Genomic DNA, 55,787 nt, shown 5'->3' on the forward strand with positions numbered 1-55,787 from the left:
GGGCGAACCTCGCGGTGGCCTCCGCGCTGGGTGCGTTCTTCCCGATCCTGCTGGAGCGGTTCGGCGCGGACCCGGCGGTCGCTTCGTCGGTCTTCGTCACGACCTTCACGGACCTGGTCGGGTTCGTGCTGCTGCTGGGGCTCGCGACCCGGTTCCTCCTGTGAGGGTGACATTCGATCCGGGGGGGCTCGCCGACCGCATCGCGGGCGGCGAGCCGCTGGCGCTGGCCCGGGGGATCTCGCACGTGGAGAACGAGAGCGACGGATTCGAGGCGCTTCTCGAGCGGCTGGACGGGCGCGCCGGACGCGCGCGTCGCATCGGCATCACGGGGCCGCCCGGTGCCGGCAAGTCGACGCTCACGGCGGCACTTACGCGGCATTACCTCGATCAGTCTCTCAAGGTAGGCATCGTCGCCGTGGACCCGACGAGTCCGTTCACGGGCGGGGCCCTGCTCGGGGACCGCATCCGCATGGGAGAACTCTCCACCGAGCCCGGCGTCTTCATCCGCTCGATGGCGAGCCGCGGATCGCTCGGCGGCCTCGCGACCGCAACCCGGGAAGCCGCCGACCTCATGGACGCCGCCGGTTACGACCGCGTGATCCTGGAGACGCTCGGCGTGGGCCAGGCGGAACTCGACATCGCCGTCTCCGCCGACACGACCGCCGTCGTCCTTGTCCCGGAGTCGGGAGATGGGGTACAGGCGATGAAGGCCGGGCTCATGGAGGTGGCGGACCTCTTCGTCATCAACAAGTCGGATCGGCCCGGCGCCGATCGCCTCGAGAAGGAGATCGCGATCATCATGTCGATCCGCTTCGCGAACCGGGAGCCGGCCGGCGGGGGCGGCGGTGCCGAAGAAGTCTGGCGCATGCCGATCACGCAGACCGTCGCGTCGGAGTCGCGGGGGGTCGATGAGTTCGCGGCGCACCTGGACCGGCACTTCGACTGGCTGACGGCGACGGGAAGGCTCGAGGCGCGGCGCCGGGCCGCCCGCCTCCGCCGCGCCCACGACGCCCTCGTCCGCCGCTGCCACCGCGACGCGCGGCGGATCTGGCGCGACGCCTCCCCCGAGACGCTGGATTCGGGAGCTTCCCCCTATGCGATCGCGCGCCGGCTGTACGAGGCGTCGCGGAGGCCTCGCACGGGCACCCTCAGGGGAACCTGACCACGAGTCCCGTCCCGCCGAAGAAGCCGGTGGCGGCTTCGCTCAGCCCCACGCCGGCGCGGATGTCCCATTGAAGATCGTCGCCCAGGCTCCAGGTGAATCCGCCGTTGGCGTAGTGTTCCGTCCGGGTCCCGAGCGGCTCGTCGTGGAAGAAGGCGAACCACTCGGCGTAGACCGCCGCCCTCGCGCCCAGGGAAAACCCGGCCACGGCCGACTGCGCCCACTCGCGGTATTCCTCCTCCGCGTCCTCCGCGTCGCGAGACGCCGTCACCGCCCGGTTCAACTGCGTACTGCCCGCCAGCGCGACGTTGTCGGAGAGATCCCAGCCATAGATGAAGTTGACCCCCGGCAGCGTACGGTCGTTCGTGAAGGCGCCACTCCCCGTGGGGACGGTCATCTGAGGCAGGATCGCCAGCGCCGGCCGGAACCCGTCCTGTTCGGCCAGCGCCAGCTTGATCCCCACATAGAGGTCCTCGACGCCGCGCTCGGTGATGTTCCGCCCGTCCGCCCCGGCGCCCATCGACACGGGGTTGAGGCCGAGCCGCAGTTCCAGACCCTCGGCGAGCACGCCGACCCGCAGCAGAGGCTCGCCCAGCGAGTGCGTCCATACTCCGCCGCCGCCGCTGCCTTCCGGCCGGTCGTACTCGTACGTGTACCCGAACTCGAGCTGGAACACGCCACGCCCCACGGTCGCGGCCGCCTCGGTGAAGTCCGGGCGGTCCGCGACCAGCGGCCCCCGCTGCGCGTGCGCGGCCCCGGCGGCCGTCGCGAAGAACGGGCCCGCTCCCAGGACCAGAAGGATCGATGGTCTGCTCATCACGCTGCCTCTCCAAGGTGTTCGTATTGGCCCCACATGGCCCAGAGCGCCCAATCCAGATCCAGCCGGTCCCCTTGCCACATGTTCGTGGCCGTCCAGGGGTTGATCCCCTCCTGACGGTGCCAGGGCCCGAGCCCGGAATCGGCGGTGCGCGGCGCCTTCACGTCCGGCCGCCGCGGCGGCACCGCGGCGACGACTCTGCCGTCGGGACTGTGAAAGCGGGCCGCGCCGGCGGACCCCATCTTCACGCGCCAGCCTCCCTCATGCACGGTCCGGTGATGGAACCGGCAGAGCAGAATGAGATTGTCCAGTGACGTCCGACCTCCCTCGGCCCAGGGTATCGCGTGATGGGCCTGCACATAGCGCGACCCGCAGCCCGGGAAGCGGCACCCCCCGTCGCGCACCTCCAGCGCCTTGCGGAGTCGCCAATTCACGGTCCTGCGCCGCCGCCCCACGTCCAGTATCGAGCCATCCAGTCCCCGGGTCACGCGTACGGTTTCCGCGTCGCAGGTCAACCGCCGGGACGTTCCCGCGGGAACGTGCGAGCCGTCCTCCGTGCTCACCACATCGCCGTTGCCGGCGCTCCCGCCGCTGCCGGCGCTCCCGGCCACGGTGTGGACGACCACCTGTACGTCCGCCTCTGTGCGATCCTCGAGCCACGCTTCGAGCGCGTCATGTCGCCGTTCCCCCTGCGTCGAAGGCGGTCCGGCGGGTGCTCCGGCCTCCCGCACGGCGGCCTGCTGCGCGCGGTGGAGTTCGTCCCCCGCGGCATCCAGCGCCTGCATGAGCAGGGCGCCGACCTCCGGCATGAGCCGGCCCCGGAGTTCGTACATTCCGTCCTCCCCGGGCCGCACCGTGAGATAACGCCGGGCCGACAGTGCCGACTCCTCCCCCTCTGCGGCCGCGGCCGCCGCCTCCGCGCTCCGCTGTGCCCGAACCAGGCGTTCCAGTTGGCTCGCCGTCGCGTGACGCGCGAATTCCAGCCAGCGGCTCTCGTCCTCCGCCGTGGCGATCCGGGTCAGCGCCCGAACCCTCGACCAGGAAAGTTGTCCCTTTCTCATCTCTTCCGATGTCCGGGGGAGCGCAGCGAGGCAGCGGGCCACCCGCACCCGTTCGCGGGCGGGGCCCAGCGTGATCCCGGTGCGCCACGAGAGCCAATGCGCGCAGGAACGCCATCCGTCCCAGAGTTCCTCCCGGTCGTAGCGGTGGATGAGCGTGAGGAGGCGGTATTGGGCCGCGTCGAGGTGCGCGGAGAGTTCGGCGATCTCGTCCCCGAGGGGATCCGTGCCGCGCAGGGTCTCGTGCGGCGTCTCAGACATCGTGTCGTCGGGCATCCTGTCGTCGGGCATCCTGTCGTCGGGCATCGTGTCTCGTTCGAGTCTTCAGGGTTCAACGGGCGCGGGCGGCTTCGTCAATCTTCGGCAAATATTCGGTCTCGGTATCAACGGGGTCTCATCTCCGGGCGCCGCTGCCCGAGATCCTCGTGGGCCCCCCCCCCGGTCCTCGTGGGGCCCTCGTCGGTTCTTCGTCGGGTGAGGGCAACGGGGACACGTTCCCGCGGGAACGTCCGGCCCCTACTTTGAGAGCGGGGGACGGGGGCGGGACCGACGAGCCGGGGGACACGGAGGACACGGACGGGCATGAGCAAGCACGGTGCGCTGAGCGATCAACTCGAGCTTTGGGAGGCGGTCTTCCGCCAGGCCCCGCAGCGTGATGACACCAGCTTCCGGAGCATCTCCGGGCGGGAGGTCAAGCCGCTCTACACCCCCCTCGACGCTGGCGACACGGGGCCGGGCGCATACCTGGACCGGCTCGGCACGCCGGGCGAGTTCCCGTTCACGCGCGGTCCGTACCATTCGATGTACCGGACGAAGCTGTGGACGATGCGGCTCTTCTCCGGCTTCGCCACCGCGCACGAGACGAACGAGCGCTACAAGTACCTCCTCCGGCGCGGACAGACCGGGCTCTCGGTCGCCTTCGACTTTCCCACTCTCATGGGATACGACTCCGACGACCGCCGCTCCGAGGGAGAGGTGGGGAAGTGCGGCGTCGCGATCTCGAGCCTCGCCGACATGGAGACGCTTTTCGACGGGATCCCGCTCGACAGGGTCTCCGTGTCGATGACGATCAACGGGCCCGCGCTCATGCTGTACGCCTTCCTCCTGGTGACGGCGGAGAAGCAGGGCGTGCCGCTCGACCGGGTCCGGGGGACGATCCAGAACGACATCCTCAAGGAATACCAGGCCCAGCACGCGTGGATCTTCCCGCCCGAGCCCGCGCTCAAGATCATCGCCGACATCTTCGAGTGGTCGGCGGACGCGGCGCCGCGCTTCAACACGATCTCCATCTCCGGCTATCACATCCGCGAGGCGGGGGCGACCGCCGCGCAGGAACTCGCCTACACGCTCAAGAACGGCTTCACCTACGTGGAGCGGGGGATCGAACGCGGGCTCGACGTGGACAGCTTCGCGCCGCGGCTCTCCTTCTTCTGGGACGTGCACAACGACTTCTTCGAGGAGATCGCGAAGTTCCGCGCGGGCCGCCGCATCTGGGCCCGGCACATGCGCGACGTGTACGGGGCGCGGGATCCCCGGAGTCTGAGATTGCGGACGCACGCGCAGACGGCCGGCGTCTCGCTCACGGCGCAGCAGCCGCACAACAACATCGTGCGGGTCGCGTACCAGGCGATGGCGGCGGCGCTCGGCGGCACGCAGTCGCTGCACACGAACGCGATGGACGAGACGCTCGCGCTTCCCACGGAGGAGGCGGCGAAGATCGCCCTCCGCACGCAGCAGATCCTTGCCTATGAGACCGGCGTCCCCAACACGATCGATCCCCTCGCGGGTTCCTACTACGTCGAGTCGCTGACGGACGAACTCGAGGCGGAGGCGGAGGAGATTTTCCGCGAGATCGATGACATCGGCGGGGTCGTGTACGGGATCGAGTCCGGCTATTTCCAGGCGCAGATCGCGGCTGCCGCGCGGCGGTTCCAGGACGAGGTGGAGAAGGGGACGCAGACGATCGTGGGCGTGAACCGGTTCGAGGATGCGGAGGAGCCCCCGCTCGAGATTCTGAGGATCGGGGAGGAGGCGGCGGCGAAGCAGGAGGCGCGGCTGGCGGATCTCCGTGCGCGCCGTGATTCCGGGGCGGTCGAGCGCGCGCTCGAGACGCTGGGGCGGGCCGCGCGCGAGGAGGAGAACCTGCTGCCGCCGCTGCTCGACGCCGTGCGCGCCTACGCTACGCTGGGCGAGATCCGGATCGTGCTGGAGAAGGTGTACGGCCGCTTCAAGGAGCCCGTGGCCTTCTAGATGCCCGGGGATCCCTCAGGCCCCGGGACTTCCGACGAGACCCTCCTGGGGATATCCGCGCTGCACCAGGGCCCGCCGCGCGTGCCCGGGAGAGGCGACCTCGACTTCTCTCGCGCGGTGCTCGACCAGCTGTACAGCTACCCGCCGAAGCGCGAGGCCATCGCCTACCCGCTGTGGCTCGTGACAGGTGTCTTCGGCGGCCACCGCTTCTATCTCGACCGTCCGGGAACGGGCCTCCTCATGCTCCTCACCCTCGGAGGCGGGGGGCTGTGGTGGCTCGTCGACGTGCTTCTGATCCCGCGGATGGTGCGGAAGTTCAACGAAGACCAGGCGCGGCGGCAGTTCCTGGGTCAGGCGCCCCGCCAGCTCGCCTTCATGCCGGCCAAGGGGGAGACGCTCCCGCCGGAGCCGCACTGGGCCGCCAAGCGGCGGACACGCGGTCGTCTGGTGGCCGATGCCGTCGTGATGATGCTGGCGGGCGGGTCGATGGGCGCCTTCGCGAGCGGGTTCGGCATCTACGAGCCGATCATCGCGGTGCTCGCGCTCATCGCGATCACGCTGCTGGGCACCCGCTGGGACGCGCTCTCCAAACTGCCGCTGCTGCGGGGGTTCGACCGCTGGGCCCACCGGCTGCGACTGTTCTACTACACGAACGATCCCGGCGGGGCGGTGTCGCTCGCCTTCCGCCAGGTGCTGGCGATGTTCGCCATCCTCCGCCGCCGTCGGCGGGCCGAGGCCAAGCTCTACCTGCAACTGGGCGCCTGGTTCACGATCATCTTCACGGTCTTCGATCTCATCGAGGCGGGCATCGGCGGCCCGGGAGGTCTCGACCTCGGCTCTCTGGCGTTGGACTACTTCCAGACGTTCTTCGCCACCTATGCCTTCGCCGCTCCCATCGGGGCGGTCCTCAACAAGCACGTCCTCCTGCAGCGCAGCGACCGCGTGATCTGGGCGCTGAGCGGCGTTGCCGTAGTGTTCATCGCAACGGGTCTCTTCTGAAAGGTCGGATTCCACATGCGCAGAATCGTCGCCGCGCTCCTTCCCCTGTTGATCGCCGCCCCGCTGATGGGTCAAACGTCGCTCGGAATTCGTGGCGGGTTGAGCCGCGCCACAGTCTCCTCGGACTTGGAGGGCGAAGCGATCCAGGACGCCCGCCAGGGCGTGGTCGCGGGGCTCGACATCGCATTTCCGCTCGCAAGCGCGGTCGAGCTTCGGATCGGGGGAGCGTATTCCCAGAAGGGTACGAGCTATTCCGCGGATCTCGCGTCGGAAGGCTTCGACGATATCGGGGGGTCGGGCAGCATCGAGGCGGACTACGTGCAGTTGTCGGCCCTGGCGCGCATCGGAACGCCGCGAGACGGCGGAATGTCCTTCGGTCTGTTGCTGGGTCCGTGGGCGGCCTCTCTCCTTTCCTGCGACGCGAGCCTGAGTGTCAATCTCGGCGAATTGGGGTCGGTGAATGAATCGGCGTCGTGCGACGATGCGACGAAATCGACCGACTTCGGCATCGCGGCGGGCGCCGGCGTGGAAATGGCGATTTCCGGCGGTCTGCGGCTGGGTGTCGATGTGATATACTCGCTGGGACTCACGAACGTCGATGAAACGTCAACCGAGGACACCAAGACCCGGCATGTGGCGCTTCAGGCCGGGCTCGTGATCCCGTTCGGAGCCTGACGGAGACGCTCCCGCCGCGACCCGCCGGAGAACCCGTCGGAGCTTTCCCCGCGCTCAGGGGACGAGCGCCCTGGGAGGCTCCATCAGTTCCTCGAGGCGGAAGATCTCGCCGTCCTTGACGACGATGCGCGCGCGGCGGAGGTCCGAGATGTCCTCCAGCGGGTTGCCCTCGACGATGAGGATGTCCGCGAGGGCGCCGGCGGACAGGGTTCCGATCTCCCCTTCCATGGCGAGGGCCTCGGCGGCCACCGACGTGGCGGTTCGCAGGGCCTCGACCTCGGTGAGGCCGCCCCAGACGTAGTTCTCGACTTCCGCGATGAGGGCGGCGCCGTAGGGGATGATGGGGGAATCGGTGCCCGCGACGACCTTGCCTCCGCCGCGGACGACGCGGGTCACGGTCTCGCCCGCGTCGGCGAGCATGTCGTCCATGCCGGACAGGCGGCCGCGGGCGGCGGCGCGCGCGGCCATGCTCTCGGCCATCCCCGGCGGGAAGAACGACGCGAAGCGGGGGTCGGAGGTCCAGGACGGGTCCTCGCCCACCACCTTCCACCAGCCGCCCATGAGCGCCATGGTCGGCGTGATCGTCATGCCCGACGCGGTGAGGAGCCGGATCACGTCGTCGTACGTCCGGTACATCGCGGTCACCTTCGGGGAGTAGCCGCGGCGGCTCGTGCCCGAGATGTGTTCGACGTGGTCCATGCCGTGCGCGACGGCGGGATAGATCTCGTGGCTCGACACCGGGATCCCGATCGAGTGCGCGAAGTCGACGATGCGGCGCTGCAAGAGGTCCGGCAGGCGGACGTACGTCTTGATGAGCGAGAAACCGAGTCGGTCGGCGCGGTCCAGTTCGAGGGCGAGGTTGCCGTCGGGCCGCAGCGAGCCGGCCCCGGAGTAGTAGATGCGATTGCCGTCCATGGTCCGTCCCGTGGCGAACTCGCGCGGGCCGGTGCGGCGGCCGGAGTCGATGGATTCGCGGCGCTCCGCGATCTCGTAGGAGTCGGCGGTCGGGTCGCGGATCGTCGTGACCCCGTACGCGAGGAAGGTGCGGCCGAGCGTCTCGCCCATGCCGTAGCCCATGTGCGAGTGCATGTCGACGAGGCCCGGGAGGACGGTGTGATCGCCCGCGTCCACGACCTCCCCTCCGGCGTCCGCGGCCGAGGCGTGGTTGGCGTCGCTGTGGGGGACGACCGAGGCGATCCGGTTGCCCTCGACGATGAGGTCCATGTTGCGGTCGATGTCGTCGGAGACGCCGTCCCAGACGCGGGCGGCGTGGATGACCGCCGAGCCTTCGCGGGCGGGGCGCCGCCATTCGAGCGCGACGGGGATCTCCTCGATGGCGCCGTCGTCGAGTCCGTAGCGGCGCAGGCCGCCGGGCGTCTGGTAGACGATCGAACGCGAGTCGCCCGTCCAGGAAATCGCGTCGGCGTGGTGGTTCGTGAGCCGCATCGGGGGACCGCTCGGCGTCCCCGCGTCGTCGACCTCGACGAGCCACAACACGCCCTCGCTCGTGTACGCCATGCGGCGGCCGTCCGGCGACCACACCGGGCCGTCGAGTCCGCGCACGCCCATCCCCCGGTGCTCGGCGGCCGTCACGCGGCGCCCCGGCCCGCCGTCCACCGGCTGCAGGAGAATCTCGTTCCGCCCCTCGCGGAAGCGCGTCGAGTACTGCGTGAGGACGCCCATGGCGATGGTCTCGCCGTCCGGCGAAAACGAGGGGCGGCCGGGCGCGAACAGGTCGTCGCGGATCGTCCGAACGTCGCCGGTGGTGAGATCGACGATACGGACGTCGCTCTGGAGTCCCTGGACCGAGGTGAAGACGATGTACGCGCCGTCGGGGGAGAACACCGGGCCCACCTCGCCGCCGGGAAGCGTCGTCGCCTGGCGCTCGGCGCCCGTCTCCATGTCGCGCACCCAGATGTCGAGCGTGCCGCCCTTGTCGGAGGCGTAGGCGAGCATGGAACCGTCGCGCGACCAGGCCGGGAGGACGTCGACGAAGGGGTCGTCCGTGAGTTGCCGCGGGGTGGCGTCGCGCGGGGAGGCGCCGCGCGGGGAGCCGTCCGGGTCGAGGTCGAGGAGCCAGAGGTCGCCCAGCGCGGTGAAGGCGATGGAACTGCCGTCCGGCGAGACCGCCGGCGCCACGATCCCGACCACCGGCTCCGGCCCGCCCGCCTCGAAGGAACGCGGCGTGCGCTCGTAGTCCGGCCGCGTGAAGGCGAAGGTGGCCTCGAAGGGGATGACGGACCCCCCGCCCCCGTCTCCGTCTCCGTCCCCGGATCCCGCGTCGCTCGCGGACGCCCGCCGGATCATGCCGTCGGCGGTGTACACGATCTCGTCGGCGGAGACCCAGTGGGGGCGGAACGGGAAGACATCGGCCCCGTCCCCGGTGAGGCGGCTCGGCTGGGAGTCGGCGCCGGCGTCGGGACCCGCGCCGGGACCCGCGTTGGGACCCTGATCGAGAGACGCCACGTAGAGACCGGTCTGTCCCTGGGAGACGGCGGGGAAGGCGATGCGCCGGCCGTCCGGGCTCCACGAGGGAGAGACGGCGCCGCGCGCGCGGGCCACGACGCGCTCGGATCCGTCGGTCCCCCGCACGAGGACCGTCCCGCCGTCCTGGCTGGAGGCGTAGACGAGGGCTTCGCCATCGGCGGACCAGGAGGGCGTGAACTCGTGGCCCGGCGCGTCGGTGACCCGGCTGATGGCGCCGCTGTCGAGATTCAGCGTCCAGATGTCGTAGCTGCCCGAGCGGTCCGAGGCGAAGGCGATCGTGCCCCCGTCCGGCGAGTAGGCGGGCTCCCGCTCGTCGTAGGGCCCGAACGTGTGCTGCGCCGGATCGGAGCCGTCGGCCCGGATCGACCAGATGTGCCAGTTCCCGTCCCGGAACGACTGGAAGACGATCCGGTTCCCGTCCGGCGCCCACTGCGGCTGCCGCGCGTCGTAGTACATGTCCGTGATCGCGCGCGCCTCGCCGCCCCCGGCGTCCATCACCCACAGCGTCCCCTGGAGGTCGAGCACCATTCGGCTGCCGTCCGGGGAGACGGCCGCGGCCATGTTCGTCCCCTCGGACACGGTGACGCGGAGCTCGCGATCCTGGGCATGCGCCGCCGCAGCCAGGAGGCACGGCGCTGCGGGCAGGAGAAACAGCGCCGCCAGCGGGGACAGCTTGCTGCGACGTCGTCGACGCGGGGGGACCGATACCTGGGACATGAGGTCAGCTCCGTTCTCTCGACAATAGGGTGGAGGATGATACGGTGCGCGCGTCACCCCCCGGCAAGACCCCGTCAGCTGTCGCGATAGTGGCGCATGCGCGCGGCGTAGGCGAAACCGAAGAAGTACCTGCGCAGGCCATCCGCCGAGCCGGGCGGGACATCGGGGTCGAAGAAGAGGCGGCAGAACTCGTGGCGGGCCCGCAGGACCTCCTGGCAGCGGTGTCCGTGCCAGCGTGAGTCCGCAGCCGTGAGATCGAACAGTTCCAGCGCCCGTGCGAGAGCGCCCTCGAACCGGTTCGCGCGGCCGGCCTCGTGGGCGCGAATCGCGCGCTCGACCTCGCTGCCGATATTCCCGAGTTGCTCGACCAGATCGAGCCTGGCCCATCCGCCGTCGGCGGCCCGCCGATGGAGAGGACGCCCCATTGTGCGCGCCGCCCCAGCCGCTATTCGGCGACGACGAGGGACTCGACCAGGGCGCGAATGCGCTCTCGCGCCGACGCGTCGTCCACGCCGCGCGAGCGGTTCCCCTGCCCGGGTCGAATGTTGATCAGCGAGTCGAACTCGATCCAGTCCGGTCCGTCTTCCTCCAGATAGAGGTTGATGCCCCAGAGGTCCTGCTGACGCGAGCCGCGCTCGAGCAGCAGCGCTTCATCATCGGCGTGCAAGTCGCCTCCGACGCCCATGATCCCTCGAGAGACATCGACCACGGCCTTGATCCAGTCGCCGAACTGGGCCTCGGCCATGCTCCGCAGATCCGCGCGGGAGATGGATTTCGAGATGATGCGTCCCGCCGTCAAAACCGTCGACTCCCGGAGAAGGTGTAAGCGGGGCAGGTGCGAGCGGTGGACGAGGCAACTTAACCGCCGTCCCCTCGACCCGCAGCCGGTTCTTGACGGGCCGGTCGGGGCGGGCAGATTGATTGCCGGTCAGGTCCAGCCCCTCGCACCCAACGGAGGAACCGATGCAAGCGCCAACGCGTATCCCCGGGAGTTTCGTCGGCTTGGTGCTGCTGTTGCTCATCGGGGCTCAGCAGGGGTGTCGGCCGGAAACCGAAGATCACGCGGAGGGGGAGGGGCAGATGGAGGCGGAGCACGCGGAGGGGATGGGGGAGGCCGAAGTCCACTGGGGGTACGAGGGCGACACGGGACCGGACGGGTGGGGCGGGCTCGATCCCTCGTTCGCGGTCTGCGACACCGGAGTCGAGCAGTCTCCGGTGGACCTGGCCAGCGCGACTCCGGCGGACGCGGCGGGGGCGGCGGACGCGGCGGATGCCGGGAACGGTGGCGGTCTCGACATCCGGTGGCAGGCCACGGAGGCGGAGGTCGTGGACAACGGCCATACGATCCAGATCAACGTGGCGGAGGGGAGTTCCATCGTCCTGGAGGGCCGGCCGTTCGCGCTCGTGCAGTTCCACTTCCACGTGCCGAGCGAACACACCGTCGACGGCGCCGCCTCCCCGATGGAGGTGCATTTCGTGCATGCGGCCGAGGAGGGAGACCTCGCCGTGATCGGGGTCTTCATGGAGGCGGGCGCCGCCGACCCGGCCCTCCAGGGTCTCTGGGACGCCATTCCCGGTCCCGACGAGTCGCCTGCGGCGGTCGGCGCGCTCGATCCCGGCGCGCTGCTGCCCGAGGGGCGCGGCTACTTCCGCTACCAGGGCTCGCTGACCACGCCACCCTGTTCGGAGGTCGTGAGCTGGGTCGTGATGACGGAATCGATCTCCGTCTCACAGGCGCAGATCGATGCCTTCGCGGCGCTCTATCCGATGAACGCGCGCCCCGTGCAGCCGTTGAACGGGCGGGAGATCCGGCTCCGGCCCTAAGCCGCGACTGGAGCCGCGACGCTAGCGGCCGAGCGTCCTCCCGCCGCGGCGGGGGTCAGACCAGCCCGTCCAGGATCCGTCCGGCAGCGCCATGATCAGCTGCAGATCGCCCGACATGCCGCCGGTGAAGTAGGCGTCGGGCGGGCCGGGATCGCGCTCGCGGACCGTGTGTCCGAGCGCCTCCAGCGCGCTCGCCGTGGCCGCACCCAGTCCTCCGTATTCGTGGAAGACGAGGTCCGGGAGGTGCTGGTGATGGATCCGCGGGGCGTGGACCGCCTGCACGACGTTCATCCCGTGATCGACGACGTTGAAGATGGACTGCAGCACGGTGGTGATGATCGTGGCGCCGCCGGGGGTTCCGGCGATGAGGAACAGATCCCCGTTCGCGTCCTCGACGATCGTGGGGCTCATGGCCGACAGCATGCGCTTGCCGGGGCCGATCGCGTTCCGCTCACCCTGCACGAGGCCGAACTGGTTCGGGGTGCCCGGCTTGGCGGCGAAGTCGTCCATCGTGTTGTTGAGGAAGAATCCCGCGCCCTCCACGACGACCTTGCCGCCGTACCACGAGTTGACGCTCGTCGTGACCGCGACCGCGTTGCCCTCGCCGTCGACGACGGAGTAGTGGGTCGTGTGACTCTCGTCCAGGAAGCCGTCGATTCCCGGGGCGACCTCGGCGGAGGGTGTCGCCCGCTCCGTGGAAATCGTCGCCGCGCGGCTGTCGGCGTAGGCGTCCGAGAGGAATTCGTCGACGGGAAGCTCCACGAAGTCCGGATCCGCGAGATACTCGTTGCGGTCGGCGTAGGCGCGCCGGAAGGACTCGGCCATCACGTGGATCGTCTCGGGGCTGTTCCACCCCATCGCGCCCAGGTCCCAGCGCTCCAGGATGTTGGCGATGGCCGCCATGGTGAGGCCGCCCGAGGACGGCGGCGGCATCGAATGCACCGTGTAGCCGCGGTAATCGAAGGCGACCGGATCGCGCCACACCGTTTCGTAGCGGTCGAGGTCCTCGAGCGTGATGATGCCGCCGCCGCGCGCCATCTCCGCCGCGATCAGGGCGGCGGTCTCTCCGCGGTAGAAGTCATCGGGCCCCTGGTCGCGGAGGCGCGTGAGGACGCCGGCGAGATCCGGCTGCGCAAAGGTGTCGCCGATGTCGGGGACGGCGTCGCCGGGGAGGAAGATGCGCGCGCTCTGCGCGAAGGCGCGGATCCCCTCCTGCGCCGCGTCGAGCGTGGACACCAGCCGCGTCGTGACCTCGAACCCGTTCGCGAGGTCGATCGAGGGCTGCACAACTGCGGCCCAGTCGAGGGTGCCGAAGCGCTGGTGGGCCTCCCACAGCCCGGACACCGTCCCGGGCACGCCCGCCGCCAGGTGCCCGCGCACGGAGAGGTCCGTGACGTTGCCGTCCTCGTCGAGGTACATGTCGCGGGTGGCCGCCAGCGGCGCCTTTTCCCGGTGGTCCTGGGCGAAGACGGCGCCGTCGGCGAGGCGGATCATCATGAACCCGCCCCCGCCCAGGTTGCCGGCCTCCGGGTTCACGACGGCGAGCGCGAGTCCCGTGGCGACCGCCGCGTCGACCGCGTTGCCCCCCGCCGCGAGGATCTCCACGCCGACGCGCGACGCGTACTCGTCGGTCGAGGCGACCATGCCCTCGGTGGCCGTGACGGGCGTGTCTTCGGCGGCGAAGGGCCACTCCTGCGGAAAGGCGCCGCCCGCCTCGACGAAGGCGCTGGCTGGGTGGTTCGCTGCACTGCTCCCGGCGCCGGCCCCGGTGTCGCCCGGCTGGCAGCCGCCGACGAGCGGCAGGAACGCGAGGGCCGCGACGAGCGGAAGCGATGCCCTGCGGTGGCTGAACGTCGGCCGACGTGGCTGCGTGGGTTCGATACGGTGTGCGTCTTGCATCTGAGGTGACCCTCGGGGTTGGACAACCGGTCTCCGATCTCGGCGTGCGGCGGCTATTGTGCCGCTCGGTCCGACCGACCGGCAAGCGGCCGAGTATATTGCGAGCCATGATCCATCGACCTCATGTCGGCCGAACCGAGCCGGACCCGGAGATCGGCCGACGCATCCAGGTGATGGGTAACAGCGGGTCGGGCAAGAGCACCCTTGCGGCGAGACTCGCGGAGGCGCTGGATGCGCCGTTCGTCGAACTGGACGCGCTCAACTGGCTGCCGGGCTGGGTCGGTCTGAACCAGACGGACCCCGACCGGTTCGAACGCCGAATTCGAGAGGCGACCCGGGGGGAGCGCTGGGTCGTCGCGGGTTCGTATGAGAAATTCTCCCGGCGGACTCTGTGGCCGCGTCTCGACAGCGTCGTGTGGCTCGACCTGCCGCTGCCTCTGCTCGTGTGGCGCTTCCTCCGCCGCTCATGGCGGCGCTCGCGGTCCGGGGAACTGGTCTGGGGGACGAACCGGGAGTCGTTCCGGCGCCACCTCCTGATCTGGCGGGACGACTCGCTGCTGGGCTGGATCATCACGCAGCACGCACGGAAGCGGCGCAACATGCTCGCGCGCGTTTCCGATCCACGCTGGGCGCACATCCGGTTCGTGCGCCTCAGCTCTCCCCGCGAAGTGGAGGCCTTCGCCGCCTCCGGGGGCCGAAGGATCCGCGCCGCGGATTGACCGGCGTCCGGTGGGAGCGTTCGGGCGCGATTCTGTGTTTGCCATATGGCCGCACTAAATATAAAATACAATTATGGTTCGGCGTCCGATGTGGCTGGAGAGAATCCGGCAGGCGTGGGCCGAGAGGCCCTTGGTGTGGCTGTCCGGAGTGCGACGGGTCGGGAAGACGACCCTCGCCCGGATGTTGCCGGATGCCGTCTACCTGAACTGCGACCTTCCGTCCACTGTCCGGCGGCTCGACGACCCCGAGTTCTTTCTCGGCGGCCTCGCACCGGGGACCGTGCTCATCGTGGACGAGGTTCACCGTCTCAAGGATCCCAGTCTGCTCCTGAAGATCGCGGCGGACGAATATCCGTCACTCAAGATCCTGGCCACGGGATCGTCCACGCTCGCGGCCACGGGGAAGTTCCGGGATTCGCTCGCCGGCAGGAAGCTGGCGGTCCACCTGTGCCCGGCGCTGTGGGAGGAGTGTGCGGAGCCGTTCGGCCGCGCGGACTTCGACCACCGGCTGCTCCACGGCGGGTTGCCGGAACCGCTGCTGGCGGAGACGAAGTCGACGCAGTTGTATGCGGAGTGGATCGACAGCTTCTATGCGCGGGACATCCTGGAACTGTTCCGCGTTCGGAACCGCCAGGGGTTCCTGTCGCTGTTTCGGCTCCTGATGAGATGGAGCGGCGGGCAGGTCGACTACAGCCGTCTGGCCCGTCTGACGGAACTGAGCCGGCCGACGGTCAAAACGTACATCGAGGCTCTGGAGATCGCGCACGCCATCCATCGCCTGCGTCCCTTCCGCGGCGGCGGGAGTGGGGAGATCGTGAGCCGCCCCAAGTGCTACGCTTTCGACACGGGCTTCGTCACCTTCGAGCGGGGTTGGAGCCGCATCAGGGACGACGACCGCGGAGTGCTGTGGGAGCACCTCGTGCTGGACGCGCTCCGTTTCCGCCACCTGGACGAAGATATCTTCTACTGGCGCGACAAGTCGGGCAGGGAAATGGACTTTGTGGTGCGGCGCGAGGACGGTCGCCTGGACGCGTTCGAGTGCAAGATCAACCCGGATGAAGTCGCGCGCGCCGCCATCGAGGCGTTGCGGCGGCGGTATCCGCTGGGCGACAACTACGTGGTCGTCCCGGCCGCTACGGAGCCGTACCGCATCCGCCGCGGCAATCGGGAGTTCACGGTATGCGGAACCCGACACCTTCCCGTGAACCGGGAAAAGGGACGAACGCCCCGGAAGCCGGGCTCGCGACCATGAGTCCGACCGCACTCACGATCGACCGTTCGTCGTCTCCCGCGCGGCTCGCCTACGGGGAGGCGTTCAACGCGGCCTCCTGGTATGTCGACCGGCACGTGGCGGAGGGACGGGGCGGCAAGGTCGCCATCGAGCAGGCCGGCGAGCAGGCCAGCAAGACGGTCACGTACGCGGAACTCGCGGAAGGGGTTGGGCAGGCGGGGCACGCCCTCCTCGGGCTCGGGCTCGCGCCGGGCGACCGCCTTCTCATGGTCGTGAAGGACTGCCCGGAGTTCTTCTTTTTCTTCTGGGGGGCGATCAAGGCGGGGATCGTGCCCGTGCCCGTGAGCTACCTCATGCGGGCGCGGGACCTCGGGTTCATCATCGCCGACTCCGGCTGTCGGGCCGTCGTCTACTCGCCGGAGTTCGCGGGCGAGGTCGTGCCGGCGCTCGCGGGGGCGCGGACGGGGGCGCGGGGGCTCGTGCTCGAGGCCGAGGGCGGGGTGCTCGACGATGTCGCGGCGGCCCGTCCGGCACTGGACGCCGCGCCGGCCCGGCCTGACGACATCGCGTTCTGGCTCTATTCCTCGGGTACGACGGGGCGCCCCAAGGGGGTGCCGCATCGCCACCGCGACATGCCGGCGACCTGCGAGCACTACGCCGTGGGGGTTCTCGGGCTGGGCGAGGACGACCGCTGCTACTCCGCGGCGAAACTCTTCTTCGCGTACGGGCTCGGGAACGCGATGACGTTCCCGCTGTGGGTGGGAGGCACCGCGATCCTCGACGAGCGGCGTCCGACGCCCGCGACCACGTTCGAGACGATCGAGACGCTGCGTCCGACGGCGTACTTCGGAGTGCCGACGCTGTACGCGGCGCAGCTACAGACGCTGGACCAGGTGCGGGACCAGGCGCCGGCGGCTGGCGGCCGGGTGGGCGCGGGCGGTGGCGAGAGGGTCGCCGGCTCCTCGGGAGAGCGCGCCCCCGATCTGGGTTCGCTGAGGCTGTGCGTGTCCGCGGGCGAGGCGCTGCCCCCGGACCTCTTCCGGCGCTGGAAGGCGGCGACCGGGCTCCAGATCCTGGACGGGATCGGCTCCACCGAGGCGCTCCACATCTTCATCTCGAACGCCCCGGGCGACGTGAAACCCGGCAGCACGGGCCGCGTCGTCCCCGGCTACGAGGCGCGGATCGTGGGCGAGGACGGCGTCGAGGCGGGGCCCGGCGAGGCGGGGCAACTCGAGATCCGCGGCGACTCGACAACGCCCGGCTACCGGAACCGTCCGGAGCTCGAGGGGCGCACGATCGTGGACGGGTGGCTGCGCACGGGAGACCAGTACGTGCGCGACGCGGAGGGCTGGTTCCACTACCAGGGCCGCGCCGACGACATGATCAAGGTGGGCGGGATCTGGTGCTCTCCGTTCGACATCGAGGCGCGCCTCATGGAACACCCGGCGGTGCTGGAGGCGGCGGTCGTGGGTCGTGAGAACGACCACGGCCTGGTCAAGCCGGAGGCGCACGTGGTGCTCACCGAGCCACTGAGGGAGACGGTCGGCGCCGAACCGGCCGCCGACGCGCTCACGGCGGAACTCGTCGCGCACTGCCAGGAGGGTCTCCCGCGCTACATGTACCCGCGCTGGATCCGGTTCGTCGCCGAACTCCCGAAGACGGCGACGGGAAAGATCCAGCGCTTCAGGCTCCGTGCCTGATCGTGGACCGCACGCGGTAGGAGGTCGGACGTCGTCGCGCGACGCGTTCGACCGTCAGCCGCCCGCTCGCCTCTGCAGGACGCAGTAGCGGTACAGTTTCAGCGTCTCGCGCCAGTCCTCGGGGTATTCCGCCACCATCTCGCCCAGCCCGTACTCCTCCGCCAGTTCCGCGAATGAGCCCGACTCGGCCACGGCGAACGGCGCCTCCCTCTCGAACACCGTCAGGTCGGGGAAACCGGTGGGGAACGAGGCGTTCATCGCCCGCTCCACGCCTTCGAGCCGCTTGCGGTCCTCGTCGGTCTCGAAGTCGCGGCTCTGCAGGTCCACCGAGAAGTAGTCGAAGGCGATGCGGAGCGACGACACCGCGCTCGCGAGCCGGTTCAGGAACGGCATGATGCTCTCGGGCGGCAGGTACATCGTGTTGCCTTCCCAGACCATCAGCGTGGGGGCCGTGGGATCGAAGCCGAGATCGGCCAGCCCGCCCGGCACATCCGCCTCCAGGTAGTTGGCGAAGAGCGAGGGCGGCTGTTCGATCCCGTTGTCCGACAGGATATGGCGCTTGAATTCGAGCACCGCCTTCTGGTCCACCTCGAAGAAGGCGGCGTCCGTCTTGCGGTAGTGATGGGCGCGCATGTCGAAGCCGCCCCCGAGCAGCACGACCTGGCGAGCCCCGTCCTCGATCCCGCGCTCGACGAACCGGTTGAAGTAGCGGGTACGGAAGCGGACCATCGTGGTCGAGGGCGGGAACACCGCCTCCAGTTGCTTGGCGGCCGCGCGCGCGCGGTCGTTCGAGAACCACGGGGCGCAGGGGTCGTTGAAGAGCGGCCGCGGCTTCTCGGGCTCGAGGGCCCGAATGGACGCGATGACGAAGGCGGTCGCACCGATTTCGTTGATATCGATCATGGTTCGCGATCCGGGATATGGAAGAGTGAAGTACGTGGTCGCGGGAGCCACATAGTAGCCATCACGGTAGCCATCACGGTAGCCATCACGGTAGCCATCACGAAGGGGGCACCTCAATGGCGCTCCGGTTCCGGGCCGCGAGAAGGGCGACTGATGACGAACGGGCCCGGCGGGGGTGTCGTTGCGCGCCGGGTCCGGCGCACCGAAGCTCCGTGGTTGTGCGCAGGCTTACTTATCCACATGGAGGAGACGCCATGTCCGCAGGGTCCGCAGGTCGCAGTTCCGCGCAAGCCGCCACGCACGCCGTGGCGCTGGTCCTCGCGCTGGCCGCCGCACCGCTCAGCGCGCAGACGACCATCGGGCTGAGGGCCGGCATCGGTTCCGCAACCCTGTCCGGGGCCAATTTGGGCACGCGGGGCGCCGCCGCGTTCGATGCGCCCAGATACGGGATCGCGGCGGGAGTCGACGCGGGGATCCCGCTGAGCGGCGCCCTGGGCGCCCGCATCGGCCTGGGGCTGGCCCAGAAGGGCGGCGCCGTGGAGGTGCCGTCGTCGATCCTGGCGAGCCGGTCGCTCACCGAGTCGGTGGCTCAGATCGACTACGTGCAGTTCTCCGCGCTCCTTCGCGCGGGCACCGTCGCCGAAGAGGGGCGTCTCAACTTCGGCTTCCTCGCCGGGCCCTGGGTGGCCTTCAACCTCTCGTGCCAGGTGGCCGTGACGACCGTCGAGCCTCCGCCCATCCGTCCCGAGGTCCCGCCGGGCATTCCCAACCGCGTCGGCGCGGCGCGCCTGACGGGTGCGGCGGGGGCGGGGTCCGCGCAGGACACGAACGTCGCGTGCGGAGAGGGCGGGGTGAGCGAGGTCAAGTCGAGCGACTTCGGAGTCGCCTTCGGCGGAGGTTTCCAGGTGAAGCTGACGGATTCGCTCGACCTGGCCTTCGAGGTGATCTACGCCAAGGGCCTCTCCGAAATCGACGATGAGGGGAAGAAGACCAACCACGTCGCCTTCCAGAGCGGCCTCGTCTTCGCCATCGGTTGAGACCGCGCATGGGCTGACCCGTGCATCGGCCTATGCCAATTGCAGGTTCGATCTTCAATTGGCATAGGGCTGCACAGGGAGGTTCAACGCTTTCTCGCGCCCCGGTCGCCCCATTGCTCGGGCGCTTGCTCGGCAGCTTGCTCGGCATCGTCCGTGGAAACCCCCGGGGCACTGCCTGCCACCACCACGTACTCCCGTTCGATCTCTCGGTGGAACCGCTCCGGCAGCCTCGCCCAATCCCTGGCCTCGACCAGAAACGGAATCGTGGATTCTCGCACCGCCTCTTCGAAATCCACCAGATGGTCGGCGGGGATATCCTCAAGCCCCGGCCCCCGCAGCACCAAATCGAGGTCGCTTCCCTCGTGGCCGAGGCCGCTCACGCGGCTGCCGTACGCCCACACCTCGACGTCCGGCAGGTGCTCCCGGAGAAGTGCTTCGAGCACGCGCCGGTGCCTTGCGGACAGGTTCACGCGGTCAGGCATCATCCTCCCGGTCGATCAGGTCGGCGAGCGCCCTGGCGTCAACGATGAAATCCGGCAGCAGCTTCAGCGTGGCTTCCGCGAAGTCCTCGCCGTAATCGTGCGCCGTGTCGCTACGGTTGTCCCGGTAGCGCAGCCACCGTTCGACCGCGTCGCAGTCCATGAGGTCGTGGCGGGCCGCGTGGCGGAACAGATCCTTGAAGTGCAGGCGGTCCGCCTGGCGGTTGCTGGCGAACCAGGCGGCGAGCCGCTTCCGCAGCAACTTTCCGCTCTGCTCGAGTACGAGTTCGAACTCCTTGACGCAGGCTGCGCGGTAGATGTCGTACATGACATCGTCGCGATCCGCCTTCGTTTCGATTCCCTCGACCGCCCGCTCGAGTGAAGCGATGCAGCGGCGCAGGAAGGTGGTGTCGATGCTCACGTCGCGCCGCTATCCGTCTTGGTGTTTGCCATCGTGGTCTTCGGTGGCTTCGCATATCGGCCGGGGCATTCCCCGGTCCCGGGTTGCCGCCAAGATACGATGTGCGCCGTACCCCGGTAACTTGTCCGCCAAAACCAGCGATGGATAACGGGGCTGGACCGGCACGAAGGGGCTCCCCCACGAGAGCGCGGACCGGATAGACGTAACGCTGCCGTCCGCGGCTTCAGGTGTTGGGGCCGTCTTCGAACAGGCTTCCGAGGACCCATAGGCACGCGAAGCACAGGATGACGCCGATGAGGGCCGTGTAGCGTCCCCAGCCCGGCCCGTACCAGGCCAGCGCTCCACCCAGGAGCGCCCCCACGATGCAGGTGCCGAACGTGATGCGGTACCATCTCGGCCAATACTTCGGCCGGAACCTGTCGGACCACCTGCTCATAGCGCCCACGTCCTCCCGCGCGTTTCGCTTCGTTAGAATCGTTTTGCAACGAATTATTGTTCCTACATAAATTCGGGGTCAAGAACGGTTCCCGAGCGGAGAGCGTGTGTACACAACCTGCATCTTCTGCAAGAAACCCCTTCACTCCAACGAGGTCGTGGAGGAGTTTCCGGTCGGACGTCGGCTTGCGTTCGACCCGGCGAAGGGACGGCTGTGGGTGGTGTGCAGGAAGTGCCGCCGATGGAACCTGACCCCCCTCGAGGAGCGCTGGGAGGCGATCGAGACCTGCGAGCGGATCTTCCGCGACACGCGCATGCGCGCCTCGACCGCGAACATCGGCATCGCGCGCCACCGGGAAGGCCTGGATCTGGTCCGGATCGGGGAGCCGCCGCGGGGCGAGTTCGCGGCCTGGCGGTACGGCGCCCGGTTCGGGATACGGAGATGGCGCGCCGGTCTTGGGTCCGTCGCCGCCGGGGTTGCCGGGGGCATGCTGGGGCCGGTCTCGTTGCCGATCGTCGGCACCCTGGGGGTCGCCCTCACCGGGCCGTACATGGCGTGGACCTACCTCCGCCCGATCGCCAAGGTTCGGGTGGGCGGCAAGGCCAGCGCAGACGGCCCCGTTTCCTCGGAGAGCGTCGCGAAGTTCAGACTCCTCGACGTCAAATCGATTCGCATGCTGCCCGACGACGGCGCCCCGGGCTTCGGCGTGCAGATAAACCGGGGACTGCGAAAAGCCTGGTTCGAAGGCGAAGACGCCCGTCGTGTGGCAGCCGCCATCGTTCCTTTCGTGAACCAATGGGGTGGTACCCGCGACACCGTGCGGCGCGCCGTAAACGAAATCGAATCCAGCGGCCACCCCAGCCGATTCCTCACCGAAGTGGCGAACAGGGAACACGGCGGGTTGACGGGCCGGACCGGGTACGTCCGCGCCATGCCGACACCCCTGCAGCTCGCTCTGGAAATGTCTCTGCACGAAGAGCAGGAACGCCGTGCGAATTCTTCGAGCGACACCAGGGTCTCGCCGACCCAGTCCTCCGCCTCTTCGAGATCCCACGTGTAGACGAGCCGCCGGGGGAAGTCGATCTCCCGGTACGTTCCGAACACATGGTAGATCTTCCCGCCGGCCACCTCCATGTGCAGCGTGAACGTCCCGCCCTCCACGAGATCGCGCTCGAACCCGAGGATCCTGCCGCCGCGCGGGCCGTGCCAGCTCGGCACCAGCTCCGGGTCGGTCCAGGCCCGGAACACCGCCTCGGGGGCGGCCGCGATCACTCTCGAGAGCCGGACCGTCCGTGCGTGGTCGATCGTCATGCGGTTTCTCCTGATTCGAAATAAGAGGCCAGGGCGGCGAGTTGGGCCTCCAGAACTCCCGATACGTCGCGACCCAGTCCGCGGCTTCCCGCATCGGTCGGGCGTCGAGCGCGCAGCGGCTCGTGCGTCCGTCCCGCGTCCGGTCCACGAGCCCCGCCCGCTCCAGCACCCGGAGGTGTTTCGAGATCGCCGGTCGCGAAACGTCGAACGGCGTCGCCAGCTCGCCGACCGTGGCGTCGGGGTTGGCGTCGCTCGATCGACCTCGTGCTGCAGCGGGGCGATCGGTAGAACGCCCGAGGGTGGATCTCGTTTCTGCCGGGGTCTATGGTGGAACGAGATTCACGCGAGAAGGAGGAGAGTCGTGGGGAATGCGATCGCGACGATGTTCAGCTCCAAGAAGTTCCTCGCCGCCCTTGGCACGGTGATCCTGATCGTGCTCGAGGATGTCGGCGCCCCGATCCCTGAAGAGGTGGTCGTACCTCTGGTGGCGTACATCGTCGCCCAGGGCATCGCCGACTTCGGGAAAGAGCGAGTCAAGGCGGAGCAGGGAGGCACCTGACAGCGTCGGGACTCTTCGTCGGAGACGAAGGGGTAACTCCGCGTCTGGCATAACGTAGTCCATGTCGACCGCCGCGCCGTCCTCGAAACGGAAGGTCAGGTGACGAGTCGGCTCAGACTACGTCGCGGTTCGTGATCCAGTCGCGCAGGGCGTCATCTATCCGGATCTATCCGGGTCTGCCAAGCTCCGGTCACCGCCATGCGAATCATGAACTTTTCGCGATGCAAACCATGAAGCGATATCGTTGCGAACCGTAATATTTCCGGTTACGATCGGTGTGACGATCTCTCCATGACCCGGTGCCTCCATGAGCTACCTACCTCGAATCGCCGACTCCGAGCTTGACCTCCGGCTGGGGGCCACCGGCGCGGTCCTGATCGAGGGGCCGCGCGCGAGCGGCAAGACGGCGATGGCGACTCAGCGGGCTGCCAGCCACGTCTACTTCGACCGCGAGCGCGGCGTGCGTCAAATGGTCGAGGTCGACCCCGCCATGGTCCTCCGGGGCCCGCCGCCGCGTCTGATCGACGAGTGGCAGATCGTGCCCGAGGTCTGGAATCACGTGAGACGAGCCGTGGACGAGCGGGCGGAGCCGGGGCAGTTCATCCTGACGGGTTCGGCGGTTCCGCCCGACGACGTTACGCGGCACACCGGCGCGGGCCGAATCACTCGGCTGCGGCTGCGTCCCATGTCGCTGTTCGAGTCCGGGCAGTCGTCCGGCGAGGCATCGCTGGCGGACTTGCTCGCGGGCAGATCCGCGCCCACGTGCGCAAGCCCGCTTTCCGCGCCGGATCTCGCCGAGTTGATCTGCCGGGGAGGCTGGCCCGCCCTCCAGGGACGCTCCGCCGAGCACGCGATGATCGCAAACCAGGGCTACGTCGACGAGCTGCGCCGAACCGACATCAGAAGGGTGGACGGAGTGGGCCGGCGGCCCGCGCTGGTTGAGAGGGTGTTGCGCTCGCTCGCCCGCAACGTCGCGACCTGCGCCTCGATAGCCACCGTGGCCCGAGACGCCCGCGGTCCCGACAACGGGATTGCCGAGCGCACGGTCGTGGACTACCTGGAGGCCTTGAAGCGCCTGATGGTCCGCGAGGACCAGCCTCCGTGGGCTCCCCATCTTCGCTCGCGGTCACGACTGCGCGCCAAGCCGAAGCGCCACTTCGTTGATCCATCCCTGGCGGCGGCCTCGCTGCGTGCCGGACCGGGCGCGATCAGAAGGGATCCGGAGTGGTTCGGGTTGCTCTTCGAGTCGCTCGCCGTCCGCGACCTGCGCGTCTATGCCCAGAGCGCCGGCGGTCGCGTGCTCCACTATCGCGACGGCGCGGGTCTGGAGGTCGACGCCGTCATCGAATCGGGCATCGGTCCCTGGGGAGCCTTCGAGATCAAGCTGAGCTCCGCCCGCGCCGACGAGGCCGCCAAATCTCTCCTGAAGTTCGCCGACCGAGTCGACACGGCACGGATGGGCGAGCCTGCGGTGCTGGGCGTCATCGTGGGCGACGGATACGGTTACGCCCGGCCGGACGGAGTGATGGTCGTTCCGCTCGCGACGCTGGGGCCGTGACGCGCCGCCCCGCCCCTGCGCCCGGAGCACCGGTAGGCGGCGTAATGCCGAAAGACCGCCGATTGCGGGAGGAACTCGACTTCCTCCAGCCGTTCTTCCTCGGGCCCTCGGGGGAGAACGACCGTTGGCTCGAGGAGTTGATCGTCGAGTTCGTGCGCGATCACGCCTTCTGGCGCCGCAACTTCCACCCCGAGGACGGCCACCGGATCACCGCGGCGGCCGCCTACCGCCCCGACTTCCTGCAGGCGAAGGCGCGCACCCGGCAGGCCCTGATCCGCCTGTCCGGGGAACTCAAGCAGTCCGTCCCCATCTTCCACCCGCGGTACGTGGGGCACATGAGTTCGGATCTGCTCATCCCCGGTCTCGTGGCGCGGATCCTCACCACCCTCTACAACCCGAACAACGTGAGCGAGGAGGCCGCGCCGGTCACGCTCACCCATGAACTCGAAGCCGGCCGGGACCTCGCCGCCATGTTCGGCTTCAACGTCGACCCTTCGGTCCAGCCCTGCGCCTGGGGTCACCTGACGTCGGGCGGCACGCTGGCCAACTACGAGGCGCTGTGGAACTTCCGCGCCGTGAAGTTCTACGCCGTCGCCCTGCAGGAGGGGGTGAGGCGGACGGCACTCGCGACCGGACCCGTAGGACCCGTCGGACCGCTGCGGAAGGAGTTGGCGGAGTACAGCAAGTGGGAGCTCGTCAACCTCAGCATCGGTCAGACGATCGGCCTGCGGCGCGAGATCGCCGAGGCGCTGCGCGGTCAGGATCCGGCGGTCTTCACGCGGTTCCGGCGCGCCGTGAGACGCGAACGCATCGAGACGGCCGGCATCCAGGAGTTCTTCGACCGGCACCCGGAGCTGCGTCCGCCGAGGGTGCTCGTCGCGGCGTCGGCCCACTACTCCTGGGAGAAGGGGATGAAGGTGATGGGCCTGGGGACCGCGCAGCTGGTCAAGGTGGCGGTGGACGACCACATGCGCCTCGACCCGGACCACCTGGACGCGTGCCTGGCCGACGCCTTCGAGAGCCGCACGCCGGTGCTGGGCGTGGTCGGCGTGCTCGGCACCACGGAGTTCGGCACCGTCGATCCGATCCACGAGATCATCGCGGCCCGCCGGCGCTGGAACGAGCGCGGCGCGGACTTCTTCGTGCACGTCGACGCGGCCTGGGGCGGGTACCTCGCGAGCGTGTTCCGGGACCCGGATGGCGGCTGCCTGCCGCGCGAGGAGATCCGGAAGGACTTCCGGCACTTCCCGTCGCGCATGGTCTACCGGGCCTTCACCTCCGTGAAGCACGCCGACTCGGTGACGATCGATCCCCACAAGCTCGGGTTCCTGCCCTACGCGGCCGGGGCGTTCGTGGCGCGCGACCGCGAGGTGGTGGACTTCATCACGCAGCAGGCCGCCTACGTGTTCGACCTCGGCGACGTCGAGGACGAGGTCCCGCGCGAGCAACAGCTCCGCAACCTGGGCCAGTACATCCTGGAGGGCTCGAAACCGGGGGCGGCGGCCGCCTCGATGGCGGTGGCCCACGAAGTCCTGCCGCTGCACGGCGAGGGCCTGGGGCGCATCCTGCGCCACACCATCCGGGCCTGCGAGTACTTCCACGAGTCGGCTCTCGAAGCCGCCGGGCGGCTGGAAGACCGCGTGCGGCTGATCGTCCCCTTCGAGCCCGATTCCAACCTCGTCTGCCTCGCGCTCAACCGGAACGGCAACCGCAGTCTGGCGCGCATGAACCGCTTCGCCCGCCGGGTGTTCGCCCGCATGAAGGTGGACGCGGATCGGCCGGTGCAGGACGCGCGTTTCATCGGGTCGTACACGTCGCTGCGCCGGGAGGGCGGGGAAGACGAGCAGTGCGGCCGCATCCTGCGCGAGCTGGGCATCGACCCGGCGACGTTCGTCGCGGTCCCGGCCCGGCCCCGGGAGGAGGCGGACCACATCTTCATCCTGCGGCACACGCTGATGAACCCGTTCCTGATGGACGGCCCCGGCGAACGCAGCTACATCGACATGTACTGGGATTTCCTGGAAGACGCCATCGACGCAGCGCTGGCGGAGTGAGCGCAGCGGAACCATGCGGCCTGAGGCGCACCGCAGGCGCACACCCGGAGCCTCTCTCGACAGGCGGTACCGTGAAGCAGTACTTCGAGGGGAAACATGTGGACCAGAACGTCATTGAAGGGTCTCTCTCGCTCGAAGAGGACGCCGAACATCGAGCCTCGGTGGAATTCGAACGGCAATCCACAGCCCCCCCCAAGCTACCGTTTCTGATCGGGAGTCGGCACGGTGAGCCACCGGCCCCGGTAGTCCGCCGGCAGGACGGCTTCCCGCACCACCGTTGAACGCCGCCCGTTTTCCACGAAGGTCACGCGCACGTCCACGCGCTCCACGCCCGGCGGCAGACCGAAGTGGGCCGGCGCGGCGCCCTGGGAGCAGTAGCCTCCACCCGTGTCGAGCAGGCGGGTGCCCAGCAGCTCCCCGCTCGCGGAGTCGAGGAGCTGGACTTCCGCGCCGGGAACCACCGACCGTCCCGTGGCGTCAACGGCCACAACCTGCAGCGAGCGGGCGGCCGCGCCGGCGTCGAGAAGGTTGCGGTAGAGCTGGTGGGTGCCGCCGGTCTCATGGTTGTTGGCGATCGACAGGTCCAGGTCGCCGTCGCCGTCGAAGTCCGCCCAGGCCACGCCGTGGCTCGGTCCGTGCTCGAGGAGGTTGGCCGGAAGCGCGTTGTGGAAGCGGCCGCCGCCGGCGTTCATGAACAGGTGGTCCTCGACCGCGGCGATGCCGGACAGGTAGGACGTCACCACCAGGTCGGGCAGGCCGTTGTGGTCCACGTCGCCCCATACGGCCGAGGTGGAATGGTAGTCGACCCCCAGCGTGGCCGGGTCGGTCACGTCCGTGAAGGTGCCGTCGCCGTTGTTGCTCCACAGGATGTCCGGCCCGTAGGTGGCCACGAATATGTCCAGGTCGCCGTCGTTGTCGTAGTCGGTCACGGCCGCCGCCACGCTGCCGTATTCCGGTCCCCGGCCGGGGCGGTTCATGCCGAGCGCAGGTGCGACGTCCACGAAGGTGCCGTCGCCCTCGTTTCGGTAGAAGGCGTCCTCGTCGCCGTTCTGGTTGGACACGTGGACATCCAGGTCGCCGTCCCGGTCGTAGTCGAACCACGCGACGCCCACGGTGCGGCGGGGATCGCCGATCCCCGACTCCGCGGTCACGTCAGTGAAGGTCCACGCCGGACCGCCATCCCCCCGAGCCCCGTCGTTCCGAAACATCCGGTTGGGCTGATCGCGCAGCGCGACGAACAGGTCGAGGTCGCCGTCTCCGTCGTAGTCGATCCAACTGGGTTGGCGGGTGGTGCCCACCAGATCCACGCCCAATCCGGGCGCAACGTCTACGAAGCTTCCGTCGTCGTTGCGATACAGGCGGTTGGGTGAGCCCGCCGTCGCCGGATACCCCACATAGAGGTCCGGATCGCCGTCTCCGTCGTAGTCTCCCCAGGCACCCGCGCGCGTGTCCTCCAGATCCGCGAGCCCGACCTCCGCCGCCACATCCACGAAGCGCCCTCCGTCGTTGCGATACAGGAGGTTCGGCGTGTAGCGCATCCCCACGAACAGATCCAGGTCGTCGTCCCCGTCGTAGTCGATCCAGGAGTTGGACTGGGCTCCGGGTGTCTCGAAGAGCTCCGGCTGAACCCGGTCGAAGGCTGCGGGGTCGAAGCCGGCGTCCGGCGCGGCGCAGGCCGCGACACAGGCAAGGAGGACGAGGATGGCGCGCAATTCAACCCTGCGTCTTCAGCTTGAGTCTGTACCGCCGCCGCCCCATGTCGACCTCCCTCCGGTCTGCGTCCACGATAACGGTTGGACGGTACACCAATCGACGATTGGACGCACTCTCCTGGGACACCACGTCGTTCGGCGACGGACTCTTCGCCGTGCCGTCCGCGAGTACGTGGAAGTGGTACGGCAGCTGTCGCTTGGCTAGGTTGCTCGCCATGCTCACAACCCCTGACGGCTTTCCGTTCCCGCTCCTGCATGCACCGCCGTCCCCTCGTCGCGGCTCTCGAGTTCGGAGTGCATCCAAGTCCGGAGGCGACCGGCGGCATGGGTGAGGCAGTCGGTGCGGGAATCCCCCGGCTATTTCATCGTCAACGCGTCCTTCTCTCTCTCCTGAGCACCTTCGGAGGAAAGATGGGCGAGAGCGATGTCCAGCGGCTCCTCTTCGACTACGGCCGCCGGTGTCGGGCGCGCCACATCGATCCGCCATATGACTTCATTGCGGACGAGCACGGGCCGCGTTCCTTCACCGCCGTAGCCGACCGGGACAAGCTCGCGTCCCGCGGCATCCTCGTCTCCGGTACGTGGCATCTCACGGCGGAAGGCCATCGGCTCGCCCGTAGTCTCAAGAACCGCGACGTATCCGTTTTCGCAGCTCGTTTCCGGAGCCGAGGCCCGGGCGACCCTGGAACTGGCGGGAATCGCCGACCGCCGGCTGCCCATCGCGACCGCAACGGAGCTGCGCGAGACAATGCCCACTCGAAGGATGGCCTTCTCGCGACGATCGGTTACGAGGGACGAAGCTACGAAGCCTACTTCAGCAAACTTCTCGAGTCTGGAATCTCCCGCCTCTGCGACGTGCGGCGGAACCCGCTCAGTCGCAAATGGGGATTCTCGAAGCGACTCCTCTCGCAAGGCTGTGACGAGCTCGGCATTCGGTATGAGTCCTTCCGGGAACTCGGCATCGAATCCGGGGCGCGCGCGAACCTCGGCGACCGCGCAGCGTACGAGCGCCTCTTTGCCGAGTACGAAGCCACGACCCTGCCTCGATGTCGGGACGCCGTCGGCAGAATCGCCGGATGGATCGACGCTGGAGAACGCGTGGCAATCACCTGCTACGAACGCGATGCCGGAGATTGTCACCGTTCCCGTCTCGCCGGGGCTATCGTCGCGACCGCCGCCGGGCCTCTGCGGCCGAAGCACCTGTAGGCGACATGCTGACGAGAGACCGCATCCTCGTGACCGTCAAGACCTATCCCGAGCTGTCGAAGACATACGGAGAGACCGTGTGCACGGCGGGAATCCGGGAAGATGGTACGTGGGTGCGTCTCTATCCGGTGCCGTTCCGCCGACTGGACGAGGGCGAGCAGTACAAGCTTTACGATTGGATCACATGCCCTCTGGCCAGGCACTCGCGGGACCCGCGTCCGGAATCCTATCGGCCGACCGGTGAGATCGAGCGGATTGACCACGTCGGGACTGCGGATAGTTGGCGGGAGCGCCGGGAGCTTCTCCTCGGGCGTCCACACGTTTACGGGTCGCTGGACGAACTCATCAAAGCCGCGAAGAACAACGTCTCGTCGCTCGCGGTCTTCAAACCCGCAAGGCTCATCGATTTCGAATGGGAAGAAACCGAACGCAAGTGGGATACCGGCAAACTGGAGGCCATGCGTGCGATCGCGAACCAGCCGGACCTGTTCGACGATCAGTCGTGGAGTCGAACGTTTCGGATCGTCGACAAGGTCCCGTACAACTTCTATTACCGCATTCAGGATGCTGACAGACGCGAGAGTCGCATGCGGATCCTTGAGTGGCAACTCGGAGCGCTATATCGGAATTGTCTGCGCTCGGCGGAGGGTGACGAGACCAAGGCTCTCGCGAAGGTGAGGCAGAAGTACTTCGACGAATTCGTGAAGACCGACCTGCACCTCTTCCTCGGTACCACCCTCGCTTGGCACAGGCGGGCGCCGAACCCGTGGACGATCGTCGGCGTCCTCCCCATACCGCATCAGAAGCAGCCAGATCTGTTCGTTCGGGAAGTCGTCAGCGCACCCTGCGTGGGAGACGCAGCGCCGGTTGCTGAGCGCCCGGCGAGGGTCGGCCGCTCCCGCTACGCTGAGCAGCGGCTCCCACAGGCGTTCGTTCAGGGTCTCGAAGCCAGTCTGCGGAACGATCTGCCGGTCGAACCAGAGGTACCGGACCAGTAGTCGGTCAAGCGCCGCCATCTGCTCCGCGGACATGCCCTGGATCCGACCGTCGTTGGAAACCCCGCAAAGGAGCACGCCTCCGCTCGCGTTGGCGAAGGCCCCATCTCATCGGCGAGATCTTCGCGCCGCGGGCTCGTCGGTCGGTTCCCGCTGAACTCGATCTGCTTGAACTCCCACCCGCTGTCCTCGCCCAGGCGCAAGCGCTGGCGGAGTTCCTCGCGCATGGTGGCTGTACCTCGATCGCGTGGCCGGCCCGTACGGCGCCAGCTCACGTATCTTGCAGCGATCACCCGAACCGTCGGTCAAACCGTCACAAAGCGTTCCACCAACATCTCGCTGGTGCGGTCGCGGGCCTGCCAGAGATCGTAGGCCATCTGCATCCCCAGCCAGGTTTCGGGCGTGGATCCGAACGCCTTCGATAGCCGCATGGCCATCTCGACCGAGATGCCCGTTCGGCCGTTCACCAGTTCGGAAAGCGCCTGTCTGGTCACGCCCAGACCCGAAGCGGCTCGGGTCACGGTCAAACCGAGGGGCTCGAGACACTGCCGCCTCACGATGCCGCCCGGATGCGGCGGGTTGTGCATGGTCATGATCCGCACGCTCCTCAGTGATAATCCACGTAATCCACGTCGACCGCCGCGCCGTCCTCGAAACGGAAGGTCACCCGCTAGGGGAGTTGCTCGAGGCTTCGGGTCTGCGGCAGGGCGATCCAGCCCTCCTCCTTTGCCAACTCTTCATCGCCGGGCGGGATCGGTTCGCAGCGGCTGAGCGCGGCCGCCCGAGCGACGAGGGCCGCGACCAGCGCATCGAGCAGGTCATCCGAGGCAGTGCACTGAGCCCAGTCCTCCTCGGAGAGGGTGAGCCAGTCCGCCGTTCGGTCCTTGAGATCACCAACGAGCCGGGCGCGGACCGCCGCTCCCTTGGCGCGCTTGTAGCCGCGCGAGGGAAAGCCCCATACGTGGAGGGCCGCTGCGGGGTAGACTTCGACGAAGCGGCCGCCCCCGCTCCGGTCGATGGATTCGCCGGTGGCCGCCGCCTCGGCGAGCAGGCGGGCGCCTCGCATGGCGGGCACCGCGATCAGATCCGTCGAGACGCTGAGCGGCCATCGACCCAGCTTCTCCCTTACGAACGCATCGGTTCGCCGGAACCGAAGCCGTGGGACTTCGGCGGAAGGCCAGACCGTTTCCGCGGAGTAGGCGGCAACGGCTCGGGTGAAGGGCGCGGGCCAACCGAAGGGGGCGTCGATGCCGATCTTGTCCGCGCGCCGGAACAGTTCATGCAGGTCACGGTCCGTCGCGCCCAGCGAGAGCGACTCGACGCGTGCCGAGCCGAGATCCCAACGAATCAGCCAGGTGGCTGTCCGCTTCGGCTGCGATGCGAGGTCGACTCCGAGCGTGACGGATGCGGGTTCCGTCATCTCGACGGTGCGCCTCCGGCGATGTGCCCGGGAATCACGAGTCCTTCGCGCGGTTTCGGCTGGCCTTCAGGAAATCGTCGATGAGCGCCATCAGCTCGTGGATGGTCGCCGATCCGCCGGCGATCAGGCCGGCCGTGAGGAGGATGTCGGTGAACTGGAACAGACCTTGCTGGAACCCCGACGCGGCAGCGCCGAAGTCGAAGATCGGGCCGAGGAGCCGGACGCCGGACAGCGAAACCATGATGCCCAGCGTCAGGCCGGCAAGCAGCGCCCGCTTCTGGGTGCCCGCCCTGTATTCCTGCAGCTCGCTCTCGGCCGCCGCCCTGCCGCTGTCGTCCGCCGCGCGCGCCTGCTCCTCGAGACGAGTCTTCCCGCCCTGGCGCCACGCCTTGAGGAGCACCTCGAGCGAGCGTTCCACGAACAGGGCGACGATGTAGAGGATGCCCAACTGGACGAGCGCGGTCAGAAACGGTCCCTCTCCCGACGCTACGTCGATCGGCGTCAGGGCATCCCCCTGAATGACGACGACGACCCCCAGCGCCACGACCAGCAGGGCCACCCAGATCCGTCCGATGTTGCGTTCCATGTATGTGCCTCCCGATATGCCCCCGGTTCCTCCGACAAGTCGCGCCGGATCTTAAGGTCGGCTCGGCAGGGCACCAACCATGATGGGGTCGCTGCGCGCTCAGCGATGTTGACAGTCGTCAACGTCGGCGGCGAAGCCGACCGCACCGAAGCCGTCCAGGCGTGCCGGTGATGGCGGATGGCCCGACCGCGGCTAGATTGAACCGTTCGTTGACGGCCACGGATCCGGATGACCTTGGAGGTGGAGGATGAAGTACCGGGTGGCGCTTCAAGAGTCCGAAGAGGGGTTCTCCGTCTGGGTTCCGGGTCTGCCTGGTTGTGCGTCGCAGGGGACGACGGAGGAGGAAGCCCTGGCGAACATCGCGGACGCCGTCCGCGAGTACTTGGACGTGGCGGTCGAGAATGCCGCTGGCATGGTCATCCGTGAGATCGAAGTCGCCGTATAGGCCGTGCCGAGGATTCCCGGTGTCAACCGCCTCCGGGCGGTGCGCTCGAGAAGGCAGGCTTTTGCATCGCTCGCCAAGGCGCTGGTCTGACGGAACGGGAATCGGGGCAAACGACCGTTGGCGAAGGCCCGCACCCGCCAGCCCCTGATCGGTCGTCTACGTGGCGAGAACGCTCCGGTGGCGAGACATTGTCGTGGCCGACAGACGAATCCCAGCCGCAGGGAGAGACGCCGTGTCACGAACCCGTCGTTCGACGCTCGCCGCCGTCCTCGTCATCGCCCCGCTCTCGAGCGCCTGCTCCATGCTCTTCATGACCAGACCGCCCAAGGCCGAGGGACCGGTGGAGCGTGGACACTGCACGCGCAGCGCGGCGGCGCCGATCCTCGATGGCGTCTTCGCTCTGAACGCTCTCGCCCTCGCCGCCGGGGTCTACGGGCCATCGCGCGACGACTTCGACTCGGACGACACCTTCGACAACTACCGATGGGGTAGCGGGATCAACGCAGGCGGGCTCGCCGTCTCCGCGATCCACGGGGTCAAGTGGAGCCGAGAGTGCAGGCGCCGCACCACGCAGAGCGAGCAGGCGATTCGCGATCACCTCCGCGTTCTGGCGGCACAGCAGTCAGGCGACGGTCGGAAACGCCCCTGATCGATCACTCCAGATCCGGGGTCTCCGCGGAAAGTCCTCCGTGAAGTTCAACCTCGCCGCTCCCCGGCGTCCAGCGCGAGCGCTCCATACTCGGCCAGCGAGTCGAGAGCCGCCACGGCGTTGATCCTCTTCTGCGTGTTCAGAGATGTTGGCGGCGTCAATATCGCCGGTTATATCGACGGCGTCAATCAACCCCGGATCGACCAGTCAAGGGAAGAACAGCCAGATGGCTCTCAACGGAGAGATCGCCACCCGACTTCGATGGGTTTGGCGGGTCGCCACCGGCGTTCGTCTCGCGACGGCGGCGGTCCTCGTCGCGATGAGTGGGTTCCCAGCCCCCGTGGCGGCCGCCGCGCAGGGGCGAGACGGCTTCTACCTGCGGGGCGATCTCGGGGACTCGGACGCGCTGACTCTGCGGGGGAGCCTCAAGGGCTTCGATCCGCCGACGCGTTGTGATCGGCTGTTGCATCCCGACCCCGCGAGTGTCCCGCGCGATCCGGGGTGCGCCGGCTTCGGATCCGGGGTGTTCGCGACGGCGCGGTTCGATCGCGGCGCGGAAACCATGACCAGCGCCACCGCTCTCGCGCTGGGGTACTCACGCGGTCGGATCCGGCTGGAAGCCGAACTGAGCAGCACCGCGCTGGGCGGAACCTCGGCGCCGCTCGTGGACGCGGGCCGGCTCGCGGGGGAGACCGCGCGGGAGTGGAGCGCCGTCGAGCCACCCTCGGCCAGGCTGTCCGGGCTCACCGTCACGGACGTGTTCGTGAACGCACACGTCGACTTCGACAATGCGTCGCGTTTCACGCCGTTCGTCGGCGTCGGAGGTGGCGTGTCCACGGTCGTCCTCGCTTTCGAGGCATTACGGGTCCGACGAACGCTCGCCGACGGGTTCGCGCCCGCGGGCGGCGTGGACCCCGCGACGGACGAGGTCATCCCCGCATGGCAGACGCGCGCGGCGGGCACGGCCGATCACACGTCGCTCCTCCTGGCCGAACCGACCCTTGGAACGAATCTGATCGGAGGGGTGGCCTGGGAGGCGAACGAGCGCTTCAGCATTGCGCTTCGAGCGCGCTATGCGCGTTACCGCGATGTCCGGAAGTCCGGAGAATGGGATTTGCTGCGAAGCCATGCACCGGTGCTCGGGGACGGTGGCACGCCCGCAACGTTCGAGCTGACGCTCGGCGACATCGCCTTCTACTCGGTCACCGTCTCGCTGGCCTACGGGCTCTAGCGACCGGCGCGCATCCCGTCCAGGAGTGTCGCGGTGGTCTGCCGGATCAGGCCATCGACATCCACGGCCGTGAGGATCTGTCCCTCGATCAGCAGGGACGCGAGGCCGTGTACGGCGCCCCACGCCACGTAGGCCTGAAGGTGCGGATCCTGTCGCTTGATCGTGCCGCTCTCCTGGTATGACCGGACGATGCTCACGAGTTCGTCGAACAACCCGTTCGCCACCTCGCGGAGTTCGGGGTGGTCCTCGCGAGTGATCGCTTCCTTGCCGTACATCAGGCGATAGTGCCCCGGGTTTTCGAGCGCGAACCGCACGTACGCCCGCCCGACCTGCGGGAGCCGCTCGATCCCTGCGTCCGGGTCGCCCGCACCCACCGCCTCCAGGCGCTCGCGAAGGCGGTCGAAACCGGCGGCGGCGACCGCGACCAGGAGCGCGGACTTGTCCGCGAAGTGGCGATAGGCTGCGGACCGCGACACGCCCAGGCGCCGCCCGATCTCGCGCATCGTCACGCTCGAGGTCCCTTCCTCGTCGATCATCGCGGCGGCTTCGGCGAGCAGTGCCGCCCGCAGGTCTCCGTGGTGATACGCCGTGGCGTTTTGGGTCATGGCGCAAAGGTGATCGGTCCAGGGGTGATCAGCAATGTTGACGGCGTCAACGGAGCGGACTAAGTTGACGGCGTCAACACGCTTGGATCGACCACTCGAAGGAGGGAAGGCAAGATGGCCGGCAACGAGGAGATGACCGGATTCCTGAAGGCGGGCCTGGAGCGAAGCCTGCCCCGCGAGCAGCTCAAGGGGGTGCTGCTCGAGGCGGGCTGGCCGCGGGATCAGGTTCGACGCGCCCTGGACGGTTTCGCCGACGTCGCGTTTCCGATCCCCGTCCCGCGCCCCGCGCCGTACCTGTCAGCTCGTGAAGCTTTCGTCTACCTCGTGCTCTTCGGGACGCTGTACGGGAGCGCGATCAGCTTCGGGAGCCTCCTGTTCGCGTTCATCCACCAGGCGTTTCCCGATCCTTCCCTGGAGCCCGCGGCCGCGCTGCAGATGGCGCGAGAGGAGATCCGGTGGTCGATCTCCTTCCTGGTCGCGACGTTTCCCGTCTTCGCCTTCGTCTTCTGGACGAACGACCGCGCGGTCCGGAAAGACCCGGGCCGACGGCTCTCGCGAGTGCGGCAGTCGCTGACGTACCTGTCCCTGTTCGTGGGTGCGGCCACGCTCATCGGCGTGGTCACGAGCATCGTCTACAACCTCCTCGGCGGCGAACTCACCGTCCGGTTCGCCCTGAAGGTCCTCACCGTCGGCACGATCACCGGCTCGCTGTTCGGCTACTTCCTCCGCGACGTGCGCAAGGAGGAGGTGGCGGAATGACCCTCTCGCCGCGATCCATCGTGCTGGGCGTCTCGGGAGCCGCCGTGGCCGCCGCGGTGGCGCTTGGACTTGTGTTCCTGGGCTCTCCCGCGCAGGAGCGCGAGCGACGGATCGATGACCGGCGACTGTCCGACCTGCACGGAATCACGGCGGCTGCCGATCTCTACTGGACTCGACACGGGCGGCTTCCGGCATCTCTGGACGACCTGGCGGCCGAGCCCAGCGTGCGGATCGGCACCCGCGATCCCACCACCTCGGAGATGTACGAGTACCGGGCGCTCGACGAGGGACGCTACGAGGTGTGCGCCACCTTCGCGGCGGATTCCGGGGAGCCGACGGGAAGCTCTTCGATCGTTCAGAGGAGCTGTCAGGGCTGCCATGGCCCGGGCTCGCCCGTCGCGACCCGGGTCGAGGGTCCAGTGGCTGGGCACGTGGCGTTTCGGGATCTGTGGGCGCACGGCGCGGGGCGGCACTGCTTCCAGATGCGAGTGCGGTGACGCGGCGGCCGGCGCCGTTCGAAGCCCTGGGACTGCGGCGGGAGGCCAGACCGTCTCGACGACACGCCGCCGCCGTTGCGCCCACCGACAAGGATCGCACATTCACTCCTCGGGGATCGCGATGCGCCGGCAGCGGAGGGGGATGATGCGAGGAACAAGGGTCAGTATGGCGCCGTGGTCTATCGTCGCCGCCATGGTCGCCTGGGCCATGGTTGCGCCCGGCCTGCAGGCCCAAGAGGCGGATTCTCTTCCCGTGGTGGCGGCACAGGACGGTTCGCAGGTCAGCGTGCTGGCCGGCATGCGAATCGATTTGGGCGGTGTGCCTTCACCGGGAGCCAGCCTGGAAGTGATGGCGGATTCGCCGATTCGGCATATCTGGATGTCGCTGCAATTCCTGGCTCAGATGACTCGTTGGAACGTTCAGTACGACTCGATGACCAGGCGAGATCACGGATACCTGGGCCGGGTTCGGGCGGGCCTTGGCACGGGCGCAGGGCCGAGTATCTACGTTCTCTTCGAACACGGAATCGGAATCATCAAGGCCGACCGCGAGCGCTTGCTCGGACAAACCTACGAAATGACGGGCGTCGGACTGGGCGTGGGGCTGACCGTCGGCAGAGTCACGGGCTCGCTCGAATTCGTTCTGGGAGGAGCCGACAGAGCCGACCCCGATCTCTACGGAGGCCTGGGCTTGTCGCTGCAATACCGCTTGCCGCGAATCTTCTGACTCGAGTTGCGATCGAGAGTGCCCGTCCTACAACCCGGTGGCGCGCCGCCCGCCTCCTACAACGAGTGGCCGCAGGCCCGTTAGTCAGGCAGGGCGATAGCGTCGGGCTCGATGAGACGGTTTCCTTGGGCCGCCTGCGCAGTCTCTCGGTAGATTGCCCTCGGCGAATGGGCCAACTCCGAACTCGCCCTCTCGTACGTTTAGCGATCCCGGACTACACACCGGGGGATGGGGGGTGAGGTCGCCAGCACGGTCAGTCCAACGCCGGAGGGTATCACATGACGGGGACTGCCCCGGGGATTCCTGAGTTCTTCGCGGAACTGGAGGCGCGCATGCATACGGCACGGCACGCCGAGTCACGCCGACTTCAGCGGTTTTTCGTCGAGCTGAATCCCGTACTGGAGGCGGCCCGAAAGCTGGAGCGAGAGCTTGACCGGCATCTCGCCCATCGCTTCAACGTCTTCGACTACATGGGGGACGGTGGCCCGAGCGAGGTTCTGCTTTCAAGAATCATCGCCGATCTGCTCAACCCCGCGGCGCGGCACGGCCAGGGCACGTCCCTGCTCGGGATTCTGCTGGACGAGCTGACCGCGGAAAGCGGCACACCCATGCCGAGGCCGGACTTCTCGAGGCCGGTTCGCGTGCAGGTGGAGCGCGTGATCACCAAGAAGCGTCGCATCGACATCACGGTGGATATCTCGACCCGCGCCGGGCCTTGGTGCCTGGCCATCGAGAACAAGCCCTTCGCGGACGATCAGCATCACCAGGTGCGGGACTATCTCAGGTATCTCGAGAAGGAGTACGAGGATCGTTTTCTGCTGATCTACCTGTCTCCGCGCGGCAAGGGGCCTACCGCTTACAGCCTGCCGAGAGCAGCAATCCCCAAGTGGCGCGGGCGTTTGGTCGTCATGCCTTATTGGGGGGATCCCGGGGGCGCGACTTCAGAAGGGGAGTACAACGCCGCGGCGGACGAGAGCGGCGTCGACGGCGATGGAGGAACCGACGCGAACGAAGCGAACGCTGACAACGAGGCGGACGACGCGGCCGAAGACGAACGAGTCCTCACGGACGACGTGTTCGCCGACTTCCGGACTCGGTTCTCTCTGGCCGGTTGGTTCGCCGCTTGTCGCACGCAGTGCCACGCGGACCGACTCCGGTGGTTTCTCAGGGATGCCGAAGCATTCTGCCGACAACAATTCGGAGGACATTCGATGGCGACGGACAGCAACACGCAGGCCATACGGGAGTATCTCTTCGCCAACCCGAATCAGCTGGAAACCGCTCAGGCCGTCGGGAATGTCTGGCCGAAGCTCAAGGCAGAGCTGTGCGGAGGGTTTCTGGAGCAACTGCGCGCGGAGGTGCATCGAAGGGTACAGGAGCAACCCGATATCGCTGTGGATCTCCGCGTAGAATGCAGATATGGCGGCGAGAAAAAATGGTCCAACTTCCTCTGGCTGTACCGCGGGTGGTGGCCTCCATGGGAGAAGCACACCAAGGGGCATCCTCCGGTCGAGGGATGTACAGGGGTTGTCCTGCAATCTACCGGGCCGGGACCGAACCGCTGGCGGTGGGGGGTGCTGCATCCGCTCGGTACGGCCCGCATGACCGCCATGGAGAAGGAGCGGCGCCAAGAGCTGAAGGAGAGGCTTCGGAGTCACCTTGAGCCCGGCTGGAGTGACAGCTGGTGGCCCCATGCCCGCAAGGTCAGCGATGAAATGACCCGTTGGGACTCCCTCCTTCCGGACCTGTACCGAGAATGGAAGGCCGGCGGCGGGCCCATCACCGATTACTACGTCGATGGCATGATGGATCTCGCGACGAGTGCGATTCCCGTCATCGACGAGGTCGAAGAGAAGTGGAAACAGGCAAAGCTTGAAGAACAGGACTTGTAGGGACCGCGGCTGAGCAGGCTCGAGATTGCAGTGAACCTCGTCGATCCCCCGAGACGACCCCCAGCGTGACGAGCTCAGGCTCAGTCATCTCCCGGCTGCGGGAAGTGCCGTTTCAAGAAGCACTCAATCTGGTCGAGTCGTTTGTCGAGTTCCGCGTCAGCCAAGTGACCTCCTTCATTACGGCCGTCCGCGGATCCACGCGGCGCTCAGGGCCGAGGGCGAGGCGGCATCGCTCAGCGTGTTTCTCGAGATGTGCGAGGAGGACGGCGCCGAGCCCGGACGCCCGTACTCGGATCCAGCTTTCCATGCGCGCACGGACCGAGTTGGAGTGCCTCGTTCATAGCGTCGGAGTTCGGATTCTGTCGCTGGTGAGATGGTGTTATGGTGCGTTCATTCGAGGACCTCGATCCGGACGAAGACATGCCCCGTCTCACGATCAGCCTGAGTGCTTCCACGCACCGCGCCCTGAAGGAAGCTTCAGCGCGGCAGGGCCGTTCGATGGGCGCGATCATCGAGGAGAGCCTCGACCTTAGAGGCGTCCGGCCGATCGACACGGCCAGGGACATCGTGGCCCGAGCCCGCGCGCAGGCCCGACTGGAAACCGATGAAGCCGCGGCCGTGGCGGTTCGGGAAACGAGACTGCACCGCGAGGGACGGTAGACTGATCCGCTGACCGACGCCGCGACGAGTGCCGGACGCCGCTGGTGACGCCGCCCGTATTCATCGTGGACACGAACGTGATCGTGTCGGCGCTGATCGGGAACGATTCGAAAGCTCCCCCGGCGCAGATTCTGGAGGCCATGCTCGGCGGGAGCCTCCTGTACCTCATGTCCGCCGACCTTCTCACCGAGTACGCGTCGGTGTTGCGCCGTCCCCGCCTCGTTCGGCTCCACGGGCGACCGGAGAAGGAGATCGACCTGTTGCTCGCGGAACTGACGGCGAACGCGATTTGGCGCGACCCGGCCCCGGGCGACCCGGCCCCGGATGCCAACGACCACCACCTCTGGGCTCTACTGGCGAGCTGGGCCGGAAGCCGTCTCCTTACGGGTGATCGCCTCCGGGTCGAGAACGCTCCGGAGGCGGGGCTTGCGGTGACCCCTCGCGACTGGGTGAACCTCAACAAGAGCCGATAGGCGACAGGTGGAGATCGCCCTTCCAAATCGCAGCCACCATCGACCGGAATTCGACCTGCGAGCTTTCCCTCCTGTCTCTCCCTTTATCGCGACCCCGACGGCCGCGAGAGCAGGTCCAGCGGGTTGCTCAGCATGGCATCCGCCGTCTCCTCCACCTCGGCCAGGCGGTCCCGAACCGACTCCGCCACCTCGCGGATACCGTCGAGTTCCGTATCGATCGCGACGTGAATCGCTTCCAGCTCCGACCGGACGGTCTGGACGGCTCCCCGTACACTGCTCGTCACCCACCACGCCGACCCGATGATCGTGACGATCAGGGCAAGGGGAACGATGAGGTTGCTTTTGTTCGATGCGCTCGTGCTCGATGCCATATCTGCCTCCCATTTTCTCGGGTCGGTAGGCTCTTAGCTCTGCAATTGGTGGCTCGATCATACGGCGACGAAGCGCCGAGCGTCACGGATTCGGGTTCAGTCATCCTCCGGCGGCGGGAAGTGCGCATTCAGGAAGCGTTCGATCTGGTCGAGTCGTTTGTCGAGTTCCTCGCCTCCGAAGTGACCTCCTTCATTGTACCTTCCGAGCGCGGCCGTGGCCTCGTCTTCGTCGATGTGAGGGAACCACTCGGCGAAACGCTTTGGCCCGACCCAGATACTCAATCCTTCGCCGCTCGCGCCTGCTCCCGGGCTCGCGTACATGAGGAATCGACGGCGGTCCGACGGCGGCGCGACTCTCACGGAACTCCGCTGCGGCTGCACCGGAAGACCCGCCTGCTCTGACATCTCGACGAAGCGATCGAACTGCTCGCCCACGCCCGCATCAACAGCCCGTGCACGGATCGCATCAACCGTCAACCGGCCTCTTGGACGGGGTGGCCCGACGGGTTCGTCAACCACCTCCCGAATCAGCAGCTGCGGGCCGCCGTCCAGTTCGAACACCTCGAAGCTGACGACCTCGATCGGGAGGCCGAAGCGTCCGAGAAACTCGCTCGTGCGCTCCAATCCCGGGTGAATGCCAGCGCCGACGAGCAGCAGGGCGATCTCCCGATCGTCCCCTTCGTCGGCCAGAAGTTCCCGCACTCTTGGAGACAGCGTCTTCGGATCTCCGACCTTGTTGAATCCACCTTCGAGCTTCCGAAAGAGTTCATCGGCATCGAGACGGGCGAGTGACGCGGCGTAGTAGATGGCCTGTCCCAGTGCGCCCGACCCGACCATCCCCGGCTTGACCTCGATCACCACCCAGCGATCCTGCGAGTCGATCGCCAACAGATCGAGCCGTCCATCGTCGATCGATACCTGGCGGCCGACCAGCATCAATCCCTCGCCGATCAGTGTCACATCGTTCACGATCCAGTCTTCGAGCTGCCGCTCGAGTTGGATGTGGGAACGCCCGACCTTCTGCGGTTCCCGCTGCACCGAGCTGTCGTCGTTTCGCGTTTCCATCGTCCAGACTGCCAGTCTCGTCATGTTTCGATACCCCGTAGCTGCTCCCCTCCGAGGCTTCGATAGCGATCCAACGCGGTTCGCCTCATGCCTGCGGGGAAGTGTTTGGTGACCATTCCGAATGCGTTGTCGAGTCCCCACGCGTATCCGAGATCGATGGTCGCCTCTCCGGACGGTTCGATCTCCCTCCGAGTGGGAATCTTGACCCTGTTCGCCAGCTCCACGACTTCATGGATCGTGGATCTGTCCGAGAGCACGACCGGTGCGCAGCACTCGATGGCTCTTCCCATCAGGAGCGTGGCGAGGCGCCCGGAAGCAGCCGGAAGCTGGTCCCACCGGTTCCAGATGATGGGGTAGGCGTTCGTCCGCTTGGCGTGATCGAGCACCTGGAAGCAGGCGGCCGCATCCAGGATCCGCTCGCTCGGCACCACGCCCACGTAGACCGACCCGTGGTCGGTCTCGACGCAGAAGCCGGCATCGGTGCGGTCGCGGCCGGAACAATCGGGAACGGCGGGCTGGCCGTCGCGCAACGCAACACGAATCGGCTTTAAAGGCGTCCCGTTCCGCGGGCCTCTGGGCTTGTCGGCGGACGGGATCGTCGACCAGTCGAGCGGCTCTCCAACGGCGGCCATGTCGAGGTCGAGCACGTAGATGCTGCCGGCCTCCGTGCACTCGGAGAGAGGCTGTGAGACTCCCCAACCCGCCGACCTTGCCGAGAGCTCGGTGCCGTCGGGAGCGAACGCGAAGGGGTGGGTTCTCTTCCTGGTCGCGTCGTAATGGAGCGTGCAGAGCGCGAAGAAACGGTTCTCCACCGCCCGCAACCGGAGAATGGACGACCACTTGATGTCGGTCACGTTGTCGAAACTCGGATTGACCCAGATGTGTGCGCCGTTCCGCGCGAGATAACGGGGAAGGAGCCCCAGGTAATGGTCGTGACAGATCGTCGCTCCCACCCTGACGCCGCCCAACCGGAACGTCGGAAGCTGGGCGGTCGCCTCCCAGTCCGGCCGCTCGAACGCCACGGCGTCGGCCGTCGAGTGTTTCGCGTACACCCGGGAACGAGACCCGTCGGGATCGAACCGAAGGAGTACCTGCCAGGCGCGGCCGGTGGAGCCGACCGTCGTGTCGATCGCGCCCACGAGCAGCGGGGCGTCCAGGTCTGCGGCGAGCGTCGAGAGCGATTCGCTGCGTTCACGGTCGGACGCCGATACGTAACCTTCGGGAAAGAGCACGAAGTCGACCGCTTCCCCGGCGAAGGAATCGGCGGTGGGCACGTCCGGTTGCTGGGCCCCGGGTCCGCTGGGCGGCACGCCGTTCGAGGACTTCTGCGCGACCGGGGGGAACACCATCGCCACGCGCACAGTGGAATCCGGTCGTGCGGGCGCCGGGGAGATTCCCACGCCAGTTCGACTGGTCCGAAAACCTCCGTCGTGGATCAGGTCCGAGAAGCGCGCCCGGTCCTCCCGGCTATCCGGATCGAGCGAGCACCAGACCTGGTCGCGGGCGTAGAGCCGCACCGTCGGCTGGAGGCCCTGCGTCGGCGGGACGAGGTCCCTCAGCGTGTCGTACCAGGCGCGTTGTTCGTCGCGGAACGCCGGGTCGTTGTCCTTCGCGTCGTGCTGTTCGCAGAGCTCCATCCAACGCTGTGCGGAGAACCCGAGCGTATGCGTGTTTCCGTAGGCGGAGAGGGCGAGCTTACGCGGCCTCGTGAAGTGCTGGCTCTCGTCGAACTCGACGATGAATCCCGGGTCTGGAACCCAGTAGTCGCAGCCCGCCAACACGTTGCTTCGCACGAACCTGTCGATGCCGTTGCCGCGATGACTCTCCAAGATCCCGGCCACGTCTCTCAGGACTGAGGCAATGGGGGTTCCCGCGTAGGCTTCGAAGCGCGTCTTCCATCCGAACTGCTGATTGGGCAGGAACGCCCCGTAGATTCGTTCCAGGAGCTGGCCGACACGGGTCTTGCATGTCCGACACCGCTCGTCGTGCCTCCCAGTGTGGACCCTACGCGTCCTCCTCCCCGGTGCGGGCGATACGGGTGGTTCGCTGCCGTCGCGGACGGTGCCCCGGCAGTGGCACTCGACAACGGCGAAGCCCCGCCGCTGCAGGAACTCGTTGGACTCTTGCCCTCCGGAGAATCGATCCGAGGCCAGGAACTCGCCCGTGGCGATCTTATGAGCCAGCGCAATCGAGTACTTCGGCGGCAGATGCCTGCCCTCCGCGACCAGGCAGTAGCCTCGGCTCCTTCTGCCCGGTGGTACGCCGTCACGGACGATGCGGCGTATGGCTTCCTCGACGTGTGCCCTACTGATGCGCCTTGGGATCACGAGTCCTCAGCGACCCCGTGGGTCGTTTTCGTTTCGCGACTCGTCGAGATAAAGCATGTACAGCGGCACACTCCCAAGGTCGCGCGACTCAGCGAAACGTGTTAGGAATCAGCATGCGACCGGCGCGGTTGCCTGTAGCGACCCGACTGAACGGTTGCCTTCTGGGGCGGCGGCTCTCTCAGCGATGAGAGGCCGCCGCTCCTCTTACATCCGACCGTGAGCGCCGCCACGCCCCGGTCCGGGCAAAGCCTCCCCAAGAAGACAAAGGGGTTCACCGACCCTCTCAAACTGCGTTCTGATTCGGCAATTACAAGTACCCCCGCAAATAGGGGGGGCAGTGGGCTGGCCGGGTGCGCCAAACGGTTGGCATCCGAGTACCGCAGTCAACAAGTTCGTCGAGCGGTTGCCGGGCGTCGACGAGTGGCAGCTCCGCCCGGTGCTCGAGCCCGAAGCGGAGGCGCTGAGAACGGTGCTGGAGCGTTGAGGCGGCGTTCTACCAAGGCACTCCCGCCCGCTCCCGCTTGATCGCCGATGGCGTCTCCGGCAACCTTGCTGCGCGGGAGCCGGCGGCGCCCCGCCGGACGACGATATGGAGGATCACGGATCAACCGAAGGGCTGTGGGAATGACTGAATCGACCTGCTGCGACCAGCTCGGTCGACCTTCCTACGCGGTGGCGGAAGCCGGCCGGCTGGCGGGCCTCACCGCGGGGCGGGTACGCCGCTGGCTGAGGGGGCATGAGTATAGCTACGGTGACGCCGTGCGTGGTCAGCCGCCGGTGCTGCAGGGCAGTGGGACCGAGAGTTCCTACGCGTCCTTCCTGGACCTTGTGGACCTGCTCTTCGTGAAGCGGTTTCTCGATCACGGCGTGTCGCTTCAGAAGGTCCGTCGCGCGCTTGACGAGGCTCGCCAGGTCCTGTGCACGGACCACTTCGCGAGGCAGACGTTCTTCACGGACGGCGGGTCGATCTTTCTCGAACTCCAGGAAGGAGTCCACAAGGGCCGGGGGGAAGCGATCCTCGAACTCATGTCGGGCGGGCAGTGGGTGATCGCGCCCGTTATTCGGGAACTTGCGCACCAGATTGAATTCGAGTCTCCGGAGGGGTTGGCCAGCCGGTGGTATCCGCTCGGTCGGAATAGGCCGGTCGTGCTGGATCCCATGGTGTCGTTCGGCGCTCCCTCGATAGCGGGTCGAGGTGTCAAGACGATCAACATCCACGATCTCTTCGTGGCCGAAAACGAGAGCTTGGAGTCTGTCCGCACCTGGTGGGACCTGACGGACGACGAGATCCAAGCGGCGGTGGAATTCGAGCGTCAGCTGGCGGCATGAGGTTCTTCGTCGATGACACCCCAAACGTGGCTTAGCTGTAATGGGCCGCCGGTTGCCATGCGGTACGGCTGAGGGAGGGGGGAGTGGAGCCGTGAGAAACACGATGGAGATCGGCGGCTACCGGGCCATCATCCAGTTCGACGCCGACATCGAGATGTTCCGGGGCAGGTTCGTCGGCCTGAACGGCGGCGCGGACTTCTACGCCCGCGACGTTTCCGGTCTCAGGAGGGAGGGTGCGGCATCGCTCAAGGTGTTTCTCGAGATGTGCGAGGAGGACGGCGTCGAACGGGACGCCGGTACTCAGGGAGGTTCAATGTGCCCATCCCGTCCGAGCTGCGCGCGAACGTCGCCGCCGCCGCGGCCGCCGAAGGGAAGAGTCTGAAATCAATGGGTCACCGACACGCTTGGCGACCGCGTCGCACCCGGGATGGCCTGACCGCGAACCAGCGCATCGACGTCGACATCGGTTCCCACGCGTCGTCTCGCTCGTCTTATCCTCCGGGCGTCACGCGGACCTCTATGTCGTTTGCCTAGCGCGGAGATGACGAGTCCACGGCTGACCACCGGGATTCAACACTCTGGGAGTTCTACGTCGTTGCCGAGCGCGACCTTCCCGAGCCAAAGTCGATCGCCCTGAAGGTTCTCCAGGATTTGACGTCACCGTGCGGCATCGACACGCTCCCGGCAGCCGTAGACGCCGCTGCGGGGTGTGTCGGTGAACGTGCGGCCCAGATTTCACCGTGCATGAGCAGACCCGTTCAGCAACCCATACCGTTAACACAAGGAGTTCTATCGCGTCGCCCTGCAAGAGGGAGTGAGGAAACCGGATAGCGAACCAGAGATGTCCTTCTCTGCAAGTCGCGAGAACAGCCTCTCAAGTACGTACGACCACATCTTTTCGTGCACTTTTGCTGGAGAGACGTGAACCGTCCGATCTCCCGGATGCGATGTCTGCCGCTTCGACTCCAAGCAGGATTGGCGGGAGTGGCGGCCTCGCCCGCATCATCAAGCCCAGCGGCAAAGGCTGGCACCCGGATGAGGTTGTCCGGCATGATCCCGACCTTGTCGCCTAGCATGATTTCATACCTTCTCGAAAGCAAGGCAATCGGGTCCGGACACAGGAACTACAGCCACCGGCGAAGTAACCGCAGGATCAAGCTCCCTAACGCTTCCTGCACGGTAGCACGCCAGGCCGTGGGGTTGACATGAACGGCTTCGGCGATCATATGTCTAGATTAGGCACCTGATGGACACCAAACGGATATGGTTAGAGTTTCTCGGCAAGAGGAGTTAGACCAAAATGAGAGAACGATGGGAGCATTACGAGGACGTTACTCCTGCGCCGCTCGTTGATCAATTCAGCATACAAACCGCCGACCACAACATTTTCTATATTACATTGGGTCAGCTGTCCGCTTCATCAACCGCACCGACCGAAGAGACGGAGACGGATCCGCTTCTGATACGCCCGATCATAAGATTCGCCATGGGCATTGACGATGTGAGAGCTCTATCTTGGATATTTCAACAGATTACAGCGCATGCAGATGAAATGGAACAAGGGAATAACGATGCTTAGCAACATCACACATGATACGAAGCCAACAACGCAACGACGACAATGGGGCACTCCATCACATCAATTCAAGAAACATTCACCAGGAGCGAAGAGTGTTGAGTTTTGGAACCCAAAAGAATACGCACCTGACGTCGCCCTTATACAACCTACGACTCAGGCTGTGATAGAAGCAAGGTTTAGTAATGTCACGAAACTCAATTGCGTAAGCAAACACACAGCCCCTATCATTGCTAAGCATGCCATGCAAGCCAGTATGGCTCTACTTGATCTTGATCTGCAATCGATGTCGCTGAAATATCAAATATTTCGCGTGAATCTACGTTATGCATTGGGGCCCTACGTAATCATCGATGGTGAGTGGTGTGTGTGGTACAAGGATTCCATTCTCGGAGTGGTCGTCAAGCGAGAACCCTGGAGCCTGATGGGGGCTGGAAATACACTGGAGACTGCAATCGAGGATTTCCGGAGAGAAGCGACGGAGATTGCTGAGATAATGCGACATGAGAGCACCGATGAGTTAACTGAAGAGGCTCGTCGGATGCGGGATTTTGTTCTTCGCTATCTTCCTAAAGATGAATAAAACTTATTCTCGTAGAGATATTATACAAGGCTTAATGCGTAAAGGGTTTGTCGATACAGACAACAAACATAAACACTTCAGATTCATTAGCGATGGTCAGAAGACACATATCACAACAATGGTGTCCCACGGGCGTGGTGGCAAGGACATCGACATCGGCCTACTCAAGCGGATAGCCACGCAATGCGCCCTATCCATTGGGGACTTCTGTGACCTAGTGGATTGCACGCTTACATCAGAAGAATATCGTGATTGTATCAACACCTTATTGGCTTCCCAAGAGCCCCCTTGGCCTGCCGGCACTCGTGTTTCGAGACGAGAGCTTCCGGAACTACCATCGTCCCGATAACCATCGCCGAATCTCTCCCGCTACTAACTACTGAGTGTTGTTCCGCGAATGTGCTCAACTTGTATGTAGATTCGGTTGCCAGCGTGGGTGGGATCGAGGGAGTGTTGGTTGGCCTGATGTACTTTGGGACGCTGGGGAAACGGGTAGGTCCGCACGATGGCGAGGGTTGGTCGCGAGGTCAGGTTCAACCGGTACGTTCACCAGTCCGGGGCTGCGCGGACGCCGGAGTGTCAATGGGCATCGAAGATGTTGCGGGCCGGATTATGTGGCGGACGGTCCGCATCGTCCGGCTGCACATGAGAACTTGCCATATCCCGGCAACATAATTTTCTGATTGGGAGTCGTTCGGCCATGATCCTGTCTCCACCCCACAAGGAGGCACGATCATGTTCGAAGCTCTGTTCATCGACCGCGACACGATAGCCCGCTATCGGCGCGCACCGTTGCTGGAAGAACGGCTGAGCTACCTGAAGCACTGCGCGCGGGAGGGCGCACGGCCGCTCACATTACGAACGGTCGCGGCGGCTCAGATCGCCCTGATTCATCTTCTGGACTTGCGCGAAGGCGAGCGCGTCAGTCTGCCCCGGATCGAGGCGGCGGCCGACCGTCGATCGAGTCGTCCGGCGCAACCGACGGCGCGTCGGAACTTCGTCAGCCGCGCGGTGCGATGGCTACGCTTCGCGGGTCTGCTCGATGAGCCCTGTGGAGTACGGCCACGGCACGCTCAGGTCGCCGAGGTCGCGGTCTTCAGGGAGTGGATGCGCAACGAGCGCGGATGGTCCGAGTCGACGATTTGTAATTGCTGCAATACGATCGACCACTTCTTCGACTGGCTCGGCGAGTGGGACATTGCCTTGGATGCGGTCGTAGTCGCCGATATCGACCGGGCTGTCGTGCGCTGGCACGCCCGCGGCTGCAGTCGGAGCACGATCCGCATGTACGGACACCGTCTGCGCCCTTTTTTCCGGTTCGCCGAACGCCGGGGCTGGTGTTCCCATGGGCTGGCTGACGGGATCATGCCTGTTCGGTTCCATCCGGCTGAGGCGCTCCCGAAGGGGCTCAACCGGGACGAAGTGCTACGCCTGCTCGCGACCTCCGAGGGCAGCCGGCCGGCTGCCCTTCGCGACCGTGCCATCCTGATGGTGCTGATCGCCTATGGCTTACGTGCCGGCGAGGTGGCCGGCCTGCGGCTCGATGATCTGGACTGGGCCAACGAGACTCTGCGGGTGCGGCACCCCAAGCCGGGATGCACGCATCACTACCCGCTCTCCCGCGGTGTGGGGCAGGCGATCGTGCGTTACCTCACCGAGGCTCGTCCCCCACGCCCGGAGAGGGCGCTGTTCCTCACGCTCATCGCCCCGATCCGTCCGGTGACCCGGCAGGCAGTTTCGAACGTCGTCAGGACACGCCTCGACCGGCTCGGCATCACCGGCAAGCGTCGCGGTGCACATGCGCTTCGTCATGCTGTCGCCCAGCGCCTGCTCGACCACGGCCTGTCGTTCAAGGAGGTCGGTGATTACCTCGGCCACCGCTGCACCTCGTCGACCGCGGTATACGCCAAGGTGCAGCTCAGCACCCTCCGCGAAGTCGCCGACATCGACCTGGAGGGCCTGGCATGATGCTCCGGGACGCGGTCCACGACTATATCGACTGGCGTCAGGCTCATGGCGCCAAGTTCCACGCCGGCGCATACCTGTTGCACCGGTTCCTGAAGCATGTCGGCGGGAGCGCCGGGTGCGATGCCGTCTCCCAAGCCGACGTTCTCGACTTCCTTGCCGGTACAGGTCCCCTCACCCGGTACCGGGCCAGCAAGTACGGCGTCCTGGCCGGCTTCTACCGCTACGCGATCAGTCGCGGCTACGTGATCCGCTCACCGCTTCCGGCACGCGATGATGAGCCGGCCCGACCCCGGTCGTCACCACCTTACGTGTACTCCCGTAACGAGTTGCAACGCCTGTTCGACGCCATCGATGTCAGTCGGCAACGTTCGATCCAGATCGACGCCGATACTCTGCGGGCGCTGCTCCTGCTTCTCTACGGCGCGGGCCTGCGATTCGGCGAGGCCCAGCGCCTGACCCTCGACGATGCCGACCTGCCCGATGCGCTGCTGACCATCCGCGACACCAAGTTCCACAAGGCCCGCCTCGTTCCTGTCGCCCCGCAACTTGCCGATGCGCTGAGGGCCTATGCCGCCAGCCGCGCAGAGCGCCCGTTGCCCAAGGACACGGCTTCGACCTTCCTCGCCAACCGGGACGGCACGCCCCTGGCCAGAGGCACAATCCACGGCGCGTTCGCCAAGTTGCTCAAGGCCGCCGGAATCGGTGCCCCCAATGACGGACGGCGAGCTCCGTGCCTTCACTCCCTGCGCCATGCCGCGGCCGTTCACCGGCTGGAGTCCTGGTACCGGCAGGGCGCCGATGTCCAGCGGTTGCTGCCGGTGCTCGCCACCTGGCTCGGCCACGCCGATCTCAACGGCACCCAGGTCTATCTGTCCATGACGCCTGAGCTGCTGCATCAGGCTTCGGTCCGCTTCGACACCTACGTCAACGGAGGAGACCATGAGTTATCCAAGCACCCTCGGCCCCTGGCTCCGCCGCTTCCTGGCCGAATACATCGTCACCGAGCGCAACCTCGCCCGCAACACGCAGAAGAGTTACCGCGACACCTTCGCCCTCCTTCTCCCGTTCGTCCGCGCCAGGACCCGCAAGCCGGTCGAGCGGCTCGCGGTGCACGATCTCACGGCACGGCACTGTGCGGCAGTTCCTCGACCATCTCGAAAGTGACCGCGCCTGTTCCGTGCAGACCCGCAACCAGCGGCTGTCGGCGATCCGCTCCTTCGCGCGCTTCGTCGCCAGCCGTGATCCCGTACATATCGAGTGGAGCGCCAGCATCCGCTCCATTGCCTCGAAGAAGGCGACACCGCAGCCGATCGGCTGGCTCAGCAAAACCCAGTTGAACGATCTGCTCGAGGTCCCGGACCGGCGGACGCCGAGAGGCCGGATCGAACACGCACTCCTGCTGTTCCTCTACAACACCGGGGCGCGCGTCTCCGAAGCTACGAGACTCGTGGCCGGAGACCTGCAGACCGGACAGCACGACGGCGGACACGCGCTCGTCAACATCCATGGCAAGGGCGGAAAACAACGACAGTGTCCGTTGTGGCCGCGAACCGAATCCGTGCTCAACAACCTCGTGCAGGGACGGGAAGCCGGCGATGCCGTATTCCTCAGCCGGCAGCAAAGGCCCCTACACGCGGTTCGGCGTCTACCGGCTCGTCGAGCGCTGTGCGGCCCGCGCCCCGTCGCTCACCGGAAGAAGGATCACGCCACACACGATCCGCCACACGAGTGCCTGCCACCTGCTCCAGGCCGGAGTCGACCTGAACACGATCCGCGCCTGGCTCGGCCACGCCAGCCTCGATACCACCAACATCTACGCCGAAATCGACATGGAGATGAAGGCAAAGGCAATGGCACTCTGCGATGCCGCCGGTGCAGGGCCGGATCGCCCGTGGAAGGCCAACAAGGGGCTGATGGCCTTCCTGGCCGCACTCTGAGTGAAGAAAATTATGTTGCGGAAAATGGAGACTTCTCATGCTTCCATAGGACGGTCCGGGCGCTCCGCCACATAATCCGGGCCGCAACATATAACAAGTTATGTTGAATACCACATAACTTGTTCCTCTTGACGAAGGGCTTCACGTAGATCGGTGGAACCAATCTCACTTCGTGGCCGAGCGCCCCCATCTCACGGCCCCGGTAGTGGGCGCTGGCGCACGCCTCCATCGCCACCGTACACGGCGGCTGTGAGCCGAGAAAGCCCGGCAGCTTCCCGCGGCTCAGCTTCCCGCGGTACGCAACCGACCCGTCCGCCCTCGCCCCGTGTACCTGAAAGCTGCGCTTCGCCAGATCGATCCCGATGATGGCAACCTCTTCCATGCGGATGCCTCCTCTCTCAGATGGTCGACTGAATCGCTTCAGCACCATCCTGGCACATCGCGATGCCGTCGGGAGGGGGCGTCCACTCCATCGTCCTTGTACAGCCAGATCTTACTCTGAGCAGCACGGTGTCCGGAGGTCAAACGTAAACAAGGAGAGAGATCCTGAAGTCCATGTTTGGACGCTACGATTCACAAGTTGGGACCGTTACTATTCTCGGTAGGAACATCAAGACACATGCCGTAAGCGACACGGGGCTTAGCCATGAACACACCACCCAGGGGGCCACTCTCGGATGCGATCATCACCGTCATGGCGAGGCTCGTTGATGACGGTAAAGACGAGGTCAAGCGCCACCCGACACACTCTGAGCTGGAGGCGGAATTCCGTCGCTCGGGAGTCCTTGACGGCGATCCAAATCAAGGGAGTGGCAGACCCGTTGGCAAGGCCAAACGGGTGCGGGGCACGTTGAGTTGGGCGTTGGAGAACAATCCCAGCCGCGGCGAGCGGTTGGTCTATTTGCTGACGGCCATGATTCGAGCGAAGGGAGGGTTCCGTCCAACGTCTCCGAACTTCGTCGGTGAGGAAGCCATTCGTGACGCAAGGGATGTTTTTCGCGAAGAGGGCTACGATCTGGGCAGCGATGGGACCTTAGTGACGCTCTTGCTGGACGGCCTTTCCGGCTCCGAGTTGACAAGAGCATTGCGAACCTATGTTCGTCGTGCGAAGCGAGGTGCGAATGACGCCGCGCTAGTAACTGGAACCGGGAAGGATCTGGTGGAGGCGACGGCGAAACATGTGCTTGCTGATCGCTTCGGCCACGGCGGACGCATAACGAACTTCCCAACGCTGCTGGGTCAGGCATTCGTCGCGGTCGACGTTGCCTTCGAGTGGGCTGAAGGTGACCCCGCTCATCGGAGGGTTGAGGCGGCACTGTTCGAGTTGGCTTGCGCAGTGAACATGCTGCGCAACAAGGAGGGGATCGGTCACGGACGTCCCTTCCCAGCAAGCGTTACAGAAAAGCAGTCCCGCACTGCCATCGAGAGCATGGGGCTCGTGGCCGAACTACTCCTAAACGCACTTGAGGAGAACTCAGATTAACGTCTGGAGCCACCGGGAGACCGCCAGGCTAGGGCCCTCTCTCCCGCAGCACGATCGGTGAGTTCGTGCGGCGGACGCGAGAGGCCGGCGTCTACTGGCGCTGCCGGAGGCGGCGCTGTGTCCACCGCGTCCGCCTTCGCGTGTAGCGCGCTTGGAAGTTGGATTGAAAAAGCGGATGCACCGTGTTCCGGTTCCTCGGTGAACCGGAACACGGTTCCGTCGGGCTTCCGCTTGGGTCCGGAACGAGGTTCGCGTGATCAGCTTTCACTCGCGAGTGGCGAGGAAGCGCTCGCGTAGCGCGCTATCGTACGCGTATCCCATCGAACGTCCACGATGGCCGACCCCCCCTTGAATGTTCGACGTCGACGACTGGTTCACCGGCTGATCCTGTCGAATGCACACAGTCGCCGTGTCCTCCCGGTTGACGAAGCTGCTCTTCAACGTGGCCATTGATGCGGTGAGCGGAACTGGCGGTCCTCCTCGCGCCGGAGCACTCGCCGCCATGCGAAGTTATCGCCCGGGAACCCGTCATCGTCCTCTGGATCCGGCGGCTCGAACAGGTTCGGTAGGTTCAGCAGAAGTTCGAGGGCGTTCATGTCGCGCTCATCATCGTCCGTCAGTTCGTAGAAGCCCAGCTTGGATAGGACTTGCTTCAAGAGTCGGGGGACGGCGAAGGAGGTGAGTAGCAAATGCTCGTCTACCGTCCACCACGACCGAAGTCTGACCTCACGGTGGCCGTGCGCCAGACTCCCGCGACAGATCTTCAGGTCCGATGCCCAGCGGGCCCGGAGGTTCTCTCCCTTCCGTGATTCGTCCGGTGGCCACCGCCGCCACTCGCTCCGGGGCACCTCCCGGCTGGGCCGCCATGCCTCGGCGAACTTCGCAGGGAGCCGCCTCTGATCCTTATTCGACGTGATCCCCAGGATCTGCTCCATGGCCGCGTACGTCAGCACGAGTTCAGTGTTCGGCGACATGTCCGCGGCATCGGTGTTGGCTTGGTTGAAGAGGACGATACCGCGGTGCAACCCCGGCCACGCCTCCTGCTCCCGCAACGCCACCAGCGCGTCGAGCAAGGCGAAGTCGGGCTTAATCGGCTGCCTGCCGAGGCTTACGTGCGTTGGCACTTGGACCCTGTAGTCCTCGGCGGCGATCCACGACGTTACGCTTCCATCGCGTCGGCGCGTCTCCACGACCGCACCGCCGCGCGGATCCTTGAACGCTTGGATCACCAGTCGTAGTTCGTCGCGGTTGATGTAGTCCCAGGTAAAGAACTCGCGCGCCGCCAAGGCGGCGAAGGCGAACAACTCCGCAAACAGAAACAGATCAGCTCTGTCCTCCGCGGACAGGTCATCCGTCAGTCCCCGGCCACGCGCTGCCAGGATGACCGCAGTTTGGACGGGCTCGTCCCGAAGGTCACGGTACGGAGCAAGTACCAAATCGAGCGTCGATTGGCGCTCGACATCGGATCCCGGCCGAGTTCCCGGCGCGAACCGTTTCAGCGAGTAACCCCCGACCTCGATATCGCACTCAAGATCGATCCACGGAAAAAACGCCAGTTGCGGCATGACTGATCCCTTGCCCCTGATGCCTTTCGCGATGCGGCCACTTGGTTCCCGTCCGCAAACTTAACAACTCATCGTCGACCGTGGCGCTTCGTTCGCCGGTTTGCGGCAAGACCAAGGACGAAGATCCATGAGGGCGTGGCAACGGATTCCCCGTGTAGCCGGCCTGCTGCATCCGAGCTTCGGAACTTGACCCCGCCCGGTGACCCCGTGATCGTCCGAGGCTCGCAAGCATCGATGAACAACTCCCTCGGGACACCCTTGAACACGCCTATCGAAGACCTCAGAACCGCTCTCCGTCGGGTATTGACGGAAACCAGGTTCGAGACCAGGCCGGTCGACTTCCCGCCGTTCGTTGGGGGCACCGCGGATGACGCCGACCGGCCACCCGAGAGGCTGAGTCCACGCGACCTGCGCGAGATCTACCATCGTGCGACGTGGGACGACCGGGAATTGCTGCGGGCCAGGCACGCTCGCGTGCAAATGCCGGACAAGCTGACTCCTGCGTTCACGGACAAGCTGCGCGTGGTGCTTGCCGAGTACGTTGATCCGGTCGCCGACACCGTGGGCCACGCCCTCCCGATACCTGCGAATCACCGCAGCTTCAACAGCGTTGGATCCAACGGCTTACCCACACACGCGAGGGTCTCGACGGTGGACCACTTCGGTGCGATGCTCGTCAAGGGCGCCGCATTCGTGGGGGTCGATCGCGTCGTCGATGCACTCGCAGCCTGGACGCGCGGCGAACCTCTGACCTACCGTACATGCAGAGTCGCGGGGTTGTCGATCGCTCGGCCCATGACCGCGGCGAATGGCGTCAGCCTCGTCCCGCTTCCGCTGTCCGACGACCAGCTACCGCCGGGACTGCCCGCGGGCTCCGCGTTCGCGCTCGCGTACTTGGGACGGACCGTGGTCGCCGTCGACACGCTTGCCACTCCAGCGCTGTTCCGGCCCGAATTCGAGCACGTTCTCGATCTCGAGGGCGTCGTCACGGCCCGGCTGGATACGGACTGTACCTTCGACGAGATCCGCGAGGCGCTGTCGCTCGAGTGCAACGCCCGCATCCATATGGGGCTCGAGTGGAGCGACTACGGGGAGCTCGCGGCTCTCACGGGCGGTACGAGGTCTCGGGAATCGCCCGGTCGTCTGGCTCTCCCTGCGGGTGAGACGTATACGGGCCCGGACAGCGATGTGACCAGCCTCGAAATCGACGAGAGTACGGTGCACGCCGTGTCGGAAGACCGCATCCGTTGCTTGCTCGCCGCGCTAAGGGATACCGACGCGTCGACGCGCGTGGCGGTCAAGCGTTGGAACAAGTCGCTGGAGGGCGATCTTACGGATCAGTTCATCGATCTGCGGATTGCCCTTGAGGCGCTGCTGCTGCCCGACAACCCAAACCAGCAGCTGGCGTTCACCTTAGCCACTCGCGGCGC

Annotated in this window: 53 protein-coding genes and 6 pseudogenes (1 of these 59 running past the window's edge); 35 read left to right on the forward strand and 24 right to left on the reverse strand. The window is 66.7% G+C overall.

What is annotated here, in order from left to right; genetic code table 11:
- The first annotated feature begins 14 nt into the window (after positions 1-14).
- Positions 15-164, forward strand: a complete 150-nt coding sequence (locus ACOGXI_RS00340; RefSeq protein WP_419940127.1) for a magnesium transporter — start codon at positions 15-17, stop codon at positions 162-164.
- Positions 161-1,162 carry a methylmalonyl Co-A mutase-associated GTPase MeaB gene (gene meaB / locus ACOGXI_RS00345; RefSeq protein WP_419936928.1) on the forward strand — a complete coding sequence of 334 codons (1,002 nt, stop codon included), beginning with the start codon at positions 161-163 and terminating at the stop codon, positions 1,160-1,162. Before ACOGXI_RS00340 ends, meaB begins: the two co-directional genes overlap by 4 nt.
- On the opposite strand, the gene ACOGXI_RS00350 is transcribed toward meaB, so the two are convergent.
- Both ACOGXI_RS00350 and ACOGXI_RS00355 read right to left on the reverse strand, forming a co-directional pair.
- Complete coding sequence (locus tag ACOGXI_RS00350; protein ID WP_419936929.1) at positions 1,149-1,979, reverse strand: transporter; 831 nt, start codon at positions 1,977-1,979, stop codon at positions 1,149-1,151. The genes meaB and ACOGXI_RS00350 overlap by 14 nt on opposite strands.
- Positions 1,979-3,343, reverse strand: a complete 1,365-nt coding sequence (locus tag ACOGXI_RS00355; protein ID WP_419936930.1) for a DUF222 domain-containing protein — start codon at positions 3,341-3,343, stop codon at positions 1,979-1,981. Before ACOGXI_RS00355 ends, ACOGXI_RS00350 begins: the two co-directional genes overlap by 1 nt.
- 276 nt (positions 3,344-3,619) lie before the next feature.
- Between ACOGXI_RS00355 and ACOGXI_RS00360 the strand changes: the two genes are divergently transcribed.
- Genes ACOGXI_RS00360 through ACOGXI_RS00370 form a run of 3 tightly spaced genes read left to right on the forward strand, consistent with a single transcriptional unit; the run spans position 3,620 to position 6,961 of the window.
- Positions 3,620-5,287 (forward strand): acyl-CoA mutase large subunit family protein, encoded by a 1,668-nt coding sequence (locus ACOGXI_RS00360; RefSeq protein WP_419936931.1) that lies wholly within the window; start codon positions 3,620-3,622, stop codon positions 5,285-5,287.
- Complete coding sequence (locus ACOGXI_RS00365; RefSeq protein ID WP_419936932.1) at positions 5,288-6,286, forward strand: NINE protein; 999 nt, start codon at positions 5,288-5,290, stop codon at positions 6,284-6,286.
- A gap of 15 nt (positions 6,287-6,301) precedes the next feature.
- Positions 6,302-6,961 carry a porin family protein gene (locus ACOGXI_RS00370; protein ID WP_419936933.1) on the forward strand — a complete coding sequence of 220 codons (660 nt, stop codon included), beginning with the start codon at positions 6,302-6,304 and terminating at the stop codon, positions 6,959-6,961.
- Positions 6,962-7,015: 54 nt separating this feature from the next.
- Here the strand turns inward: ACOGXI_RS00370 and ACOGXI_RS00375 are convergent, their stop codons facing one another.
- The 3 genes from ACOGXI_RS00375 to ACOGXI_RS00385 form a co-directional block, all read right to left on the reverse strand.
- Entirely contained in the window at positions 7,016-10,165 is a 3,150-nt protein-coding gene (locus ACOGXI_RS00375; RefSeq protein WP_419936934.1) for a DPP IV N-terminal domain-containing protein, read from the reverse strand.
- Positions 10,166-10,239: 74 nt separating this feature from the next.
- Positions 10,240-10,590, reverse strand: a complete 351-nt coding sequence (locus ACOGXI_RS00380) for a hypothetical protein (protein WP_419936935.1) — start codon at positions 10,588-10,590, stop codon at positions 10,240-10,242.
- A 20-nt stretch (positions 10,591-10,610) separates the two neighbouring features.
- Positions 10,611-10,964, reverse strand: a complete 354-nt coding sequence (locus ACOGXI_RS00385; protein WP_419936936.1) for a DUF5674 family protein — start codon at positions 10,962-10,964, stop codon at positions 10,611-10,613.
- Positions 10,965-11,128: 164 nt separating this feature from the next.
- Here ACOGXI_RS00385 and ACOGXI_RS00390 point away from each other — a divergent pair, with 164 nt between their 5' ends.
- Positions 11,129-11,989 carry a carbonic anhydrase gene (locus ACOGXI_RS00390; RefSeq protein WP_419936937.1) on the forward strand — a complete coding sequence of 287 codons (861 nt, stop codon included), beginning with the start codon at positions 11,129-11,131 and terminating at the stop codon, positions 11,987-11,989.
- Positions 11,990-12,010: 21 nt separating this feature from the next.
- On the opposite strand, the gene ggt is transcribed toward ACOGXI_RS00390, so the two are convergent.
- Positions 12,011-13,888: a gamma-glutamyltransferase gene (gene ggt / locus ACOGXI_RS00395; protein WP_419936938.1), complete on the reverse strand. Its 1,878-nt coding sequence runs from the start codon at positions 13,886-13,888 to the stop codon at positions 12,011-12,013.
- 107 nt (positions 13,889-13,995) lie between these two features.
- Between ggt and ACOGXI_RS00400 the strand changes: the two genes are divergently transcribed.
- From ACOGXI_RS00400 to ACOGXI_RS00410, 3 genes are all read left to right on the forward strand, one after another.
- A complete protein-coding gene (locus ACOGXI_RS00400; protein WP_419936939.1) occupies positions 13,996-14,607 on the forward strand; it encodes an adenylate kinase in 612 nt (203 codons plus the stop codon).
- Between the two features lie 88 nt (positions 14,608-14,695).
- On the forward strand, positions 14,696-15,859 hold the full coding sequence (locus ACOGXI_RS00405; protein WP_419936940.1) for an ATP-binding protein: 1,164 nt from the start codon (positions 14,696-14,698) through the stop codon (positions 15,857-15,859).
- Positions 15,856-17,538 (forward strand): AMP-binding protein, encoded by a 1,683-nt coding sequence (locus tag ACOGXI_RS00410; RefSeq protein WP_419936941.1) that lies wholly within the window; start codon positions 15,856-15,858, stop codon positions 17,536-17,538. The genes ACOGXI_RS00405 and ACOGXI_RS00410 overlap by 4 nt, the downstream gene beginning before the upstream one ends.
- A 54-nt stretch (positions 17,539-17,592) precedes the next feature.
- Here ACOGXI_RS00410 and ACOGXI_RS00415 read toward each other — a convergent pair whose 3' ends face one another.
- Complete coding sequence (locus ACOGXI_RS00415) at positions 17,593-18,441, reverse strand: class I SAM-dependent methyltransferase (protein ID WP_419936942.1); 849 nt, start codon at positions 18,439-18,441, stop codon at positions 17,593-17,595.
- Positions 18,442-18,695: 254 nt separating this feature from the next.
- Between ACOGXI_RS00415 and ACOGXI_RS00420 the strand changes: the two genes are divergently transcribed.
- Positions 18,696-19,478, forward strand: coding sequence for an outer membrane beta-barrel protein (locus tag ACOGXI_RS00420; RefSeq protein ID WP_419936943.1), 783 nt, complete (start codon positions 18,696-18,698; stop codon positions 19,476-19,478).
- A gap of 83 nt (positions 19,479-19,561) precedes the next feature.
- On the opposite strand, the gene ACOGXI_RS00425 is transcribed toward ACOGXI_RS00420, so the two are convergent.
- The 3 genes from ACOGXI_RS00425 to ACOGXI_RS00435 form a co-directional block, all read right to left on the reverse strand.
- Positions 19,562-19,960 (reverse strand): nucleotidyltransferase domain-containing protein, encoded by a 399-nt coding sequence (locus tag ACOGXI_RS00425; protein ID WP_419936944.1) that lies wholly within the window; start codon positions 19,958-19,960, stop codon positions 19,562-19,564.
- Positions 19,953-20,378, reverse strand: coding sequence for a nucleotidyltransferase substrate binding protein (locus tag ACOGXI_RS00430; protein ID WP_419936945.1), 426 nt, complete (start codon positions 20,376-20,378; stop codon positions 19,953-19,955). The genes ACOGXI_RS00425 and ACOGXI_RS00430 overlap by 8 nt, the downstream gene beginning before the upstream one ends.
- A gap of 223 nt (positions 20,379-20,601) precedes the next feature.
- Positions 20,602-20,814 (reverse strand): hypothetical protein, encoded by a 213-nt coding sequence (locus tag ACOGXI_RS00435; protein ID WP_419936946.1) that lies wholly within the window; start codon positions 20,812-20,814, stop codon positions 20,602-20,604.
- A 106-nt stretch (positions 20,815-20,920) separates the two neighbouring features.
- Here ACOGXI_RS00435 and ACOGXI_RS00440 point away from each other — a divergent pair, with 106 nt between their 5' ends.
- The gene (locus ACOGXI_RS00440; RefSeq protein WP_419940242.1) at positions 20,921-21,874 is read left to right on the forward strand and encodes a hypothetical protein; all 954 of its coding nucleotides are present in this window, start codon (positions 20,921-20,923) and stop codon (positions 21,872-21,874) included.
- A gap of 5 nt (positions 21,875-21,879) precedes the next feature.
- Here ACOGXI_RS00440 and ACOGXI_RS00445 read toward each other — a convergent pair.
- Both ACOGXI_RS00445 and ACOGXI_RS00450 read right to left on the reverse strand, forming a co-directional pair.
- Positions 21,880-22,125, reverse strand: a pseudogene (locus ACOGXI_RS00445) (SRPBCC family protein); the annotation flags it as partial.
- 127 nt (positions 22,126-22,252) lie between these two features.
- Positions 22,253-22,360, reverse strand: a pseudogene (locus tag ACOGXI_RS00450) (ArsR/SmtB family transcription factor); the annotation flags it as partial.
- Positions 22,361-22,486: 126 nt separating this feature from the next.
- Here ACOGXI_RS00450 and ACOGXI_RS00455 point away from each other — a divergent pair.
- The 3 genes from ACOGXI_RS00455 to ACOGXI_RS00465 all read left to right on the forward strand — a co-directional run bounded on the left by ACOGXI_RS00455 (position 22,487) and on the right by ACOGXI_RS00465 (position 26,296).
- Positions 22,487-22,684: a hypothetical protein gene (locus tag ACOGXI_RS00455; protein ID WP_419936947.1), complete on the forward strand. Its 198-nt coding sequence runs from the start codon at positions 22,487-22,489 to the stop codon at positions 22,682-22,684.
- A gap of 307 nt (positions 22,685-22,991) precedes the next feature.
- A complete protein-coding gene (locus tag ACOGXI_RS00460; protein WP_419936948.1) occupies positions 22,992-24,242 on the forward strand; it encodes an ATP-binding protein in 1,251 nt (416 codons plus the stop codon).
- A gap of 44 nt (positions 24,243-24,286) precedes the next feature.
- A complete protein-coding gene (locus ACOGXI_RS00465; RefSeq protein WP_419936949.1) occupies positions 24,287-26,296 on the forward strand; it encodes a pyridoxal phosphate-dependent decarboxylase family protein in 2,010 nt (669 codons plus the stop codon).
- Positions 26,297-26,493: 197 nt separating this feature from the next.
- Here ACOGXI_RS00465 and ACOGXI_RS00470 read toward each other — a convergent pair whose 3' ends face one another.
- Positions 26,494-28,008, reverse strand: coding sequence for an FG-GAP repeat domain-containing protein (locus tag ACOGXI_RS00470; RefSeq protein WP_419936950.1), 1,515 nt, complete (start codon positions 28,006-28,008; stop codon positions 26,494-26,496).
- Position 28,009: 1 nt separating this feature from the next.
- Entirely contained in the window at positions 28,010-28,225 is a 216-nt protein-coding gene (locus ACOGXI_RS00475; protein WP_419936951.1) for a hypothetical protein, read from the reverse strand.
- 194 nt (positions 28,226-28,419) lie between these two features.
- Between ACOGXI_RS00475 and ACOGXI_RS00480 the strand changes: the two genes are divergently transcribed.
- Complete coding sequence (locus tag ACOGXI_RS00480) at positions 28,420-29,214, forward strand: DUF488 family protein (protein ID WP_419936952.1); 795 nt, start codon at positions 28,420-28,422, stop codon at positions 29,212-29,214.
- 128 nt (positions 29,215-29,342) lie between these two features.
- Positions 29,343-30,212: a hypothetical protein gene (locus tag ACOGXI_RS00485; RefSeq protein WP_419940243.1), complete on the forward strand. Its 870-nt coding sequence runs from the start codon at positions 29,343-29,345 to the stop codon at positions 30,210-30,212.
- A 15-nt stretch (positions 30,213-30,227) separates the two neighbouring features.
- On the opposite strand, the pseudogene ACOGXI_RS00490 reads toward ACOGXI_RS00485, so the two are convergent.
- From ACOGXI_RS00490 to ACOGXI_RS00505, 4 genes and pseudogenes are all read right to left on the reverse strand, one after another.
- Positions 30,228-30,287: pseudogene (locus ACOGXI_RS00490) on the reverse strand (hypothetical protein); the annotation flags it as partial.
- A 227-nt stretch (positions 30,288-30,514) separates the two neighbouring features.
- Complete coding sequence (locus ACOGXI_RS00495) at positions 30,515-30,802, reverse strand: HigA family addiction module antitoxin (RefSeq protein WP_419936953.1); 288 nt, start codon at positions 30,800-30,802, stop codon at positions 30,515-30,517.
- Positions 30,803-30,879: 77 nt separating this feature from the next.
- On the reverse strand, positions 30,880-31,629 hold the full coding sequence (locus ACOGXI_RS00500; RefSeq protein WP_419936954.1) for a DUF429 domain-containing protein: 750 nt from the start codon (positions 31,627-31,629) through the stop codon (positions 30,880-30,882).
- Positions 31,630-31,663: 34 nt separating this feature from the next.
- Positions 31,664-32,215, reverse strand: a complete 552-nt coding sequence (locus tag ACOGXI_RS00505; protein ID WP_419936955.1) for a hypothetical protein — start codon at positions 32,213-32,215, stop codon at positions 31,664-31,666.
- A 247-nt stretch (positions 32,216-32,462) separates the two neighbouring features.
- Here ACOGXI_RS00505 and ACOGXI_RS00510 point away from each other — a divergent pair, with 247 nt between their 5' ends.
- From ACOGXI_RS00510 to ACOGXI_RS00520, 3 genes are all read left to right on the forward strand, one after another.
- On the forward strand, positions 32,463-32,660 hold the full coding sequence (locus ACOGXI_RS00510; RefSeq protein WP_419936956.1) for a type II toxin-antitoxin system HicB family antitoxin: 198 nt from the start codon (positions 32,463-32,465) through the stop codon (positions 32,658-32,660).
- A 232-nt stretch (positions 32,661-32,892) separates the two neighbouring features.
- Positions 32,893-33,309, forward strand: coding sequence for a hypothetical protein (locus tag ACOGXI_RS00515; RefSeq protein WP_419936957.1), 417 nt, complete (start codon positions 32,893-32,895; stop codon positions 33,307-33,309).
- Positions 33,310-33,535: 226 nt separating this feature from the next.
- Positions 33,536-34,540: a hypothetical protein gene (locus ACOGXI_RS00520; RefSeq protein ID WP_419936958.1), complete on the forward strand. Its 1,005-nt coding sequence runs from the start codon at positions 33,536-33,538 to the stop codon at positions 34,538-34,540.
- Here the strand turns inward: ACOGXI_RS00520 and ACOGXI_RS00525 are convergent.
- Positions 34,537-35,145, reverse strand: coding sequence for a TetR/AcrR family transcriptional regulator (locus ACOGXI_RS00525; RefSeq protein WP_419936959.1), 609 nt, complete (start codon positions 35,143-35,145; stop codon positions 34,537-34,539). The two genes, ACOGXI_RS00520 and ACOGXI_RS00525, sit on opposite strands and share 4 nt — an antisense overlap.
- A gap of 114 nt (positions 35,146-35,259) precedes the next feature.
- On the opposite strand from ACOGXI_RS00525, the gene ACOGXI_RS00530 reads away from it, so the two are divergent.
- The 6 genes from ACOGXI_RS00530 (at position 35,260) to ACOGXI_RS00555 (ending at position 40,153) form a co-directional block, all read left to right on the forward strand.
- Positions 35,260-35,904, forward strand: a complete 645-nt coding sequence (locus ACOGXI_RS00530; RefSeq protein ID WP_419936960.1) for a DUF5671 domain-containing protein — start codon at positions 35,260-35,262, stop codon at positions 35,902-35,904.
- Positions 35,901-36,401: a hypothetical protein gene (locus ACOGXI_RS00535; protein ID WP_419936961.1), complete on the forward strand. Its 501-nt coding sequence runs from the start codon at positions 35,901-35,903 to the stop codon at positions 36,399-36,401. The genes ACOGXI_RS00530 and ACOGXI_RS00535 overlap by 4 nt, the downstream gene beginning before the upstream one ends.
- A gap of 166 nt (positions 36,402-36,567) precedes the next feature.
- Entirely contained in the window at positions 36,568-37,128 is a 561-nt protein-coding gene (locus ACOGXI_RS00540) for a hypothetical protein (RefSeq protein ID WP_419936962.1), read from the forward strand.
- Between the two features lie 332 nt (positions 37,129-37,460).
- A complete protein-coding gene (locus tag ACOGXI_RS00545) occupies positions 37,461-39,020 on the forward strand; it encodes a PD-(D/E)XK nuclease family protein (protein ID WP_419940128.1) in 1,560 nt (519 codons plus the stop codon).
- A 381-nt stretch (positions 39,021-39,401) separates the two neighbouring features.
- Positions 39,402-39,680, forward strand: a complete 279-nt coding sequence (locus ACOGXI_RS00550; RefSeq protein WP_419936963.1) for a ribbon-helix-helix protein, CopG family — start codon at positions 39,402-39,404, stop codon at positions 39,678-39,680.
- A 44-nt stretch (positions 39,681-39,724) separates the two neighbouring features.
- A complete protein-coding gene (locus tag ACOGXI_RS00555) occupies positions 39,725-40,153 on the forward strand; it encodes a PIN domain-containing protein (RefSeq protein ID WP_419936964.1) in 429 nt (142 codons plus the stop codon).
- A gap of 83 nt (positions 40,154-40,236) precedes the next feature.
- Here ACOGXI_RS00555 and ACOGXI_RS00560 read toward each other — a convergent pair whose 3' ends face one another.
- From ACOGXI_RS00560 to ACOGXI_RS00570, 3 genes are all read right to left on the reverse strand, one after another.
- A complete protein-coding gene (locus ACOGXI_RS00560; RefSeq protein ID WP_419936965.1) occupies positions 40,237-40,524 on the reverse strand; it encodes a hypothetical protein in 288 nt (95 codons plus the stop codon).
- Positions 40,525-40,620: 96 nt separating this feature from the next.
- Complete coding sequence (locus ACOGXI_RS00565; RefSeq protein WP_419936966.1) at positions 40,621-41,613, reverse strand: endonuclease NucS domain-containing protein; 993 nt, start codon at positions 41,611-41,613, stop codon at positions 40,621-40,623.
- Positions 41,610-43,418 carry a carbon-nitrogen hydrolase family protein gene (locus tag ACOGXI_RS00570; protein WP_419936967.1) on the reverse strand — a complete coding sequence of 603 codons (1,809 nt, stop codon included), beginning with the start codon at positions 43,416-43,418 and terminating at the stop codon, positions 41,610-41,612. The genes ACOGXI_RS00565 and ACOGXI_RS00570 overlap by 4 nt, the downstream gene beginning before the upstream one ends.
- Before the next feature lie 1,122 nt (positions 43,419-44,540).
- Here ACOGXI_RS00570 and ACOGXI_RS00575 point away from each other — a divergent pair.
- The 8 genes and pseudogenes from ACOGXI_RS00575 to ACOGXI_RS00610 all read left to right on the forward strand — a co-directional run bounded on the left by ACOGXI_RS00575 (position 44,541) and on the right by ACOGXI_RS00610 (position 51,309).
- Positions 44,541-45,245, forward strand: coding sequence for a hypothetical protein (locus ACOGXI_RS00575; RefSeq protein ID WP_419936968.1), 705 nt, complete (start codon positions 44,541-44,543; stop codon positions 45,243-45,245).
- A 91-nt stretch (positions 45,246-45,336) separates the two neighbouring features.
- Positions 45,337-45,635: pseudogene (locus tag ACOGXI_RS00580) on the forward strand (type II toxin-antitoxin system HicB family antitoxin); the annotation flags it as partial.
- A 910-nt stretch (positions 45,636-46,545) separates the two neighbouring features.
- Positions 46,546-46,824 carry a hypothetical protein gene (locus ACOGXI_RS00585; RefSeq protein WP_419936969.1) on the forward strand — a complete coding sequence of 93 codons (279 nt, stop codon included), beginning with the start codon at positions 46,546-46,548 and terminating at the stop codon, positions 46,822-46,824.
- The gene (locus ACOGXI_RS00590; protein WP_419936970.1) at positions 46,817-47,404 is read left to right on the forward strand and encodes a hypothetical protein; all 588 of its coding nucleotides are present in this window, start codon (positions 46,817-46,819) and stop codon (positions 47,402-47,404) included. The genes ACOGXI_RS00585 and ACOGXI_RS00590 overlap by 8 nt, the downstream gene beginning before the upstream one ends.
- A 735-nt stretch (positions 47,405-48,139) precedes the next feature.
- The gene (locus ACOGXI_RS00595; RefSeq protein ID WP_419936971.1) at positions 48,140-49,372 is read left to right on the forward strand and encodes a tyrosine-type recombinase/integrase; all 1,233 of its coding nucleotides are present in this window, start codon (positions 48,140-48,142) and stop codon (positions 49,370-49,372) included.
- Positions 49,369-50,709, forward strand: a complete 1,341-nt coding sequence (locus ACOGXI_RS00600; RefSeq protein ID WP_419936972.1) for a tyrosine-type recombinase/integrase — start codon at positions 49,369-49,371, stop codon at positions 50,707-50,709. Before ACOGXI_RS00595 ends, ACOGXI_RS00600 begins: the two co-directional genes overlap by 4 nt.
- Positions 50,706-50,945, forward strand: a pseudogene (locus ACOGXI_RS00605) (tyrosine-type recombinase/integrase); the annotation flags it as partial. The gene ACOGXI_RS00600 and the pseudogene ACOGXI_RS00605, both read left to right, overlap by 4 nt.
- Before the next feature lie 22 nt (positions 50,946-50,967).
- Positions 50,968-51,309: a tyrosine-type recombinase/integrase gene (locus tag ACOGXI_RS00610; protein ID WP_419936973.1), complete on the forward strand. Its 342-nt coding sequence runs from the start codon at positions 50,968-50,970 to the stop codon at positions 51,307-51,309.
- Between the two features lie 118 nt (positions 51,310-51,427).
- On the opposite strand, the pseudogene ACOGXI_RS00615 reads toward ACOGXI_RS00610, so the two are convergent.
- Positions 51,428-51,691: pseudogene (locus tag ACOGXI_RS00615) on the reverse strand (IS110 family transposase); the annotation flags it as partial.
- A 264-nt stretch (positions 51,692-51,955) separates the two neighbouring features.
- On the opposite strand from ACOGXI_RS00615, the gene ACOGXI_RS00620 reads away from it, so the two are divergent.
- Positions 51,956-52,792 (forward strand): abortive infection family protein, encoded by an 837-nt coding sequence (locus ACOGXI_RS00620; RefSeq protein WP_419936974.1) that lies wholly within the window; start codon positions 51,956-51,958, stop codon positions 52,790-52,792.
- 437 nt (positions 52,793-53,229) lie between these two features.
- Here ACOGXI_RS00620 and ACOGXI_RS00625 read toward each other — a convergent pair whose 3' ends face one another.
- Positions 53,230-54,096 (reverse strand): hypothetical protein, encoded by an 867-nt coding sequence (locus ACOGXI_RS00625; RefSeq protein ID WP_419936975.1) that lies wholly within the window; start codon positions 54,094-54,096, stop codon positions 53,230-53,232.
- Positions 54,097-54,591: 495 nt separating this feature from the next.
- On the opposite strand from ACOGXI_RS00625, the gene ACOGXI_RS00630 reads away from it, so the two are divergent.
- Positions 54,592-55,787, forward strand: partial view of a hypothetical protein gene (locus ACOGXI_RS00630; protein WP_419936976.1) — the 5' portion only. 256 nt of this gene lie beyond the right edge of the window; 1,196 of the gene's 1,452 nt are visible here — the first part of the coding sequence; it begins with the start codon at positions 54,592-54,594; its stop codon lies beyond the right edge, outside the window.

Source organism: Candidatus Palauibacter sp. (assembly GCF_965208055.1).
Classification (GTDB): Bacteria; Gemmatimonadota; Gemmatimonadetes; order Palauibacterales; family Palauibacteraceae; genus Palauibacter.

Coding starts and splice junctions, on each gene's coding strand:
- ACOGXI_RS00350 (WP_419936929.1), bottom strand. CDS start 1,979: ATGAGCAGACCATCGATCCTTCTGGTCCTGGGAGCGGGCCCGTTCTTC.
- ACOGXI_RS00355 (WP_419936930.1), bottom strand. CDS start 3,343: ATGCCCGACGACAGGATGCCCGACGACAGGATGCCCGACGACACGATG.
- ACOGXI_RS00360 (WP_419936931.1), top strand. CDS start 3,620: ATGAGCAAGCACGGTGCGCTGAGCGATCAACTCGAGCTTTGGGAGGCG.
- ACOGXI_RS00365 (WP_419936932.1), top strand. CDS start 5,288: ATGCCCGGGGATCCCTCAGGCCCCGGGACTTCCGACGAGACCCTCCTG.
- ACOGXI_RS00370 (WP_419936933.1), top strand. CDS start 6,302: ATGCGCAGAATCGTCGCCGCGCTCCTTCCCCTGTTGATCGCCGCCCCG.
- ACOGXI_RS00375 (WP_419936934.1), bottom strand. CDS start 10,165: ATGTCCCAGGTATCGGTCCCCCCGCGTCGACGACGTCGCAGCAAGCTG.
- ACOGXI_RS00380 (WP_419936935.1), bottom strand. CDS start 10,590: ATGGGGCGTCCTCTCCATCGGCGGGCCGCCGACGGCGGATGGGCCAGG.
- ACOGXI_RS00390 (WP_419936937.1), top strand. CDS start 11,129: ATGCAAGCGCCAACGCGTATCCCCGGGAGTTTCGTCGGCTTGGTGCTG.
- ggt (WP_419936938.1), bottom strand. CDS start 13,888: ATGCAAGACGCACACCGTATCGAACCCACGCAGCCACGTCGGCCGACG.
- ACOGXI_RS00400 (WP_419936939.1), top strand. CDS start 13,996: ATGATCCATCGACCTCATGTCGGCCGAACCGAGCCGGACCCGGAGATC.
- ACOGXI_RS00405 (WP_419936940.1), top strand. CDS start 14,696: ATGTGGCTGGAGAGAATCCGGCAGGCGTGGGCCGAGAGGCCCTTGGTG.
- ACOGXI_RS00410 (WP_419936941.1), top strand. CDS start 15,856: ATGAGTCCGACCGCACTCACGATCGACCGTTCGTCGTCTCCCGCGCGG.
- ACOGXI_RS00415 (WP_419936942.1), bottom strand. CDS start 18,441: ATGATCGATATCAACGAAATCGGTGCGACCGCCTTCGTCATCGCGTCC.
- ACOGXI_RS00420 (WP_419936943.1), top strand. CDS start 18,696: ATGTCCGCAGGGTCCGCAGGTCGCAGTTCCGCGCAAGCCGCCACGCAC.
- ACOGXI_RS00425 (WP_419936944.1), bottom strand. CDS start 19,960: ATGCCTGACCGCGTGAACCTGTCCGCAAGGCACCGGCGCGTGCTCGAA.
- ACOGXI_RS00435 (WP_419936946.1), bottom strand. CDS start 20,814: ATGAGCAGGTGGTCCGACAGGTTCCGGCCGAAGTATTGGCCGAGATGG.
- ACOGXI_RS00460 (WP_419936948.1), top strand. CDS start 22,992: ATGAGCTACCTACCTCGAATCGCCGACTCCGAGCTTGACCTCCGGCTG.
- ACOGXI_RS00465 (WP_419936949.1), top strand. CDS start 24,287: ATGCCGAAAGACCGCCGATTGCGGGAGGAACTCGACTTCCTCCAGCCG.
- ACOGXI_RS00475 (WP_419936951.1), bottom strand. CDS start 28,225: ATGGCGAGCAACCTAGCCAAGCGACAGCTGCCGTACCACTTCCACGTA.
- ACOGXI_RS00480 (WP_419936952.1), top strand. CDS start 28,420: ATGGGCGAGAGCGATGTCCAGCGGCTCCTCTTCGACTACGGCCGCCGG.
- ACOGXI_RS00495 (WP_419936953.1), bottom strand. CDS start 30,802: ATGACCATGCACAACCCGCCGCATCCGGGCGGCATCGTGAGGCGGCAG.
- ACOGXI_RS00500 (WP_419936954.1), bottom strand. CDS start 31,629: ATGACGGAACCCGCATCCGTCACGCTCGGAGTCGACCTCGCATCGCAG.
- ACOGXI_RS00505 (WP_419936955.1), bottom strand. CDS start 32,215: ATGGAACGCAACATCGGACGGATCTGGGTGGCCCTGCTGGTCGTGGCG.
- ACOGXI_RS00510 (WP_419936956.1), top strand. CDS start 32,463: ATGAAGTACCGGGTGGCGCTTCAAGAGTCCGAAGAGGGGTTCTCCGTC.
- ACOGXI_RS00520 (WP_419936958.1), top strand. CDS start 33,536: ATGGCTCTCAACGGAGAGATCGCCACCCGACTTCGATGGGTTTGGCGG.
- ACOGXI_RS00525 (WP_419936959.1), bottom strand. CDS start 35,145: ATGACCCAAAACGCCACGGCGTATCACCACGGAGACCTGCGGGCGGCA.
- ACOGXI_RS00530 (WP_419936960.1), top strand. CDS start 35,260: ATGGCCGGCAACGAGGAGATGACCGGATTCCTGAAGGCGGGCCTGGAG.
- ACOGXI_RS00535 (WP_419936961.1), top strand. CDS start 35,901: ATGACCCTCTCGCCGCGATCCATCGTGCTGGGCGTCTCGGGAGCCGCC.
- ACOGXI_RS00540 (WP_419936962.1), top strand. CDS start 36,568: ATGGCGCCGTGGTCTATCGTCGCCGCCATGGTCGCCTGGGCCATGGTT.
- ACOGXI_RS00545 (WP_419940128.1), top strand. CDS start 37,461: ATGCATACGGCACGGCACGCCGAGTCACGCCGACTTCAGCGGTTTTTC.
- ACOGXI_RS00550 (WP_419936963.1), top strand. CDS start 39,402: ATGGTGCGTTCATTCGAGGACCTCGATCCGGACGAAGACATGCCCCGT.
- ACOGXI_RS00560 (WP_419936965.1), bottom strand. CDS start 40,524: ATGGCATCGAGCACGAGCGCATCGAACAAAAGCAACCTCATCGTTCCC.
- ACOGXI_RS00565 (WP_419936966.1), bottom strand. CDS start 41,613: ATGACGAGACTGGCAGTCTGGACGATGGAAACGCGAAACGACGACAGC.
- ACOGXI_RS00575 (WP_419936968.1), top strand. CDS start 44,541: ATGACTGAATCGACCTGCTGCGACCAGCTCGGTCGACCTTCCTACGCG.
- ACOGXI_RS00585 (WP_419936969.1), top strand. CDS start 46,546: ATGAGAGAACGATGGGAGCATTACGAGGACGTTACTCCTGCGCCGCTC.
- ACOGXI_RS00590 (WP_419936970.1), top strand. CDS start 46,817: ATGCTTAGCAACATCACACATGATACGAAGCCAACAACGCAACGACGA.
- ACOGXI_RS00595 (WP_419936971.1), top strand. CDS start 48,140: ATGTTCGAAGCTCTGTTCATCGACCGCGACACGATAGCCCGCTATCGG.
- ACOGXI_RS00600 (WP_419936972.1), top strand. CDS start 49,369: ATGATGCTCCGGGACGCGGTCCACGACTATATCGACTGGCGTCAGGCT.
- ACOGXI_RS00610 (WP_419936973.1), top strand. CDS start 50,968: ATGCCGTATTCCTCAGCCGGCAGCAAAGGCCCCTACACGCGGTTCGGC.
- ACOGXI_RS00620 (WP_419936974.1), top strand. CDS start 51,956: ATGAACACACCACCCAGGGGGCCACTCTCGGATGCGATCATCACCGTC.